Source organism: Metabacillus bambusae (assembly GCF_017497975.1).
GTDB lineage: Bacteria > Bacillota > Bacilli > Bacillales > Bacillaceae > Metabacillus > Metabacillus bambusae.
The window spans coordinates 1-57,671 of sequence record NZ_JAGDEL010000020.1; the positions used below are offsets into that span (position 1 = coordinate 1).

A 57,671-nucleotide genomic window follows, 5' to 3' on the forward strand; every position below is an offset into this window, starting at 1 on the left:
TCAATACATGTATTATTATAATCAAATACGAATTCAGGCAAAATTAAACTACCAGTCTCCAATAGAGTTTGGAGAACAAGTAGCTTAGGTGTTTTTTCTAAGTCTCATTTAGATGGGTCAGTTCACATCCTACTTGCGCTTTATAAACGGTTTATTAACTATTAAAGTACCACCCTAAATCCAATGATCAGGAATGGTTATGGAAGGAGGTAACTTCGTATTAATATCTCCCTTAGCCGAGTTAACTTGTGCTTGAGTGAGAAAAATACTTCCTATGAGATTAGCCCCCCTTAAATCGGCATCTCTAAGGTCAGCTCCGATAAGGTCAGTCACTCTCAAGTCAGCTTCTCTGAGGTCAGATGCTATAAGCAGAGCTCCTCTTAAGTCAGTGCCTCTAAGGTCAGCCCCCCTTAAATTAGCACCGATAAAGTCACTTCCCCTTCTAACTTTGTTCTGTTTCTTTTGATTTTTATTTTTCTTAAGTGGAACTTTTGCACGAACTAGTTCACTAGTTCGTAGAAGTAAGTCATTAACTTTTTTTCTATGAGCAGGTACATTAACATTAAGGTCTATGATCGCTTTTGGACTTAAATTAGTAAGATATTCCGTTTCTTCTAAGGCAACCTGCAAATCGTTATAAATAGGTTGAGCAGCTTCTAGGCTCAGAGCTTCATTTAAATAACAAAGCATTTCATGAAGTTGTTGTATTATAGGAAATACATCAAACATTTCCTTAGCTAACTTTGGGTTATCACGCCAGTCATTTCCATCATATGTGACTTGAGATACCTTTTGACCTGCACCAAAGCATTCATATACAGCACAGCCACGAAAACCTTTTTTTCTGAGTTTATTATGAATACCGCAACGATAATTTGATTGCAAGTTTTGACAAGGCGTACCTCCATCTTTATCAAATGCAAAATCAGCTGATTTTGCATAAGGTAAAGCGACACAGCACAATCCAAAGCAATTTTCACAGTCAGCAGTTAAATTATTATGTATATAATCGTTATTCATTAATTGACTAGACAATCCTTACACTTCCTTAAAAGAGAAATACCTTTTATAGTTTTTCATAGTTTTTCATAGGATTAAAGAATGATAACATCTCAAAATCAATCAATTGGTTGGGATAGAGATCCACGTTTCGATAGTTCTTACTAAGATTCTTGATTTATTCTCATGTTTAAGAAGTTATATGAAAGGCAAGTCTCTCTACTTTTTTAGAATAATTCTAATTGTTCTTGAACAGTTTTTGTTGACACCTTTGACTTTTTCTTCGTATTTTCAATGGTTTCCACCGGTGCTTCAACAGAACTCAAGTTATTTTTCACGTGTGCAAGATAAACCAGTTCATCCTTACAAATTGGACAACGGTAAAACTCATTGGGAACTCGAGACAAAGCAAGCTCAATACGCTCCTCTTTCGGCATACCTTGTTCCTTTGAGCATTTACCACATACTTTTTCCATAATTTTTTCACCTACTTAAAGTCATTATACCAAAATAAATCATACTAAAAACCTTAATACTATGGCTAGTCAAGGGGAATTGAATTTCGCAAACTATATGTATCTAGCTGATCTGAACTAGTGATTTAATCTTACAGTCTTTATAGTTTCATAGCAAACCAATCCTTTAAATCCTTCCCTCTTAGTTAATAAGCTGTTTCTTCCTCGAAAATTCGCTAAATGATTTAGTAGCCCTTTTTCACATCCACCTTATTATGAAGAGGTTTATTCTCTTCAATATTTTTTAGAGTTTCAATAAAACATTCTACTCCCTCGTTAGGTGTTGTTACAGCTGATATATGCGGTGTAATAGTGACATGTTTATGATTCCATAGTGGGTTATCTTCTGGTAACGGCTCATGGGCAAATACATCAAGTACTGCAAATCTAACTTGGTGTTGATTTATAGCATTAAGTAAAGCTTTTTCGTCGAGTGATGCACCTCTTCCAACATTAATAAAACCTGCATTGGATAATTGCCTAAAGATATTTTCATCAAAAAGCCCTTCCGTTTCTTCTGTTAACGGCAAAGTATTAATGATGTAATTCATTTCGCTTAATCTTGAAAAATGAGTATCAATAGATATAACCTCTTTAAAGTATGCTTTTTTCTTCCCGCTTAAAGAGAATCCGTATACGTCAACACCTAATGAAGAGAAAATCATCGCCATTTTTTGGCCAATTTCCCCTGTTCCATAGATCATGACTTTTTGTTCATTTAATAGTTTTGGGGTAATAGGGTGCCATTTTCCTTGAAGCTTGTATGCCTGGAATTGGTCATGAAACTGCAAATCTTTTAGGATGTAACTCAAGCAATATTCAGCAATTCTTTGTCCAAAGGAACAAACAGTTCTAGTCAATAAAACATTTTTATTCCAGTCTTTTTTAAATAAAAAGCGATCGACTCCAGCACCGAGGGAGTGTACCCATTTTACATGATGATAATCAAATGTAGATTTCGTATTAAATGAAACAAAAGCATCGGCCCATATGAAATCATCTTGATTTACTTCCTCTTCAAGTAAATACCGAAAATTCTTTTGTACTTTTTTGCTTTCTATTATTCTTTTGATCTCTTTGTACATTGGGCTGACAATTAGTATATTTTTGATAATCATTATTTTCACCTCTTATTTTTTTAAAGCTAATTTTATCTATCTCCTATTAAAATAACTCATAATGAAACAAAAGTCGCTTATCAATTTAATGAAAAAAGATTACTACGGACAAAATAAAAATGGCAGCCCAATTAGTCAATTCGTTTGACATGTATGGACTACCCTTAAAAAAAATCACACTTTGAATTTACCTACTAATTCTTGCAGTTCTTCTGCCATGTTAGATAATGAAGCGGAAGAAGCTGCAATTTCTTCCATCGATGCAAGCTGTTCTTCTGTAGCGGCAGACATATTTTGTGTACCAGCTGCTGTCATTTCAGAAGTTTCACCAATAACATTCATAGAATGTACCATTTGTTCCGTGCCTACAAACATCTCTTTAACAGCTGAAGTTACTTCTTGAATTTGTGAAGAAACCTCAAGAACTGCATGTTGGATTTGATCAAATGATTTTCCTGCGTTATGGACAAGGTTTATTCCATCTGCTACTTTATTGGTTGTATCATTCATTGATTGAACGGTTTGGTTTGTGTCAGTCAAAATTGTTGAAATCAGTGCCGCGATTTGTTCTGCTGAGGCTGCTGATTGTTCAGCTAGTTTACGCACTTCATCAGCTACAACTGCAAAGCCACGTCCTTGATCTCCTGCTCTTGCTGCTTCAATTGCAGCATTAAGTGCTAAAAGATTTGTCTGTTTTGCGATGGTTGTTATTGTTTCAACAATTTCGTTTATTTGAGTTGAACGTTCACCTAGTGTTGTTACTTCCTTGGAAAGAGTATTAACTGATTGATTAATATCATTCATTTGTTTAACAACCGTATCAATTGCTTTATTACCATCGATTGCCTTCTCAGAGGCATGCCTTGCTGTCGCTGTCACAATTTGAGAATTGGCTGCAATTTTTTCAACAGATGTTGAGAAATCATTTACTGTTTTCGCTGTTTCCTTTACACTTTGGTCTTGTTTGTCTATTCCAGCTGCAACCTTTTGAGCAGTTGAAGCAATTTGATCTGTAGCCCCTGTCGTTTCCTCTGTACTAGCAGTTAATTGTTCTGCGGAAGCTGCAACCTGCTCTGCGTGGAAACCTACTTGTTTAATTAAATCTCGTAGCTTGCCTACCATCTTATTAAAGGATTTAGCAATTTCTGAAAGTTCATCTTTAGAATTTATATTAATTTCCTGAGTGAGATCTCCTTCACCTTCAGCGATTTCTTTAAGTCGGTTATTCATTACTTGTAAAGGTTTAATAATCGAACGAATGATGAGAACGGATGTAGTTATTCCAACTAGTATGGATAAAATAATAACTGAAAATAATATAGTTGTTTCAACTTTTTGCCTCTGATCTAAAAGCTTTTTATCTTCTTCAATTTTGCTTGTTATTTCGCTAATAAATTTATCAATGCTGGGATCCACTAATTCTTTTCGAATGCTTCTTTCTTCTTCCATATGAATAGTAAGTGCCTTTTCTTTATCTCCACTTTCATATGTATTTACCATTTTTTTATTTGCTTCAACATAGACTAATAGGTTTTCTTTGATTTTTTGAATTTCCTTGCGATTTGAATGAAGATTAGCCATTTTCTCTAGAGTAATAAAGTATTTTTCTATATCCTTTGTTTTCTCTTCGATACCAGAAACTAATTCCCCATCACCAGTAAGTAGAAATGCTCTTTCATCATTTGAAATTCCAGTGAACCTATATTGCAGTGACTTCATAATGAGTTGAACCGCTTCATCTTCTTGCATTCCTAAGTATGCTTCCTCCGTTTTTTGGAGTTGAGAGTAGGATAGAATACCTGAAATAATCAGCGCAGATGTTAAAAGCCCAACTATAAAAATTAACTTTCCTTTAATAGACATAAGACTACCTCCAAACAATCATTTGCTTTATTAATATCGACAAAACCCTTTATTGTTTTAGTCGTACAATTAGATAAATGATTGAATTTTTCTTTTTATTTAATAATCTTTCTGAAGTAATAAAAAAATGAGTAGATCAAAATCTAAATGATCTACTCATTTTAATCTTACATTACACATTATAGTAATGCATCTGCTTGAACGATCTCGACGGTTAGATGGTTTTTTGATGATAAATCAATTTCATATGGTTTTACTTTTTGACCTTCTTCATCTCTTATAACTCGTATCTCAGGACGTCCGACTGAATGAAAATTATATTTCGAAACGATTCCAGTTCTTCCATCATTTAATTTTACAGTTAGACCTTGTGGGTAAATGGCAATGCAGTTTTTAAACAATTGAATCTGGTTCGTTTCAAATTGTGTTCCACTACCGGAATAAAGTATTTCAATACCTTTATGTGGTAACATCCCAGGTCGATATACTCTGTGGGAAGTAACAGCATCAAATACATCTGCAACACTTAATATTTTTGCGTATTCATGAATTTCGGTTCCTTTTAACCCTCTAGGGTAACCTGCGCCATCAATTCTTTCATGGTGTTGAAGGGCACAGTGAGCTACAGTTAATGGGATCTCGTGGACTCTTCTAAGATTTTCAAAGCCTAATTCACAGTGTGACTTAACTTGTTCGAACTCTTCCTTTGTTAACTTTCCTGGTTTATTTAAAACCTCAACTGGGATAAACAATTTACCGAGATCATGCAACAACGCACCTAAACCAATTTCTTCAATTTTTTTTTGCGGTAAACCATTGGCGATCGCCAATTGGCTTGCATATATTGAGACGTTTAAACTGTGAGTATAAACATGGTTTTTACAAATTTTAGTTGTTGCTAATAAATTTAGTACTGTACGATTATCAGTTAAAAAACCGATAATATTTTTAAAGATATCTTGGAAGCTTTGTACTGTTTTTCCAGTGATAATCATTCCTTGGAGATTAGAGGTAGTGGAATTCAATTCAGCAATTGAATCTAAACCTTGTGTGATGACATCTCCTGCTTCCATAAGCAATGGTTCCGGAATTGAATCAACGATCTCAATCCCTTCAGATGCCTCATCATCAATGTAAACAGTGAAAATATTGAATTTCTTAAGTCTTTCTATTAAACTATCTGTTAGTTTAGTTCCCTTTGATAAAAGGACTTTTCCATTTTCATTGTAAATAGATTTACCTAATATAATTCCCGACTGACATCTATGTAACGTAACTAAACGCATTTTCTTTCTTTTCTCCTATCCTCACGCATATTCACTAAAAGAGACTGCCTAAACCCTTTATAGTACTTGTTAGTGTGTTCTTATTAAAAATGCGTTTACTATCTGTACTGCAATCTTCTTAAGTGCTATTTAGTGAATACATAAAAATTTCTCTATTTTTAATACTCTTACTGAAAAGGATATAATTAACTTTGTGAAAAATTAATCACATTCTATTTTTAAAAATAGGTATAAAAACCTAAAAATATGTTGCTTTATGTCGATTATAGTAAAATACTACTCCATTTTCAAATAAAGATCCAACAATTTTTATGTTTATTCATTAATGTTTCTTTATGAATTCGCAGGACTGTTGCAGCATTTATTAAAAATATACAGAATTTAATGCAATAATTATTGGGGTGTTTGAATGTATGTACAATCCACTTTTCTTGATTTATGTATTCTATAAGCTTCAAAATAAAAATCATACTTATGCTCATAATACATAACAAGTATTAATAACTTTGACATTCAGTTAAAAATGATGTATATTACCAAATGGTCGAACGTTTTATTTGAATAATTAATTAATATTCGTGTTTAGGGGTGTAATTCATGGAAAATGTGTTTGATTATGAAGATATTCAATTGATTCCAGCAAAATGTGTTGTAAATAGCCGATCTGAGTGTGATACATCTGTTACATTAGGTGCACATACATTTAAGTTGCCTGTTGTTCCTGCAAATATGCAGACTATTATAGACGAAAAGGTTGCTATTTACTTAGCGGAAAATGATTATTTCTATGTTATGCATCGTTTTGAACCAGAGAAGCGACTATTTTTTATTAAAGATATGAAATCACGTGGATTATTCGCATCTATTAGTGTCGGAGTTAAAGATGAAGAATATCAATTCATACAACAATTAGCCGATGAACAAATATCTCCGGATTACATTACGATTGATATCGCACATGGTCATTCAAATGCGGTGATCGAGATGATTAAGCATATTAAGAAGCATTTACCTGATAGTTTTGTTATTGCAGGAAATGTTGGAACTCCTGAAGCTGTAAGAGAATTAGAACATGCTGGTGCAGATGCGACAAAAGTAGGCATTGGACCTGGTAAGGTATGTATTACTAAAATAAAAACTGGTTTTGGAACTGGTGGCTGGCAATTAGCTGCGCTTCGTTGGTGTGCAAAGGCAGCTAGCAAACCGATTATTGCAGACGGGGGTATTCGTACTCATGGTGATATAGCTAAATCAATTAGATTTGGTGCATCTATGGTCATGATCGGTTCTTTATTTGCAGGACACGAAGAATCTCCAGGAGAAACATTTGAGAAAGACGGTAAGCTATACAAAGAATACTTTGGTTCAGCTTCTGAATTTCAAAAAGGTGAAAAGAAAAATGTTGAAGGCAAAAAAATGTTTGTCGAGCATAAAGGTTCTTTAAAAGATACTTTGATAGAAATGGAGCAAGATCTTCAATCCTCTATTTCTTATGCTGGAGGAACTAAGCTAGAAGCTATTCGAAATGTAGATTATGTCGTGGTTAAGAATTCAATCTTTAATGGTGATAAGGTATATTAAAGGTATTTAATAATTTTATTTTAAAGCTAGGTGTGGTGAGCAAGATACTTTTGTACTTGCTCATCTTTATGTTTTTAGGGGGAGGTTTTACTTTTCATTATAGTTCTTTCTTGCTAATTCGTCTCTGTCAACCGAGCTTGGAGGCTCCTCAAGCCATGAATTTTTTATCATAATGTTTGCTCCATCCTCAGCAAACCTCTGAATATCTGATATGAATGAATTATACATCCTTTCTAAATCTACTCTTGGACTTGATGTCACACTAAATCCATAATAGCCAATACTCATAGCAATTAGTGCAGCTGTATAGAACATGATTATTTTTTCAGAAAGAGTATATTCGGTAGAATCAGTCACCTCGGAATCCCATGTTAAAGGCGCGGGAATATTACTTTCCTTTAATTTCAACGCACATTCTTCTATATGTTTTTTTGCAATCTCGATACCTTTGGTTATAAAATTAGTTACATCCTTTGAGGTAGCAACCTGACAAAAGCCAATTAATGTAGCAATTCCAAGAGCATTTCTTTGGATGTTTGAATATAGGTTTGTAATTTCTAATGCAGTTAAAGGTCTTTTATCTCCAATGAAATCTAGCATAAAACCCTGCTTTTTTACATACCCCACATTTTTCGGGTATGATATATAAGGTGACCTAGTATAGAGCCCTTTTTCTAGTAATACATCCTTTGACTTTTCATATAAATCCATTGACTCTGTCATACATTCTTTATAATAACTAGTAATGTCAGACCTTACAGCTACTGATAAACTCATAGAATAAGCAGTAAGTCCAATTTTAGCCATCTTATGAATAAAGTATAATACATAGCTGTCAGAAAAAAGTCTAGGAGCGTTTAATTCAACATCCTCATCTATCTTAAATCCATGGGGAATAGCACTATTTTCCTCTGTAAAAATCGAAGTTATTTTGTTTACGTGATCATTAGATAATTTTAAAGAATATTCGATTATTGGCTTTATCTCAGCATCCTCTACTTTATTTAAGAAATATGATAGTAGACAAATACTCGCAGAATCATTCATAAATTGGATCCAAAGCTGTGATAATTCACCTGATGTAAGTCTAACTTTCTTTTGTTCCGCCATTTTCTATCCTCCAGAAAAACATATTTATCTTCTATTTTCTCCAACTTCCCCAAACATATGTAAGATTTTCCCTTTTAACTTGCGGGATTCCCTTTTTGGACGCATTTCTTGTATTGGATTTCTAATTTATAGTTGTTCTAGTTAAATCATGAAAAATGAACAAAAGCGAAAGCGCCTTGAACAGCCTCGGGCAAATAAGACGCTCAAGAACAGTACTAGAATTTTATAATTTCCTAGACAATTAAAAAAGCCTCAACTCCATATAGGAATTGAGGCTATAATTAAAATTTATTCTTTTGAACAAGAAGAACCTACTGTTCAATTATAGGACTTTTTAGATAATACGAGTTGTAACGATACCTTCGATTTGCTTGATTTTTTCCTCGAATTCGGGAATGATATCACCGTTTATTTTATTGTCGATGTCAATCAATGTGTACGCATAATCTCCACGACTTCTGTTTACCATGTCAGCGATGTTTAACTGATAAGTTGATAAAGCCTGTGTAAGCTGCCCAACCATGTTAGGAACATTTTTGTGGAAAGCTGCTACACGGCGCTTGCCTGTATAAGGAAGAGAAGCGTTAGGGAAATTCACTGAGTTTTTAATGTTACCTGTTTCTAAAAACTCCTTCACCTGACGTGATGCCATAATTGCACAGTTTTCCTCTGATTCTTGTGTAGATGCACCTAGATGTGGGATTGAAACAACATTTTTCATTTTTAAAACATTTTCATTCGGGAAGTCTGTAATATATTTACCAACTTTTCCACTTTCAAGTGCTGCTTCCATATCTGTCTCATTCACAAGCTCTCCACGTGAGAAATTCAAAATATGAACGCCAGGCTTCATGATGTTGAATACTTCTTTGTTGAACATACCTTTTGTGCTTTCCATATACGGAACGTGTACAGTAATATAATCTGAGTTTGCAAACAATTGTTCTATCGTCATAGCGCGTTGCACTTTACGAGACAAATTCCATGCAGTATCAACAGAGATGAATGGGTCAAAGCCAATGACATCCATGTCTAAATCAAGTGCATCATTTGCAACAAGCGCACCGATCGCCCCTAAGCCGATAACTCCAAGTGTTTTACCTTTAATTTCTTTTCCAACAAATTGTTTTTTACCTGCTTCAACAAGTTTAGGAATTTGATCGCCTTCCCCTTCTAACGTCTTTGTCCAAGCAACACCGGCAAAAAGGTTACGTGAAGAAGCCATTAATGTGGTAAGAACCATTTCTTTTACAGCGTTAGCGTTAGCTCCAGGGGTATTAAAAACAACAATACCTTGCTCTGTGCATTTGTCTACCGGGATATTATTGACACCAGCTCCAGCACGTGCAATTGCTTTTAAATTATTGGCAAATTCCATTGAATGCATGTTATAGCTACGTAAAACAATAGCATCAGGGTTTTCACTATTATTGTCGATTGTAAAGTTATCTTTATTGAATACGTTTAGCCCTACTTCTGCGATATTATTTAAGGTTTTAATTGTTTTTACTTTTTCTAATGTTGTTGTTGTTGTGCTCATAATTAATTTCTCCTCTTTTCATTTATGTTAGTTTTCAAATATTATGAATATTTATTTTACTAGAATAATGGAATTTAAACGAAGTTTCAACCTTAAATATCATCTCCTAATAAGCAGAAAGAGGTAAGGGATACTTCCCTTACCTCTGCCCAGGCGAACGGCTACGACACTATGTGCTCCCTCACGGTTATCCGTGTTTCGCCAGTTACACATAGTCTTTTCATTTCCTTTACTTTATCAAAAACTTCAGCAAACTTCAAGTAGAATTTATCATTATTTATGGACTTTTTAAACTATATTATGAGTAAACAGCAATCTTACTTTTCAATTTTAAAACAAAACATTTTAGATGAATGAAATGGTTAGAATAACGCTATATTCTCAACAACTACCCTGCCATGTAAAATATTTTTAAAAGAGAAAAATTAATGTATAAGCTAAAGGATCCCCCATCAATAAACCCTTTTAGCTCCCACATAATATTTCCCCCAATAAGAATTATCCATTGAATATGCAGCGATCCCTTTTGAACTGGTAGCGGAGATGAACTGATTATCTCCCATGTAAAATCCTACATGTGTAATCGTGCCAGATGTATTGACTGCAAAGAAAACCAAGTCTCCAGGCTGTAGCTGATTTCTTGCGATTGCTGTTCCTGTTTTATAGAGGCCTGCTGAGGTATTTCGTGAATTGTCTATTCCATGTTGATTGAACATGTAGTATACGAATCCTGAACAATCAAAGCCAGATGGTGTAGTGCCTCCCCATAGATATGGAACACCTAGATAATTCCTTGTATCTTTGATCAATGATTTTTTGACAATTGCATGTTCAATGGCTGTATTTGTTGCTTGATCGACCTTGCCTGATATGGCAAGTCCATAATCACCTTGAAAGGTTTTTATTGCCTGTGTTGTGGCAGTATCGTAGCTTCCAGTCATTGTTGGTACGGCATAGTAGCCAAGGGTTTGCAGGTTTTTTTGAACGGTCTGTAAGCTAGTATTTACCGAAGTTGGTGGTACGGTTTCACCATTTGTAGCTCCTTGTGAATTTGGAATGGTTAATACTTGTCCTACTCGTATCGTATCACTTGTTAATTGATTCACTTGTTTTATTTGCTCAACTGTCGTATTGTATCTCTTTGCGATAACAGATAATGAATCTCCTGACACGATTGTGTAACTAATATTATTCGTATTCGTAGTAGGTGCTGGTTGCACAATTGGAGCTGAAGCCCCTTCCCCATCCTTTGGAATGATGAGTATTTGTCCAATTTTTAACTGATCTGTTTCCAGATTATTTGAGCTGCGAATTGCATCTAAGCTTATATTATATCTAGATGCAATTCCCCATAAACTATCACCAGCAACTACAGTATACTTGATACCTGAAGTAGTTGGGGCTTCAGTTGGTGCAGGAGTGGGGACTGTGTCTGTTCCATTATTTCCGCTTGAGGGAATGATTAATGTTTGCCCAATTCTTATTAGGTCGGATGTTAAATGATTGGCACTTCGGAGTGCTTCAACAGTTGTTCCAAAACGCTTTGCGATTACAGATAGACTATCTCCAGAAACCACAGAATAAGTTGTTGCATGTGATTGGGTAGGTTGTTGAGTAATGGATTGGGTGGTTTCGTTCGTGTTTGCTCCAATTAAAATCGGTATAATCAACGTCTGTCCAAGGCGTGTGGTATCATCTACCAGATTATTAGCTTCTTTAATGGCCGCAACGGTTGTACTATATTTTTTAGCTAAAACGGTTAAATAATCTCCTGTCGCAACAGTATGAATTGTCTTTGGGATAATTAACCGTTGATTCAATTGCAAAACATCAGAGGAAAGATGATTTGCTTGCCTAATATAATCGACTGAAGTTCCGTACCTGACAGATAGATTCCAAAGTGTATCACCTGATGAAACCTGGTAAAAAATCGTGTTTCCTTGTTCCGTTTGAGTAGTTGCATTCAATTCCTCTGCCTGTACAGATGATGTTTTTGAAGAAAGAGGGATAGATGCTACAACTAATCCACCAAGGATTACTTTTACTATGGTGACTTTTATATTTGGATATTTTTCTTTTACGATTTGACTGGCTGTTAACGTAATACTTTTTGTCACCTTTGGCACTCTTCCTAATTCTTCAGCAAACTCAGTTAATTGATCATCGAGGTAGAGAACTAAGGCAAATTCATCTTTTTGAGGATCAAGTTTTCTAAGTTCATATCTTTGTTCAATGTCCATGTTTTTGATTCTCCTTTTCATTACCTTGATGTAAACCTTAGTATTCCTAACGAATAGGAAATCATTACAACTTCAGTAAAGTAACAGAGAACCTAAGTAATGCAATTTTTTAATTTCCTTAACATAAAAAGACTGCTAGTTGGTGAGTTAAAACAATTAGTAGATTCATATGTCGAGGAGTACAATAATCATCGTTATCAGTAGGGATTAAAGAAGATGACCCCGGCACAATACCGAGGTCATCTGTTAGCAGCATAGACTATTTTATTAAATCCCCTACATAATTAAAATGCTGTTGAGCTTGTATTTTTCCTCTTTAATAATTGCTGCTTCTTCAGTAAGTTATTTAATGTTTCGGAACTTAGGAGCATTGCTGCTACAAAAACTACAATACAAAAAGGGAAGATTCCAATTGTCGATTGAGATGCAATAAAACCAAGAAGAGGTGGCATAAATGTACTACCTGTATAGGCAAAAGCCATTTGATACCCCATAATTGTCTGGGAATGCTTTTTCCCAAAACGTTTTGGGGTTTCGTGTAACATACACGGAAATATCGGTGCTAGACCTAATCCAACCATAATAAAACCTACAAGGGAGAAAATGGGTGGGAATGGTAGGAATAGAAGTGTGGCACCAGCAAATGCTATTATCTGCCCCATCCTGATGAGAGTACGGTTACTAATTTTAAAGGTAATAAAGCCTGTAATAAATCTGCCAATTGTGATTCCTGAGTAATATAAGGAGACCCATTTTGCAGCAAGTGATGCTGGCAATTCTTTCACATTTACCAGGAAACTACTTCCCCAAAGACCCATTGTGGCTTCAACCCCACAATAAAATAAGAAGGATATCATAGCTAGTTTAACCCCTTTAATTTGTAAAGGTTTTACATTTTCAGCATCTTCGTTATAGACTATACCTTTTGGATCTTCCGGCTCTTCGTTTATGGCGATATTGCTATTTTTTGCCCTTCTGTTCCATAAAGGCAGAGTGAAGAAAAGGATGACCACTAACGCAAATTGAATTCCTGAAATGATTAGATATCCATTGCTCCAGGAATTCTGTCCTGAAATAAACTGGGCCATAATGATAGGACCAATAGTAGCTCCTACTCCCCAAAAACAATGTAACCAGCTCATATGGTGTGCCTTGTAATGTGTAGCTACATAATCGTTTAATCCTGCATCAACAGCTCCTGCACCTAATCCAAGAGGTATGGCACATATAAATAACCAAATCACCGATGGAGCAAAATAAAATCCTAGTAAAGCACCAGCAGTCATTAAGGAACTGACAAATGTGACATTACCAGTTCCGAACCGTTTAAGAACCTTCCCACTTGCTAAACTGGAGATAATTGTGCCACCCGCTATCGTCATAAAAAGCAATCCGGCAGTCTCAAGTGGGACTCCGAAGTCCGATTGCATCACAGGCCACGCTACCCCCAACAATGAATCAGGTAAACCTAAGCTGATAAAAGCCAAATAAATGATGACTAAAAGGAATGTTGCCATATTTAAAACCCTCTCCTTTAAAACATTTTGTATTTAATTGTACTTTTCGATTTGTTTTACTCGTTTGATCCATTCATCATAAGATTAAGTCCAAGCCTTTGTAATCCATATAAATAATCTTGTTTCCAATCACTCATTGTTAGCTCAGGGAGATGTTCTGACGGGATATATTTTGAGCTGACTATAGAAATACTTTCTAATAATATTTTTTCAACTTCATCTTTACAAAAAATGATGGTATGAGGGTTAATGATAGCTACAAAGGATGCTACTAACCTGCTAATTGCATCAATCTGATAATCCTCGGAGATAGTTACCTTTTTAGGCCCACTTACGTTTTCTAACGCCTGCCCAAAATTTCGTTCATTATACTGAGGGACGAATGAAACCTCTCCTGCGAAAAATGTACTTCCTCGCACCACATCTCCATTTATCATAAATCCTGCACCTGGCCCATTTTGACCGGAATACAAATATATAAGGGATTGATTATCCTTAATCCCGTTATTATGGTGATATCCGAGAACTGCAGCATTCATATCGTTCTCTACTACGACGGGTATAGAAAAATAATCCTCATAATATCCTTTCAAATCAAAATTTTGTAACTGCACATATCCCGGTATATGAAAAATTCGACCGCTATCAACCGAACCAGGAACGCCGATTGCCATAGAACTGATTTTTGAATTTTCAGTTATTATTTTTTCGATGAACTTAGTTAAAAAATTTATACCATCATCTATTAATACACTTGGAGCTTTTCCTTGTTCCTTTACTTCTCCTACACAATTAAAAATTGTATAATTGGTCTCTGTCCTCTCTAAGAAAATTGCAAGCCCTAGCATATGCTCAGGATTGTATGTATATCTTTTTGCTCTTCTCCCACCACTAGATTCATCTAAACCGACTGAAATAATTTCACCATCCTTCTCCATCTGTGTTAGGAACTTACTTATTGTTGGGAAACTAATTTCTAATTTATCGCTGAGCTCAACTTTTGTTGCACTTCCAAGCTCTAAAAGAGATTTACGAATACCAGAAAGGATTACCATCCTCAACGATTTTGGAGTAGCATTCACAAACGTCACCACCTATTAACTAGACTTATTAAATAACTTTAATAAGTATCGAACAAAAAACTTATTAAAGTTATTTAATAAGTGATGTTGATAATATATCATATAAAATTATCGAATACAATTGTGATTATAAATTCGATGGCACTTTCTTCGACTAAACAGCTCCGTTCATTGAAGTTCCTTGTTTAAGTTCATTATGACCCAGCCGAATCTATGAAAAAAGTATTGTCCATGCCTGCTTTATCAAAAATTTGGTGTTGAACAGATGTTGTATATTCCTCTCCTGATACATTTTCAATTTTTTCCCAAGCAAATAATAATCTGAATTAACATATCTGACAAGGAACGGAAAATTCATTTTACAAATGAAGCGCTTTTCCCTATTCCCAATTGTTACATTGCAGAAAATGTTGTGACTTGCTCATCATTATAATAATATTTAGTCAGCAGTAAATTATAAAAAACAGTCTGGCAAAGTGAATGATAACTATGATTGTAATACCAATCCTTGGAGGTGATTATTTTGAGAAGCAATAAAGAAATGATGGAGTTAGGAATGAATTTCGCTCTAAATTGTGAAAAAATTAGAATCTTTACGCTTGAAGGTTCGCTAACAAACGAAAACATTCCGAAGGATGAATTTCAAGATTACGATTTTAGTTATTTTGTAACGGACATGGATTTTTTCAAAAAAAATGACGATTGGTTAACCTATTTTGGTCAAAGGATAATCATGCAAAAACCAGAAGCAATGGAATTGTTCCCACCTGAATTAGGTAATTGGTTCTCTTATTTAATGATTTTTGAAGATGGTACGAAAATTGACCTAACACTAATACCTCTAAACGAATATGAAGCCTATTTTAATAATAGTGACGGTCTAGTTGAAGTGTTATTGGACAAGGATAACCTAATTAAAGAATCTGTCATTGCTACAGATAGCATATATCACATTCAAAAACCAAGCTTACAATCTTTTGATGACTGCTGTAATGAGTTTTGGATGACCTCTACATATGTGGCAAAAGGTCTTGCAAGAAAAGAAATTTTATTTGCTGTCGATCTAATGAACGCTGCATTTCGTCCCAATTTGCTCACCATGTACGCTTTAAAATTGGAATTGAAACTGATTTTAGCTTAAGTACAGGTAAATCTGATAAGTTCTTAAAAAAATACGTTTCTGATGCAACATGGAATACATTGTTATCTACTTACAATATGGGATCATATCAAGAAATGTGGGAAGCACTTTATACTTGTTTTGAATTATTCAGAGAAACTTCTCACTTTGTCGCAGAAGCTCTTGATTATCACTATCCTAATTATGATGGAAAAGTGAGTATCTATATAGATGGAATTCGTAAAAAATACACCTAGCAAAAAAACTAATACTTTTTTACAATTGAAATAATCCATAATTCATTTTTAACAATAAGAAATGAATTATGGATTATTAACAAGTGGATCACCTTTTAAGACAATATAATTAAATCACGTTCCCCAAGTTGAAGTTTATGCTGTTATTTTAGTCGATCCTATCGCTCAAAATGACATTCATTACACACTTGAAATTTAAAGCCTTGAGAAAGGCTTTTCCCACAGCGTTTACATCGTTTTTTCTCAATTTGTACACCAGTCTTTAATTGTTCATGAATTTTATCACTGATTTCTTCGCGCACTCTTTCCCAGTAATGAGCTTCAGTCCTTTTACCTAATTTGTATAAAAATAAAAGATGAAGCCCAACCGACTTATAAGATAATTCAAGTTCTTCAAGGCCTGATTCCTTAATCAGTGGATCTGGTAATTCATGACCGTCAATGATCGCTTCTAGCTTTTGCTTCCACTGAGCTCGCAAAGTAGGTTCATTTGAAGAAAATGGTAAATGTAAAAAGCCATATAAGTCAGCAACTGACAGTTTTGCTTCAATGATTGAATCCTTAATCATTTCATACAAAAGCTTTTCTTCAGATAACGCAGCTTTTTTCGTTCCCTCAGGACTTTCAAATTGTTCCCACAAGTAAAAAAACAGTCCAAGCTTACGTGAGTATTTTTGAAACCTTTCAAACACACTCGTTGTTGGGGCTATTGCAAACCCTTGGAGCGGTGCATCCTCTTGTTCGAGGAGTCGAGCCATACTTTTAGGGTTGTTAGTAAACGCCACTTTGCCGATATTATAAATTCCTTTTCGACCGGCACGTCCCGCAATTTGCTTTACCTCTTGAGATGTTAGCCATCTTCTTCTTGTGCCGTCGAATTTATCATTCTCCAAGAAAACTATTCGCCTGATCGGTAAATTTAATCCCATTCCAATCGCATCTGTTGCAACAATGACCGTTGTTTCCCCTTTGATAAAACGCTGCATTTGCTTTTTTCTTGTTTCTGGTGGCATACTTCCGTAAATCATACTCACTTGGCGACCACTTCTTTGCAGCTCTGAAGCTGTTTCAAGGACACGTTTTCTAGAAAAGCATACGATGGCATCACCTTTTCTTGTATGATTTAAACGAAATAACTGAAACTCTACTTCTAGTGGAATGTCTCTTACATATTCATGAATTTCGACATGTGATTGACCAAGAAGCTGAAGAATCATTGCTTGTGCGTTAAAGCTGCAGATAATATGTACCTCTTTTGCATTGGCCTTTGTTATTGCTTTATACCATGAGAAGCCCCGATCCTTATCTGCGATCATTTGCGCCTCATCAATGACAACCACTTCATAGAATTCTTTTTCATGAAACATTTCTACAGTACAGGCTTGGTGGGCAGATCCGCTTACCAATTTTTCCTCTTCACCTGTTTTTAACGAACAAGGGACACCTTCTTCATTTAATTTTTCATAAATTTCGAGAGCTAATAATCGAAGAGGTGCTAAATAAATGCCACTGCTTGCTTGCTTCATTCGTTCGATTGCTTGAAAGGTTTTACCTGTATTTGTTTCACCAACATGTAAGACATAGTGAATATTGCGTCCGGCCGGTGGATTATATTCCCTTCCGAAAATATCCTCGATCATACGTGCTTCTTCTTCTTTTCGACGCTTGTTGTCTTCTAGCTCTTCTACTATTTTGCGTTCTCTTTCAGAAAGATCTTTATCAAAGATCTCGCGATGGGTAGTTAGGTCAAAGGGTATATCAATTAATTTAGTAAGATCAGTAACGTATTCCTCTAACAAATCATCAAAGAATTCCTGACCGAGATCTAGGAAAGGTTCATACGCTGATTCTTTTAATAATGAGTCAGGTAAAGCTTCATGATACGTTTTTAAGTACTCATCAAAAAGATGTGGTGGAAGATGCTCTTTTAGCCAATTTGGCCCGAAATCAAACAAATAATTTGTAATGAGTCTTTCATACTTTTCCGTTATATTCTCATCATATCGATTGCTGTTGTAAGCTAACTCTAACTCATTATTTAAATAGCTTGTAAAGATTATCTCATCTGATGATAATAGTATCCCTTTTTGTTCGATCTCAATTGCAAGCTTACAACCAAGTAGATAGCGAACATAGAGGTATAGATCTTCGTAATGCTCACCTAATAACTGGTCGATATAGTATTCAAGCTTGAGGAGTAATTTCTTTCTTTCTTCACGCTCCTGCTGAAGATTCAATCGGTTAGTATAGGCTTCTCGTGCTTCGACATATTTTTGATTCCATTCTTCCCGTTGATTTGCATACAGACTATCCAGCCAGCCAATCAAATCGAATGTTGCTACATCTCTTATTTCGTTGCGGAACATTTGATTAATCAGCTTTTTGCTAACCTCTTCTACCACATATCCCTTTTCAAAGAGAAACTGTTTCTTTTCAGAATAGGAAGCATGACTTGTTGTAGAATTTAACCATGCATTTAACCAAATTTGATCGAGGTATTGTCCTCGTTCCCTAATATATTGTTCATAGGAAGGCGCGATTTCTTTTTCTTCTAAATATTTATATAGATCGTTAAAGGCCATTTCTTTCGTTCGCTCGACAGCCTTTTGGTAGTGATTTGCTAAGATTTCGTTCATAAAAAACTCCTCACAGAAAGATTAGATTCCGTTCTTTTGTTTCTTTTATTTTAATATGTATTAGTTTTATGATTTATATTATTTTATTTGTGTTAGAAAAAGAGAAAAGCCTCAATACCTTTTATTAGGGCTTGAGACATTTCTCGATCGTAATCATTTCGTATAGTAACAATTTTATGCTTCTCCTGGTCATACTTCAATAGGAACGTTAATTAGGCTAATCGCTTCCATAAGTTTATCAAGTAATGTTTTGTATCACTTGTGTATATTGTTGAACACAGTTTCTGCCCTTCCTTTTCGCGGCATATAGAGCCTCGTCAGCTTGGCGAATGAGTGTTTGAATGGATTGATGATGAACTCCAGAATTCATCATTGCATGAGAAATACCAAAGCTTGACGTTACACAAATCTCTTTCTTGTTTATCAGCATATGTTTTTCGGCTATATTCAAACGAATTGTATTGGCTAACTCAAATGCATCATATAAGGATGTATTAGGCAAACAAATAATAAATTCCTCACCGCCAAAACGACCCATGATGTCTGTTACGCGCAGGCATTTTTTCGCTACCTTTACAACATATTTTAACACATGATCACCTGCGTCATGTCCTAGAGTATCATTTACTTTTTTAAAATGATCAATATCGAACATAATGATTGACACATTTCCTTCTGTACTAATGAGGGATTCAAGAAGCTTTTCAGTTTTTCTCATAAAGTAGGTCCGGTTATACACTTGTGTTAAGCCGTCCATGCTAGCTAGCAATTTTAATTTTTTCTGCAAATACACTTGATCTGTTATATCAACAAAGCTAATAATCTTACCAAGTTGCTGATTGTTTTTAGTTAAAATGGGAGAAAATCGAATATGATAGTTGATCTTTTTTTCTTTTATACATATCTCATAATCGTTTTCCTTCCCTAAATATATGATGTTTGCAAGCTCTTGATTTTCTTTAAGAACATTTGTGATGGTTTTCCCAATATAAAAGTGATTTAACATTGGGAGGATCAGCTTCATCGAATTGTTGTAATCAACAATGACATCTTGGTGATTTAAAACTATCACTCCCTCTTTCATGCTAGCAAATACAGTATCCCTCGCGATCGGGGAGACATTAAACATTTGAAAAGATAATAGAGCAGCGCCATGAAAAAGGAAAGATACGCTCATGGAAACTGGTCCGAGGTCAATTCCATAAGGACTAATATTATTCATATAGAAATAGCTGGCGATGATCGGTACAAGTAGTCCTGCTACCATTGTTAAAATTTGCAACCGAAATCGTAATAAGACTTGCTGATTTAATTGAATTAGCAGGATGATGACACTGACCATGATACACAAAAAGACAAAGATAGAATGGACGAAATACCAAGGTCCTCCCTCAAGCTTTATAATCGGGAATGGACTATCTGCTCTAAGCTCCATTGACGTGTAATAAAAGTGATGAAGGTCATTTGTACTATGCAAAAAGATCGTGATGAAAGGGATAATGAAAAGGATATAAGACAACCATGGTTTTAATTTTTGCCCTGTATAATCCAAGCTCATTAATAAAAGAAATAAAGGGATAAAGGGTAATGCTAGATATTCAATCCTTAGCCAAAAAATTATTTGCTCGATCGTTTTACTCGAAAGTTCAAATGCATAGGCAAATGTAAAGATCGCTGATGTAAAAGTGACTAGCATATAATACCTAGCACCTGGTGCACCTTTTAATTTCAAGATGGCATACCCGCATAAAAAAACACTTAATAAGCCGGCTATAATTATTATTAGTATGTATATCAATAATTCCTGCAGCAACATCATCTACTCCATTTAGTTAAAAGGTACTAGTTGATTTCATTATATAGCAGTTTATCCTTAATTGACTAGTTTTGTATTTATTTAGAATTCTTGGGTTGTCTATATTAATTAAGGCTCTTTTCTAAAAGATTGTTGCTTCTAACGCAAAGTCTAAATTAAAGACATACATTTATTTAGAAAAATAATAAGTTTTGAATAGAAACTAACTTAAAATTAATAATTGACTAATAAAAACATAAAATTTTTTATAAAATGACGCTACTCTAGCTCCTCTTAAAACCTATATAGAAAGTGAAAGAACATATTTTCATTTTTCTATTTTTTAGGAGGGGAAAACTCATGGAAAAACTTACCTTTGCAAACATACAAACCTACCAATCATTTGAAACGATCGAAGCTATGGACTTAGCAATTCGCGGATTTTTATACAAGCATAAATCAGCACTATCAGAAGGCACCTTTAACGTTTTAAAATTCATCTGGAGACATTCGGTAAAGGTAGTTGGTGTTTCATTTGCAAAGTACGATACAATTGCAGAAAATTTACTGATAAGCCGGAGAACCGTAATTCGTGCAATTAAAAAGCTGGAAGGCCTTGGGATCATTAAGAAAATCCCAACTGCTAGAATGAACGGTAAACAAGGGGTTAATCTACTTGTCATTCAACCATTTCAGACGATTGACCAGTTAAAAAATAATATGACACCCCAATCTGTCACTGCAAATGTCACACCTAATAAAACAGAGAATAAGCAAAGCTCACTCTGTGAGAATAAACAAATACCTAATAACGTAAGAGAACAGGAAAACCGTGAACATCATGAAGATGTTGCTCTACAAGAAAGGTCAGAATCAATCCCAACTCAACAAATCGATACAAGCTTTTTACCGGAATCTGTTCACAAGGAATTTATTCAAGCAGCAAAGCCCTTTTTATGTGCAGTTGATATCTACAAGCTTTGGAAACGTGTGTTAATTGTTTATAAAAAACTCAAACTCGAACGAGATTGGATGATGTAATTGACACGGTGATTGGGGCATTTAAGCAAACTGTTTTTAAGAAAAAAATGAATAGTATCCGTTCTACATTTGAGGGGTATTTCTACAGTGTATTGTATGGGATGATGATTGTGGAGAAACGACGGGAGAATAAGCATTTGTTGTTTGATTTTATTGGGGATTGATGACATTGTAAGATGTTCAATTCCCCACAAACATCGATAGGAAAGCTTATTTACCAACGCAAAACTTCTTATTTTACTTGAATTTGTAAAAGAAACTTTCATTTTTGAAGATTCGAATCGTTTACTAAGAAGAACTAATTCATTTCTTGTACTTAAACAACCAAAAAACATGATATTCTCCATCGTGATGCTCACGAATAGGGAGCAATCTAAATTTTTTTAAATCACACTTATCATCACATTTCATAGTTTTTATTTGGTTCCAACCATTCATTCTCTAAAATACTCATTTCCCATAGGCTCCAGTATTGGTCACCAATTTTTCTGGAGTCTCTAAGTAACCCCTCTTTTATAAATCCTGCCTTTTCATAACAAGTAATTGCAGACAAGTTAAAATCAAATACACCGAGACTAACTCTATGTAATTTAAGCTCATCAAATGCAACTTTGAGGATTTCTGTCATCATTAGTTGACCAATTCCTTTCCCCCTTACATTTTTATCCCCGACTAATACTTTTCCTACTCTTGCCGACTTATTTTTTCTGTCAATATTACCTAAAGATATATGTCCTATTACATTCCCAGTTTCCTTATATTTAACACTATAAACGAAAGCAGTTGAGTTATCCTTATTCGCATCTTTAAGGTAATTCTCTAATTGTTGCTCATTTAATGGGTAGCTAAAATTAGGACCTCCCCATTGAAGTAAGAATTCAGGTGAATCAATCCAATTGTTTAGTTGTTTGAAATCTGAACGCTTGAAAAACTTTAATTCAACCATAAATGTCTCCTCTTTAGCCTCTTAATAATTTTTATGTTACTGACTGAAGCACCTAGTTAGTTGATTATATATCAACAATTAACATGCTGTTTTGTTACCTTTTAACTTTAAAACTGTTTTTCCAACAGCTGCAAAGGCAATCAACAAAGTAATAAGACTTGCAACAAAGAACCCGGTTGCATATGTAGGAATATTCTCATCTGCTACTCGGTCATTTATCTCTAATCCTAAAAAATGTATTCCAATGCCATCACCATCTACATTTGTTCCAAGAAACCATAAATCTATTCCCTTGTTGAACATTAATACAGTAATGAAAGCAAGAAAAATGAAACCAATCCAACGATTAATAGCATTCATTTTATAGCCTCCTTATTCAAATAATAGCATATTTTTCCATTTTACCTGTAAGTTCATATTGCAATAACCAATAACCAGCTTACGTTAATAGAATAATATTTAAAAAGGCTGTTTTCGCAAACTTTGTTGCTATTTACCAAGTATGCGGTGTGGTTGGTTTCCGCTCCAGTTGCTCGCTTTCCGCGGGGCGGGCGGTGAGCCTCCTCGGCGTAAACGCCTGCATGAGTCTCACCTGTCCCGCTGCTCCCGCAGTAGTCTCGCACTTCCGCTCCAATCAACCTGAATTAGTTTTTATTTTAAAAGCAACAATCTTTTAGAAAACAACCTTTAAAAAAGAACCTTCAATCCAAAGATAGATCAAAGGTTCTGTATTATTATTTCTAATGATTATTTACTCAATTTCTTAAATGAAAGGTTCATCCCATTCTTAACTGGTAGTAAACCCTCTGATGGAAGTTTCACTTTATTTTATCTTTGTTTTTTATAATCTTTACCTTTTTAATCTTCTTTATAGAAAGACTTGTAGTAAATGAAAAATGTTGCTTAAGCCTTTTCATTCCATACCTTGGTTCCTACATCAATAGATTTAACTAAAAACCGGCTCTTTTTTTTTGCCTAGACCTAGCGTCTGCGCTGTTGAAGTATGAATTTCGTGCAGAAGCTCTGGGTTTTCCATTAGTGTATCTCCATAAGATTGAATCATTTCTTTGATTTTCGGTTCCCACTCTTTCATATGTTGTGGGAAACATTTATTGATTACCTCAAGCATAACGTGAACGGCAGTCGAAGCACCTGGAGAAGCACCTAGTAATGCTGCGATCGAGCCATCAGCAGCAGTAATCACTTCTGTACCAAATTGAAGCGTTCCTTTGCCTCCAGCTTCAGTATCTTTAATAACTTGAACACGTTGGCCCGCTACTACTAAATCCCAATCCTCGATATTGGCGTTCGGGATAAACTCACGTAACTCTTCCATACGCTGTTCTTTTGATAACATAACTTGCTGGATCAGGTATTTTGTCAATGACATGTTTTTTGCACCTGCAGACAACATAGTTAAGAGATTATCCGGTTTTACGGAAGTTATCAAATCAAACATTGAACCGTATTTTAAAAACTTTGGTGTGAAGCCGGCAAATGGTCCAAATAACAACGATTTTTTATTGTCAATAAATCGTGTGTCAAGATGTGGAACAGACATTGGCGGAGCACCAACCTTAGCTTTTCCGTACACTTTTGCATGATGCTGTTCTACAACTTCCGGATTATTACACACCATAAATATTCCGCTTACCGGAAATCCTCCAATATGTTTTCCTTCAGGAATACCTGATTTTTGCAGTAAATGAATGCTTCCGCCTCCGCCTCCAATAAAGACGAATTTTGCAGTTTGGCGTTCGACAGTACCGTTATCTGAATTTCGCACTTTTAATTCCCACAAGCCGTCGCTAGTACGTTTAATATCATTAACACTATGGTTGTAGTTTATATCGACATTTTTACTCTCTAAGTGCTCAAACAACATGCGCGTTAAAGCGCCAAAGTTGACATCAGTTCCAGAATCAATTTTTGTTGCCGCTATAGGTTCATTCGATGCGCGGTCTTGCATAATAAGCGGAATCCATTCCATTAGTTTTTCAGGTTCATCGGAAAATTCCATCCCTTGGAATAGCGGATTGTTTGACAGCGCTTCAAATCGTTTCTTTAAAAACGCAACATTTTGTTCTCCTTGTACTAAACTCATATGAGGCAATGGCATGATAAAGTCCTGTGGATTATGTATCAGCTTTTTGTTTACAAGGTAAGACCAAAACTGCATTGAAACCTGAAACTGTTCATTAATGTTTATAGCTTTACTAATATCTACTGTTCCATCTGGTTTTTCAACTGTGTAGTTAAGCTCGCACAGTGCAGCATGCCCCGTTCCCGCATTATTCCACTCGTTAGAGCTTTCCTCTCCTGAATTTGCGAGCTTCTCAAACATTGTAATTTTCCATTCCGGTACTAATTCTTTCAAGAGTGTCCCTAATGTCGCACTCATGATTCCGGCGCCAATTAAAATGACGTCTGTTTTAGTTTCTCTGATGCTCATTTTTTACCAACCTTTTCCCCTGAAATTTGCAGAAAAGGCGTCACACCAAGCTAAGGCGCGACCTAGTCACACACCTTTTCTGTCTCAATTAAAACCATATTTTGTGTATTACAATTTTTCGTAAATAATATATCTTCTATTATATGATAATTTTAAATTATTTAAAAGCTTGTAAAACGGGAGAAGTCCTTCTGCAAGGCCTAGGAACACACAAAAACTCAAGCATATTCTTAATTGCAGCACGATTCTCCTTTGTAAAATTAAAACAACAAAAAGCGACCTTGGTCATTCTAATTAGAATAACGAGGTCGCTTATACTATTTCTTTACTCATTAATTTTTCTCCTTCAGTTCAGTTAATACATTGTTTTATTGGCTTATCTTCCGAATGATCCTTAACATCAGCATTAAATTTATCAAATAAATAAGTTAAGTAAGAATTTAATTCAAATCGGTCCCCATTAACAAAATCAGATATAATATGCTTTTTCTCCATCAACACTCTTCTCCCTTCTTTAAGCCTATTTATATATTCTCAAACTATTAATCTCTTATACATTTAAAAAAAAATATTTTGTATTAATTTTCTAAAGTAAACAAATCTAAATCGATTTCTTGCGTTTCATGTGTATACCAGCAGATTTTTTATAGCCTAAAACTTTGCTTACGAATAATCTTTAATTCATCAGTTAACCGTAGGAATTCATCTTTATTTCTATTCTCCAATGACTGATCAATACCCTTAAGAATTCGATCGATCTGAAAATCATGAAGTGCTTTATCTAACACCATTTGCGCATAATCAAAATTATCATTTACAAGTTGTTGAGATGTATCAATCGAAGACTTTTTCATCAAAAATCAACTCCTTGGTTTTTTCTATCTCACTAATGTTGGTCTCAAGGCTTTAAGAAAAAATAAAACTAAGAAATCACAAACCCTCCTATTTTAAAGCAATATATATCGGCCTCACCTTCGCCATATAAATTGATGACCACTCGTGCCACCCTCCTTACTTTTATTATAACTGAAAACGCTTACACAAGTAAAGGATATTAAAAGCTAAGTTTAAAATTGTACAGGAGTTAGGGTGAAATGTGATTTAATTTAATCAAATAAAAAACAATTCCCTTTCATTAGTGGATATTAGATAAAGTGTAATATACCCTTCATTTTGATTCAAACATTATAGGAGATAATATTACATCCTTTTTTGAATTTCAACGATGAGGATATTTAATAATTCCCTTTGCAGCAAAACATAATCCTTTATCGCTTTGAAAAATAATACCCTAATATGTAATATAATTCAATGAATCGAAAACAATTTTTAGGTTTATCCCTTTACAGATATCAATGGAATTTAAATAAGATGACCCCTGTTCAAAACTTCAATACAGAGATCATCTTCAAAAAAGAGCTTATGCTTCTTTAAAATATTCTTTACAAAGGGTACATTTTATCGAAATCGATAGACTTTCTTTCATTATAATCACTTATTCACTTAATAAGATAAAACTACAACACTGAGAGTAAGATACAACGACCGACTAGAGGCGAAGTTCACCTATTGAATTGAATTTCCTTTTTCTAAATCCGTTTTTTTTCTAGTTCCAAAACAATTTGTGGGTGCTGTTTATCTAACTTATAAAAAAATAAAATAACTATTTGAATTAACGAAAGTGAAATTGGTGCCGCAAACATTAATACTCGTATCGTATATGTAGCGAGTTCTGTTAACGCCTCAGGATTATATCCTGCCCAGCCTAGTGCATAAGCAGCAAAAGAAGACCCGATGGCGATTCCAAATTTCGTTGCAAAACTATATCCAGAGTATAGTAATCCTTCTGTTCTCTTACCAAATTTCCATTCTTGATAATCAACTGTGTCAGCTAACATTGCAAAATTTGCTGGAAAACTAATCCCGATAAGCGTATTTGCTATAAAGAAGATAGACACAAATAATACAGGGGATACCCCTTCCATAAAGGCTAAAGCCGCAAATAATACTATGGATATAGGTGTTACGATTAAGCTACCATTACGATTTCCAACCTTTGTTAATATAGCTGGCGCCAACGCCCCACCCACAAAGTTACCTACATTAAGTACCGTTAAATAGACTGGAACCATTCCAGGCTGTTCTAATACATACATAACGTAATAGATTAATACGCCATACATAAGACCGAGGCGTAGGAATATTAGTAGAGAATTACTTGCAATAATCACCCAATGTTTATTTTTAATCATCCTTACGATAGATTCTTTAATGCTTACTTTCTCTTTTTCATCAATTGAGTGATATTCACTATAGCGTTCCTTACAATTTTTAAAAGTTAAGTAAAATAATATGATACCAATAGCAGAAAAAAGCGCCATTGTAATTGGAAATCCAACTTGTTGATTTCCATTGCCAAAAAAGTCAACTAGAGGTAGTGTTAATGCTGCGACTAAAATTGAACCAAGGGCCATCCCCATCATCCGGAAGCTTCCTAATTGCGTTTTTTCCTTAGGATCTCTCGTCATCATTGGCATAAGAGCTCCATAAGGTAAGTTAATTCCTGTATAAATCATACCAAGTAAGGTATAAGTAACATATGCATACACTAGTTTTCCTGTATCTGAAAAATCTGGAGTAATAAACGTAAGAATACTTAAGACTGCAAAAGGAATTGATAAATAGAGAATATAGGGTCTTGCTTTTCCGTGCTTTGTTTTTGTACGGTCGACGAGTATTCCCATAATTGGGTCATTCACTGCATCCCATATTCTTGTTAACAAGAACAGGGTACCTACTGCTGCAGCTGTAATTCCAAAAATATCGGTATAAAAAAAGAGAAGGTAGCTTGAAGTCATTCCCCAAACAAAATTTGAAGCTAGGTCACCGAAACCATAACTAGCTTTTTCTAATGTACTTAACTTAGGCTGTGTCTCTACTTTGGTTGTATTTGTCTGCAACATTGCATCCATCTAATCAACTCCATTTTATGAAAGTAAAAAACAAGTTACTTGAACCAATGTTTAACTTAAGCGCTTTCAATCGAATCCTAGATCATACCCCATGTCCTTTTAAAAAGTGTATGGAGTATGATCATTTCAATAAATCTAAAATTCTATCGTTTTTCCAGTTTCAGCAGATTCATAGATAGCTTCAAGTATTTTTGTAACAACATACGCCTGCTCTGGCTTTACTAATGGCTCTTTATCTTCTAAAATAGCATCGATCCACTGTTTTGCTTCTAATTCACCCGCAGAGAGAGACTCCCCATCGAAATAAGCAACTCCACCCTCTGACGAAGTTTTTGTTTCTGTGAATTGACCATATTTCGTCGAATTAAACGTTACATGTCCTTTTCCTGCCCATGCATCGCCAAACATTTCTGCACCAGCTTCTGTTCCACACAATGTTACCTGAGCTTCTTTAGTATTGATCATATTTAAAGCCCATGAAGCTTCTAGCATAATCGTTGCCCCGTTTTCCATCTTAATATATCCGAATGCAGAATCTTCTACTTTAAATTCCTCTTGATTCCAAGGTCCAAAGATATTTCCCTCACTTTTATCCTTCAGCTTATGGAAGACAGAACCTACGACTGATTTAGGCTTATAATTGTCCATCATCCATAAAGTTAAATCTAGTGCATGAGTTCCAATATCGATTAATGGGCCACCACCTTGTTTTTCCTTATCCATGAACACTCCCCATGTAGGAACTCCACGTCTACGAATAGCATGAGCTTTTGCAAGATATACTTCTCCTAAATCCCCTTTTTCACAAGCTTCATAGAGGGCGCTTGAATCATTTCTAAAACGGTTCTGATAACCAATCGTTAACTTCTTTCCTGTTCTTTTTGCAGCTTCAACCATTGCTTTTGCTTCTGCAGAATTAATTGCCATTGGCTTTTCACACATAACATGTTTGCCTGCTTCTAATGCAGCAATTGAGATTTCCGCGTGGGAAACGTTTGGTGTACATACATGTACAACATCGATTGTTTCATCTTTTAGTAGCTCGGTATAATCTTCATAAATAGTTGAGTCGCTTTGTCCGAATTCTTTTAATGCCTTTTCTGCACTTTCTCGTACAACATCACAAAATGCAACCAAGCTCACTTTATCGGTAAATTTTGATAATGACGGTAAATGCTTTTGAAAAGCAATACCACCACAACCAATAATTCCTACCTTTAACTTTTCATTCATTTTATATTCAACTCCTTACTAGTTATCATTTGATAATTCTTAAAGCTAATCGCAATGCTTTCTAGCTGTTCTTTTGTAGTCCAATCTTGCTCAACAAAGAAATACTTCGCCTTTCCAATATCATTTGCTTGTTGAATGATTTGCTTAATTTCCATCTTCCCTTCACCTAATTCTGTGAAATAATCCGGTTTGGAGAAGTCCATAAATTTCTCCATTGTGACTATCTCATCATCCATGCTCTCAAAGATGTTAATTGGTTCAACATCAACAGGTAGATCCTTTTGATGTATTAGGTCACATCGTCCCCCTAGCTTTTTGAGGTAATCTATCGGATTTACTCCCCCTCTTAATGCCCAGTATGTATCAAACTCAATTTTAACCAAGCTAGGGTCGGTATGTTCTAAGATGAGGTCAAAAGCTGATACACCGTCAAACTTTTGAAACTCGTGAAAATGATTATGGTAATAAAAGTCTAGTCCACTTTTCTTACAACGTTCCGCATATTGATTTAGAGCTGTAGCCTGTCTTAATACATCTTCTTTTGTCTTAAAAAAGGCAATTGGACAGACGATTGCTCTACTACCAATTTCAAGATTAAAATGAATTAGTTCATCCCAATTTGCCTTCTCTAATGGAAAGGCATGTGTTGAAACAATCTTCAAATTGAGTCTGTCTAGGTGCTGCTTTAATTCTGAAGGATTCATTCCACTCACAAGAATATCATTTTCAACATCATGAAATGCAAGTTCGATATTTCTATAGCCAATTTCAGAAATTGATTCTAACGTTCCAACATAATCCTTTTGTAATTCATCTCTTACGGAAAACAGTTGAAGTCCTAATTCCATGTTCATCCTCCTATTTTTTAGTTTCTTTTCAATGTAATCCGTTACATTTTTTGATACATAAAAAATTGTTGTTTAAGATTTCAAAAATAAAATGTAATCCGTTACATTGTTTGATAAAAAACTGTCAACGTTTACATTTCAGAATATTAAAAAATGTAATCCGTTACATTTTGATTTTAGCTTATACTGTTAAAATCGTCAACTGCTTTTTTTAAAAGCGATTGACGATTATTTTACTCTTTAATATCTATGTTTACTGTTGAACCACGAAGTATTAGGTTGTGCTCTAGAGTAATATTTTGGTAGTTAGATCCCTCTTGGTTCATTTGATTAATTAAAAGCTCGAATGTTCTATATCCTAATTCATATTTTGGTTGAGCGATGGTTGTTATCTCCGGAATAGACATTAGCGCTTCTTTAGTATCATCAAAGCCTACAACCGCCACCTCATCAGGAACTCTAATCCCATTCTTTTTCAATGCATTCACACATCCGACAGCAACTACATCGTTAATACAGAAAATAGCAGTGGGCTTATCTTCAAGTTTTAATAGATCCTTTGTGAGACATAGGCCGTCCTCATATGTAAAATCCCCAAATTTAACAAGACTTTCATCAAATTTTAGGCCAGCTTTAGCTATTGCTTCTTGATATCCTTGTAAACGCAATAAAGCAGATCCACTATTTTTGCTTCCTATCATTGCAATTCTTTTGTGACCTGACTTTATTAAATATGAAATAGCATCATAACCTGCCTTTTTATCGTCAATGGAGACTATGGATGTATATTTTGTTTCCTTCCATTCACTACATTGGACTAAGCTGTATTGTTTACCCAGATCATCTAGTTCTTGAGGGCTTAGTGTTGAGCCAATTACAATAAGACCATCGACAAACCTATTTTTTAGCATGGCAATTAATTCTTGCTCCTTCTTTTTGCTATTTGTAGTAGGAGCAGCAATTACACTATATCCATGCCTCTGCGCGGCGTCATCAATTCCACGAAATAAGTCAAGCATGATAGGCCATATAAGACTTGGAGTTAAAAGTAATATTCTCATCGTCTGATCTCTTCTTAAGTCCCTACCAAGAAAATTAGGAGAGTAACCGAGAGTTTCAATTACTTCTAATACCTTACTGCGAGTAGCCTCCCTCACTAGAGAGCTATTATTTATTACCCTTGAGACTGTTGCTACTGATACATTTGCTCTTTTCGCAACATCTTGTATAGTTAAGTTTTTACTTTCCATGATAACTCCTTTAATTTTAAACACATTTTTCAACCAATATCCTTGTTTATATATCACTAGCATATATACATCACTATTCATAGTGATAAATTATACGATTAGTCAGTTTACATTTTATTATAATTATATCCGATATTCTATTAAGTGTATTGAGAGAGAGAAATAAAATTTTAAATAGCAACTTAATCATCTTCTATCAATTAAGTTGCAACTTAACAAATATGAAACTCATTATATATTTAACATATGCGAATAGACTCCTACTTGCAAAGTTATCAAGTTTTGTACCGAATTCGAATTTTTTCGACGTGTTGCCCACCCTAATTTTTTCCTAATTGTGAAAAAGCCCTTCATCAAGAATCAATTGAAAAAAGGCTTTTTCCATTAAGCTATTACCCAGTAATATCACGTTTTCTATATCCAATAAACCCTATAATCATCAAAACGATGGCAATACAGGTCAAAATGGTCATCTTTAATACATTCATCTCTTCTACTGGAAGTTGAGGGATATTGCCGAATGGGGATAGATTCCTCATCCAGTCAGGAAATTGCAGCAATCCACCTAAGTAAACCACAAGGAACGAATATCCTAAATACAGCCAGATAAATCCGGTGAATTTCGGGAATATTCCAATAAGCAGCACGGCCAAACCAATCATCAACCACATAGCTGGTAAATAAACCATAGCTGCTTCAAACATGACATCAAAGGAAATCGGATCTTCCATCACAGAGGCTGCAGCTGACCACAATCCAACTAACGCAAGAAATAACATGACTAACCCAAAGATCATCGAAAGAATAAGATAGCTTCCTATTACTTTTGAACGTGATACCGCACGAGAAAGTAAATGCTCGGTCCGGCTCTTTTTCTCCTCCGCTTTTAGCTTTAATATAAACATTAACGCAGGTATCGTACAGATCATCGAAATGACGGACATTAGCATCGATAAAAATTGCTCAGTTAAAGATAACCCATTATCAGGTGTTAATAAATTCGTCAGCATTTCATTATTAGAAAAAAACGATTCTAAATCACCAAAAACTGATCCATAGGATGCTCCTAAGACATACAACCCAATGGCCCAAGAAATGATCCCAGTTCTCTGGAGTCTAAAAGCAAGACCAAACGGACTTTGCAAAAAACGTGATGCATGTTTTCGGCCTGGCTTTGCAGGTAAAAAGCCCGAATCCAAATCTCGAATCGTATTTAAATAGAAGGCAACAACAACTAGAATGCTAGAAGCTCCAACTGTTAAGATAATCGGCCACCACAGATTATTCACATATACTTCTGTCCTTAAAATCCACCCAAGCGGAGAAAACCAAGAAACGGTTTCATAACTTACATCCCCTACTGCTCTTAGGAGATAAGCTCCCACTAGTACTGTAAATGACAGGCCAATTGTACCTCGAGCATTTTCTGATAGCTGGGCAAACAATAGAGTGATCGCAGTGAAGAAAATACCTGTAGCTCCTAAAGCTGCCCCATAAAGAAGTGAGCCTTCTAAATCAATGCTTTCAATTTGCAGGCTATATAAGCCAAGTCCAATGATTAATGCTAAAAGTACATTTATGCTAAACAGGACGAGGAATGTAGCACTTGCATTTGATAGCCTCCCTACTGGAAGTGAGCGAATTAATTCTATTCTCCCCTCCTCTTCATCTGCCCTTGTGTGACGAGCAACAAGCAAAATGCTCATAATCGCTACAACCATCGCAGTAAAAAGCAGCATTTGATGGGCCATCATTGGTCCAGCAGTATAGTGATCAAGGCCATACCCTGGTCCAACCATTGCAGTCATCGCGGGATTTCTCATCGTCTCAGCAATCGCCTGTCTTTCTTGTGCAGATTTATATAAACCTGTAAATGCTGAGGCAGTAATGATGGTAATGAAAGATAAAGCAATCAACCAAATCGGGATCCGTAACCGATCGCGTCGGAGAATGAAACGGGCCATTCTTTTCGTTTGACTGTATAGCTGTTTCCACATTAGGATACACCTCCACCTGTATTGGCAATTGAACCTGTACCTTGGTAATGGCGCATAAATAAATCTTCCAAAGTAGGTGGTGAGCTCTCAAGTTTCACTAGGCCAAACTGACTAATATACTGCATAACCGTGTCAAGCTCATTTGAATCTACTTGAAATGAAAGTCCATGATCGACCTTTTCAATATCGTGAACCCCTTTTAGTTCACCTAAAGAGGTGATCAGTCGCTTCGTATCAACAAGAAGATTCGTTCTTGTTAAGTGACGAAGCTCATGTAATGTACCCGTTTCAATGATTTTCCCCTGGCGAATGATTCCAACCGTATCACATAATTTCTCAACCTCTGATAAAATATGGCTGGAAAGCAGAACACTTTTCCCAGCTGCTTTTACATCTATGATACAATCTTGAAATACTTTTTCCATTAAGGGATCAAGACCTGATGTTGGCTCATCTAGAATATACAGGTCGGCATCAGAAGAAAAAGCAGCAATTAACGCAACCTTTTGGCGATTACCCTTTGAATAGGTTCGACACTTTTTAGATGGATCTAGTTTAAATCTTTCAATCAATTCCTCACGTCGTCTTTTGTTCGTCGTCCCACGCAATGTCATAAATAGGTCAATAACTTCCCCGCCTGTTAAGTTCGGCCATAGATTCACATCGCCAGGTACATACGCAATCCGCTTATGAATGTCAACAGCATCCTTCCAAGCATCCTTGCCAAAAATCATCGCTTTTCCTTCTGATGCTTTCAAAATTCCTAATAAAATCCGAATCGTTGTTGACTTTCCTGCCCCATTCGGACCAATAAAACCATAGACTTCCCCACGATTAACTTCTATATTTACTCCGTTTAATGCAATGAATTTTCCAAATTTCTTCGTCACATTCGTTGTTTTCAATATCGACATGTCAGATCCTCCCCGCAATATCCTAATGACTTAGAGTTACCATTCCATTTACAATTCGTTAGGTTATGAAATATTTAAACTTATATAGTTCATAATATACAAAATATATCTCATTGACAATATTTTATGAACTATTTCATTTGTTTTATTACATAAATTTCATTAAACTAAAAATGAGGTGAAAGAAATGGACGGCTTCCAAAGGCGAAGAGAACAAAAAAAACAGAATATCCTAGAGGCGGCATTAACGTTATTTATGGAATATGGAATTCAAAAGGTTTCGATTTCAGAAATAGCGAAAAAAGCAAATGTCTCGCAAGTGACAATCTATAATTATTTTGAAAGTAAGCATAAGTTAATTCATGATGTGTTCATTTATTATATTGAAAAATCATACACTCAATTTGAAAAAATTGTTTTTGCTGACATCCCTTTTCCAGAAAAAATAAAACAGTTCATTTTTTCGAAAAAAGAAACAGCCAAACAAATTCATGTAGAGCTATATCAGCATTTGATGAAGGAATATTCTCAAGAAGGTAATTATATCGAAGGTCTTTATACCCAAAAGGTCATACCTCTTTTTACTCACCTATTAAAGGAAGGAAAGGAACAGGGGTTTGTTGATCCAAATTTATCAAATGAAGCAATTTTATTTTATGTAAAGATGCTGAGTGATTATATTCAAAGAGAAGAGGTCTATCAGAGCATATTGCCGATGACGGAGGATATTACGAATATTTTCTTTTATGGGATTGTTGGTAAAAGGGATAATTAAACTATTTTTTGACTATTTCGATTGCCGAAAAATACAAATCCTCAACGCTTGCATTCGTTGAGGAAATAAATTTTTCAGCAATGATAAATAATTCTTTGAATAGATACGTAATTAATAAAATGCTGAAAAAGCAGGGATTTATTAAGATTATTTTCCTTCGAGTGTTTCTTCTGTTTTCTCTTTAGATAAAAACCAACCACCTAAAGCGATAATCAGCATAACTGACCAGAAAATTGACTTCCAAATGACACCTTCAACAAAATCATGAGAAATAATGTGTACCGAAGGATGTGCAAGAGTATGCATTAATAACTTAACCCCTACCCAACCAACTAATAGCATAGCCGCTTTTTCGAGACTAGGACGCTTGGTTAATAACCTAACAAAGACTCCTGCTGCAAAGCGAATGACAATTAAACCTGCAATTGCACCAATAATAATAACAATAAATTTAGCGCCATCCATACCACCAATATCACCCATAGTCGTATCAGGCAAATCAACAACAAGAGCTACTGCTGCTAATATTGAATCAACAGCAAATGCGATATCTGCTAAAGCAATTTGTGCCACAGTCATCCCATAGCTTTTCACTTTTTTCTCTTTTTCATCGTTGTGCTTTTTTAATAAATGTCTTAAAGCGATGAAAATTAAATAAGCAGCCCCAATTGCTTGAACTTGCCAAACGTGGAATAGGTACGAAATGATAAAAATTGCACCAATTCTAAAGATAAAAGCTAATAACAAACCTATATTAATAGCTTTTTTTTGCTGTTCTTCAGGTAAATGCTTTGCCATAATAGCTAAAACTAAAGCATTATCAGCAGATAATAAACCTTCTAAAAGAATCAGAATAATTAAAACCCAGCCATATTCTAATAATAAAGATAGTTCCATAATACCCTCCTAAAAATAGTGAAAACACAACTTTTATGACAAAAGTAAATCATTTGTTGAAATTTTAGTGGATTTTTGTTCTTTTCTTTCTCCGATATTGTCCCATTATAGCCAGTCCATTATTCAATACAAGCACCGTAAGATTAGTTTACATTGTTTTGGTCTATTACGATTTAATTCTTTGATTAATATGTATAGTAATGATAAATACTACTAGAGATAAAGTGAACAAATAGCTGTTTTTGTAAGTTTTTATATCCCTCCTTTTCTAACTATTAGGAAATCGAAAAAGTCTTAACATAACATCCAATTTTTTTAAGTTTTTAACAATGATTTTATTGCTTACTTTAGACGTACAAGGTGACGATGCTTTAATAAAAGAATCTCACACGATTTCAAATTGTACAATTATTATTTTCCATATTTTTATATCAATTGAATAATTTCACAAAATCAAAGCATTCTAATATGTGTTTAGGAGGTGAAAGTAATTGTCAAATCAATCCAATGATAATAAGCAGCAAAAAAGCAATGCACAAAGTAATAATCAAGGGTCAGAATATCACAGAGAGCATGCTGGTAAAGTTGAAGGGTATGGAGAACCGTATCCAAATGCTAACAGTTTAAATAATATGACTGATACCACAGATCAATAAATAGCAAATAACCCATCCCCTCCTTATCAAGCTTGCTGTTTGATTGAAGAAGGGGTTTTCTGCTTATAACTACTTTTGTACGATTTCGAGCATGTCAATTGTACTTTCCCTCATTAAAATGATTTTAAACTTTTTTGCAAGTTTTGCCTAATCTTTTAATTCCCTTTCTACTCCATTAAAAATAATACAACCAGATGAATCGAGTGTGAAGAATTTACCTTTCACATAATACTTCCTTGATATCTATCATAAAATAACTTTTTTCTAATACATGGACAACCTATCTATTCAATCCGCTCTATAGGTTCAAAACATTATGCCATAACATAATGTTTAGATCATGACAGCTTTAGGGTAAAAAAGAATTACTAGATTACTAGTTAGAATCTAGGGTTTACTAACAAAATTCGATAAATACATGGGAGGTAAGGGTATGGAAGAAACAATATCACTAATCAATCATAAGAAAGAACAGATAATCGAACCTATTCGGCCTTCTGCAACATTTCAAGATATTTATGGTAAGGGTTATGTTTATAACCCGAAGTTATATGCCCATGATTATCAGCATTTTGCCGGAGATTTATTAAGTTTAGAATCATTAACAGCACGAGAATTAAGTATTGTTGGGGATTTTCCGGTTGTTTGTCATGCAGCAACTGTGACAGATCCAGCATTATCTCTTCTTCGAAAAGCGGGACTTAAGATACCTTCCATACTTTATACTTATCACACAGAAGATGAATATATCCAATTATTAAATAAACTTGATAAACAAAATCAAAGGTTGATTTTTCAATATCCACATCCTAGTGATGTCTTTTCTTCAAATTTATCCTGGATTGACCCAGAGATACAAGTGTATTTATGTGATAAACGAAACATTCCCGAGTTTGTTCCTCCAAAAAATGTACCAAAACGGAGCATAATGAGCATCGAACAAATTATCAAAGAAAAAACAGCACTTCCAATCATCTTAAAAACTGGAGATGGACGTGCGACGTCAGGAGGTTATGGCGTACTTATTATTGAGGAAGAAAAGCAATTATATGAAATTGACGAGACCTTTGGTGATTTATCAGAAATTATCGTTGAAGAAGCGATTCAGTATGATGAAAATATTTCGCTTCATTATGTCGTTAACAAACAGGGAGAAATCAATTTTCTAGGTAAATCAGCACAAATTGTTAATAAAGATGGCTGCTTCCGAGGTAGCTGGATCACCGTTGATGTAGATGACAAGATCGCTGAAATTGTGGAAACTGGCTATGAGGTAATGAAAAAAGTTACGGAAAAAGGATACGTGGGAGTTGCCGGGTTCGATGTACTCATTCGCGGTGAAAACTATTACTTTATTGATTTAAATATAAGATTGAATGCTTCAACATGTGGTTTGTTTCTGTACGATGATATTCAAAAAAAATATCGGAAAGAAACCGTGCGGCTTTGTAACTTAGAGTGGATGAACGATTTTGACCAGCTAATACCTGTTGTGGAAAAATACATGTCAAAAGACCAATTTGTTCCTTTAAGCTTCTTAGATGCGAATTATCTACCAGGTGAAAATCGAGTATCAAAAGTAATTGGTCTTGTAATAGGACATTCCACCCAAGAGGTCGAGGGTGTTCTAGATACGATGGCTAGCGATGGTCTCTATACGATGGAATAGTATTGTGAAATTTATTTTTATAAAAACCAGTCTCGATAATAGTATATTTACCGAGACTGGTTTCTAGTATTGTGGAACTTTTTAAATAAGGATAAATATACAAGATAAATTTCAAGGTGTCCCAATAGTTCAAATACAATACAAAAAGGAAAAGGACTCTCCTAGAATGAATCGTTATGTAGCTAATCCTGCTCTCAATTTATTAACACCAAATTCTAGATATGCCTTTAAACAGGTCAGCATAAACACCCAACCTTCTTTATTGTCTAACATGTTATGGATTAATTCAGGATCATTTTCATGAAAACCTTCTTCGGTAATTTCAATAATAGTACCTGAATCGACCTCTTTTAGCGAGATTGTAACAACGTGCTCTTCCTCAGCTTCGCCCCACTTGAATACGATTTTTTTATTTTGCTCAACTTCCACCACATGAATTTGCGCTTCTGCTTGATATATATCATATTTCAATGTTATCGTCTTGCCTGATTCCCATCTTTCTGAACTTGATGAGAACCAAAAATTCCCGATTTTAAAAGGGTCTACAAAGGCTTCAAATACTTCATTAGCTGGCTTTAAGATGTTAAATTTCGTATGGTTGTTCATAACGTTAGAACCACTCTCTTTCTAGTAGTTAATATACTATTGATTGTCCTGATTACATCAGTCATAAATAATCATTTGTGCAGAATCATTGAAGATATTAATTCTATTTTACAGTCTCCTGAGCTAAAACTACATAACCTAACCATCCAATTAGTAAAAAATTCGGGGGAGACCAGCAGTATTGATAACCAAATCAACAAACAATTATAAAAGTCCAAAATAATAAAGTCATAAAAGGGCTCCTCATCTTTTAGTATAAGGCAAGTTCTCTGCGTCACACATAACTTTACGCCATCTGTGCTTCCTGTTCAACCTTTTGCATAAACTCTTTCACAACAATATTGTTGCTTTTCTCACTGCCTAGCTTTAACATAGCTCTTCCTACAAAGTTGACCCCTTTGTTTTGCCCCTCATAAATAAATTTTGTGTGAGTATCATCGATTTTTAGTAGTGTAAAGCTAAGTGTAATCTCGAAGGCCTTTCCTAAAACAAAGCTAATTTGCTTTAGCTTTTTATCTTCAAGATCCTCGTACGCTAAGGTATCAACGATGTAGGTCTCTACCCTTTTCCCTTCACGGTATTTTTGCTGATGCTTTGCCCCCACTTCGTCTTCCTTTTTTTCAATTAATATGTGCTCCTCCACTTTAGGCATGATTTTCTTTATGTTTTTATCAAGAAATAATCTCCATACCTCTTCAATATTTTTCTCTATCACGATTTCTTCTTTCCAATGAATCACTCGTCTTCCTCCTTCCCAGATGCAAGAAAACCATCAATCTCTTCAACTTTAAGAGTAAGGTCTTCGATTTGCATTTTTATTTTCTCTCTCTTTTGTATCAACAAAGCTTCTAAATTTGCAAATGACTCATCATCCATAACAGAAATCATTTCCTGTATCGTAAAGCCAAACCTTCTCAGCTTTACTAAAAGAATCGCCAAAAAATAGCTTCCATCATCGTAATATCGATAGTTATTATCAGGATCAATGTAAGCAGGCTCGAGTAATTTTACCTCAGCATAATAACGCAATGTTTCTTTACTTAATCCAGTCATCTCAGCAAATTCACTAATCTTGTACATCCTTTCCCTCCCACCTCTATGATAAACTGTGGGGTGCACTACAGGGTCAACTTTTTTTACACTTTTTATTTTTTAGAAAAGGGGAAAAGTTATACAGTAACTGCCTTTATTTGCAGCAGCATGTAAATTTTAAACCTGTAACTTTCAATTGCTCTAAAGTCTCACTTTTAATATGGAGTATCAAAATAAGAGGTATTCACAATATTCTTAGGAGAGGGCAGAATCTGATATCTTCTTGAAAAATTAAGGTATAAGCACGGATGTTTCGTAAAATGTTTAAAATCGAATTCATTAAATAAATCCATTCCCTGCATTGATCATGTCAACAATAATCCCTATCAAGGATCAGAGCTCTATAAAAGATGTTATAATTACACTCTAATAATTGTAAAATTAGAACAAGTATTGAGAAGTAAAATACTTGTTCTAATTTTTTGTTTATTTTCTTAATTTCTTACTAACCCTAATCTCTCATACTGTTCAATTGGGGTATCATGTTCATTCATTAAATAGATTAATTGTTGTTGCATCTTGTTTTCGATCTCTGGGTTAATTAATGGGTTAGCTTGGTCTGGATCATTGTCAATATCAAATAACAGATGTGCGAAGGATTCCTTTCCTTTGTCTATGAAACTAAAACCTTTTATTTTTAATAGAGAACAGCCTTTTGTAAAGTTAAATGGTTCTACTAACTCGATTTCCTTAAGTAACTCTATTGGAGTGAAATTAAATCCAAATGATGGCATTAATGTGTAATTATAAAGTAGATTTTCAGATTCTTGAACTGGTGCTCTCATATAAACATAGTGGCCATCTGTGCAATTGATATGTCCCCCGTGAATACCAAATAAAGCAGCCTTCCGAATTTCTAGATTATTAGCGATTGTATCTTTCAATGGCTTACCGATCATATTTTCAGGAGCTTCTAATTGAAAAAACTCTAAAATAGTAGGTGCAATATCGATTGTCTGAACTAAGCATTCATTCGTAACCCCTTTTTTTCCACTCCGTGGATCCCATATAAAAAGTGGGATTTGAGCAATCTCGTTATATTGTGGCATGATATTTTTTGCCCACCAACCATGTTCTCCTAAAAGAAACCCATGGTCAGTATTTACAATTAACATGGTATCTTCCCATAAATTAAGTTCGTCCATAAGATCGAGTACTTTCCCAAGGTTGTGATCACACATACTTACGACTGCAGCATATTCATAACGAATGTGGTTGACCATTTCTTCAGGTTCATCAACACGTTTATACCCTGGCCAATCAAAATGGGGCCCATCATAATCATGTGGATATAAATCCTTATACTTTTGAGGGCTGAAAAATGGTTCATGTGGACTGAAGCATTCCATTTGTAATAACCAATTATCTTCCTTATGGTTCGTTTCGATAAAATTAAGCCCAAGTCCGATTGTGTTTGTCATTGGATGATTTTCTTCAGTATTCATATACTTACGATTAATCCAATCCTGCCGGCATCTTTCTGGATTTCGATTGTTTAATGTCTCTGGGATCTCTGGATCTCTAACCTGACCTTTCCAAGCATCACCCTCTTGTCCTCGAACACTCTCCCAAGAATTAAATTTCGTATGATATGTTGCACTATTATCTTCCCAATAATGATAATGATCGGTTACTAAATGAGAGTATACACCATTATTTTTTAAAATTTGAGGCATAGAGTCATCAAATGGTTCCAGAGGCCCCCAACTCCTATGAAGGAAGTTATATCTACCCGTGTGCAGTTCTCGTCTTGCTGGCATACAAGGTAAACTTCCAGCAAAACACTTTGCAAATGTAACTGTCCTCTCCGCTAATCGTTCAAAATTAGGTGCGTGAACCCAATCACATCCGTATGGTGGGAGCATATGACGGTTTAAAGAATCAAACATAAGCATAATGGTTTTCAAAATGCCATCACTCCTTTATTTATGATGAATAATTTGTTGAGAAGTTATCCAGTTATCAAGCTCTTTTTGTAGATCATTAACTATTTCTGGATATTCATTTATTAAATTAGTACGTTCACCTGGATCATCTCTTAAATTTGATAAATGAATCTTATCTGGTTGCTTTCTAGAAAAGTCGAGCATACCATTACGAACAAGCTTCCAGCTCTCTTTCCGAATCGCAAATTGTCCATTATACTCCCAACAAATATATTCATGAGGACTTTGCTGGTTTTTGGTCACCATATTCAAAATGCTTTTTCCATCAAGTAAATGATCTTCTGGAATTTCGACTCCTGCTATGTCTAAAAAAGTAGGGACGATATCCATCATTACTCCGACTCCATTGCATATCTGACCGTTAGAGATGAGCGACGGATAGCTAAGAATAGCAGGTTCTCTTATTCCTCCTTCGAACAAGCTTGCTTTATGCCCGCGGAATTTCCCAGTACTTCCACCGTAATATAGATCCTCGGTTCCATCTAAAAAGTTTCTTGATTCTGTTGAAGGCCCATTATCACTTGAAAAGAAGATAACGGTATCTTCATACTTATTAAGATCCTTTAACGTTTTTATGATTGAGCCTATACCATCATCCATAGCTGAAATCATTGCCGCCATTATTTTACGATCAGGCGGTAACTCAGGATAACGCTCTAAGAACTCTTTAGGTGCATGCATTGGATAGTGTGGTGCATTATATGGAACATACAGGAAAAAAGGTTCATCTTCAGTTTTTTCTATAAATTTAACGGCCTTTTCTGTAATGAGTTCTGTTAAATATTCCCCGTTATGCCATACTTCGTCCTCATTTTCCCATAAATCATGGACGGGATTCACACCATTCCCTTGCTCCCAATAAAATATGTGAGAATAATAATCTACACAACCTGCTAGGATGCCAAAAAACTCATCAAAGCCATGAGTATTCGGACTACTTTCCTTCGAAACGCCCAGGTGCCATTTCCCAAACAATCCAGTCTTGTATCCATCTGATTTTAATCGTTTTGCCAATGTAACATGATCAGATGATAAGCCAGAGGTGCCCCTTTTCCCCCCAAGTATTTGACTAACACCACAACTCGCAGGGTAACGCCCTGTCATTAATGAAGCACGGGATGGTGAACAAACAGGGGAATTGGAATACCAATCTGTAAAACGGACTCCAGATTCAGCTAATTCATCCAAGTTTGGTGTTTTTATAGAATCCGATCCATAGCATCCCAAGTCACCATACCCTAAATCATCTGCATAAAAAATAATGAAATTTGGTTTACCCACTATTATCTATCCTCCACTTTTTCATATAAGTTACAACGTACTTCACGTTCATCCACTAATTTATAAAGTGAAATTTCAGAATTTCGACATTGTTCTGTAGCGTATGGGCATCTAAATTGAAACTTACAACCTTTATCTAATTTATTCGTGTCTAATGGTTCAATAAAATCTATTTGTTCATCATTCGTTTGCCAAGGATCTGGTGATGATTGTAATAGTAATTTTGAATAAGGGTGTTTAGGTGAATTAATAACATCCTCACAATCTCCAATCTCAACAATCTCACCTGCATACATGACCATGATACGATCAGCCATATACCTAGCACTAGCAAGATTATGTGTTATTAAGATGTAGGAAAGATTTCTTTTTTCCTTTAAATCTAGTAATAGATTCATAATGTCAATTCCAATTGATACATCCAGCATTGAGGTAGGTTCATCGGCAACAATTATTTCTGGTTCAAGGCCTAATACTCGAGCAATCACAACACGCTGTTTTTGGCCACCTGAAATCTGATAAGGATACTTCTCAATAAAGTCCTCTGCTGGTGTTAATCCTACTAAAGTTAATAACTCTATTACTTTTTCTCTAATAGAGCCTTCTGTTTTATTTTTTAGTTTTAAAGGTCGACCAATAGCATAGCCAATTGTATGGTTGGGGTTTAGAGCTGCAAAAGGATCTTGAAAAATCATCTGGAATCTTTCCGGTAATTCCTTTTGGAACTTTTTCTCTTTTATGTTTGTTCCCTCAAATAATATCTCACCTGAAGTAGGTTTAATTAAGTTTGTAATCATTCTCGCGGTCGTACTTTTCCCACTTCCTGATTCACCAACAATGGCAATTACTTCACCAGCTTTCAAATTAAAACTTACATTATTAACAGCTTTGAATTGAGTTTTATTAATTAAAAAGCCAGAGGAAAAGACTTTATTAATTTCCTTCACTTGTAGCTGATATTTGCTCAAGTGTATCACCCTCTCCTTCATACAGATGACAAGCAACTAAACCTTTTTCATCTCCAAGAATTTCTGGTTCATGTAATTTACAATGTGGCATCATATGAGGGCATCTAGGATGAAAGTTGCATCCCTTTGGTGGGTTAATTAAATCAGGTGGGTGCCCTGGGATCCCTTTTAAGCGAGTTTTTTTGCCTTTAAGTGGTGGAAATGACTGAAGCAATCCCTTCGTATAAGGATGTCTAGCTCCTTGTAATAACTCTTCTCTTTTCATTACTTCTACAAGCTCACCTGCATACATGACCCCAACTCGATCACATATTTCAAGCATTAAAGGTAGATCATGAGTAATAAACAAAATTGAAAAACCGAATTCTTTTTGTAACGTCAAAATCTTTTTAATAATGCCATTTTGAACGACAACATCTAATGCAGTAGTTGGTTCATCCATGATGATTAAATCTGGTTTAAGTGCTAGAGCCATTGCAATGACAATACGTTGCCGCATTCCCCCAGACAATTCATGAGGGAAACTGTTTAAGCGTTCTTCACTAATATCAACCAGATTCAATAAATACTTTGCATGGTTTACTGCATCTTTTACTGCCATTTTTTTGTGAGCCAATATCGCGTCAATTAATTGGTCTTGAATTTTAATTACGGGGTTCAAATTGTTCATAGCACTTTGAAGGATAATTGAGATTTTTGACCAGCGAATCTTATCAAACTCCTGATCTGTTAAATTAGTAAGCTCTGTTCCATCTAGTATTATACTGCCCCCAGCTATTTGTGCTGGGGGTCTGAGTAGACGACTTATTCCAAAGGCAGTAGTTGATTTTCCACAGCCTGATTCCCCTACTAAACCAAAAATCTCTCCCTTTTTTATCGTAAAACTAATATTTTTTACTGCATTTACTTTCCCTCTTGGAGAATCATATTGGATATTTAAGTTTTCCACCCTCAAAAGGTCATTCATACTCTCTCCTCCTCTTGACTATTACAAAGCAGCATTCCCTCTTTTCGCTTGATAGCGATCTAGTATTCCATTTCCGATTAGGATGAAACCAAAGCACAAAAATGCAATTGCTAAGCCAGGAGGCAGAATCCACCACCAAGCATTAAACATTACGGCGTTATTTGCGTGTGCCAACGAAAGAATTGTTCCCCAACTAACTGCAGTAGGATCTCCAAGTCCTAAGAAGCTTAATCCAGCCTCTGCAAGTACTGCTTGGGTCGTAACTAACACTTGATTAGCAAGAATAACCGGCATAATATTAGGCATTATTTCTCTAAACATGATTTCCGTATCCTTCATGCCTGCCATACGAGCGGCTTCAACATAGCCACTTTCACGTTCAGACATGGTTTGACTCCTAATACTCCGTGCCATATAAAGCCAGCTTAGAAGACCAATAATAAGAATCGTATTTGTTACTCCCATTGAAGGTAGAAATGATGCAAGTATAATCATTAGTGCCAGTGTTGGAATAATTAAAAATAGGTCAACAACACGCATTAACCCTTCTCCGATCCAACCTCCCTTAAAGCCAGCTATAAGCCCGACTAAAACTCCAATAATTGTTGTAATTAGACCTGCTAAAATTCCTACAAGTAGTGATGTTTGTGTTCCATAAATCATTTGTGATAGTACATCTTGACCATAACTATCAGTACCTAGCCAATGTTTAGTAGACGGTGCTATCCATGATTCAAATCCAATATAATTTTTTTCGTATGGGGCAATATGTGATCCAAGTGAAGCGATCAAAATAAACAGGAGTAAAATAACTAAGCCAACTTTTGATTTTACACCAGGAAATACACCCCAGAATGTAGTTAGAAACTTTTTGGTTTTACTCAACTAAATCCCTCCTATTTCAATGCAACGCGAGGATCAATTAATGGATACATTAAATCTGCGATTAAATTTGCAACAATTACTGAGATCGCAATAATTAAGAATGATCCTTGAATAAGTGGAAAATCATGATTGAGGATAGCATTAAACGTAACTAAGCCGATCCCGGGATATGAAAATACGATTTCCATTGTAAGTGCTCCACCAATTACATGGCCTAAAGTAATCATTAAGCCGGTGAATGAAGGTAACAATGCATTTCTTGCACCATACATGTATTTTCTTCTATTTGTTGATAAACCCTTGGCTTTTGCAAGGAGCATATAATCTTCAGCTAGTACTCTCATTAAATTGTTTCTTAAGACTAGGATGTGTCCAGCTAATGAAGCGATAACCATCGTTACGACTGGTAAAAATGCATGGTGTAAAATAGAGATTACCTTCTCTCCAGCGGATAGACTATCATAGTCGGCAGGAATTGCCTTGCCTAACGGGAACCAATCTAAATGAAAAGAGAAAATCATAATCATTATTATTCCTATCCAGAAATATGGGACAGAATTTAAGAAAAAAGAGACAAATAATGAACTATTATCAAAGAAAGAACCTGATTTCCATGCTCCTTTTATGCCAATAATCCATCCAATTCCATAACTCAATATTGTTGCGATTAGAACCGTTCCTAGTGTCCAAGGAAGTGCGTTGATCATTACCTCAGTAACAGGGGCAGGGAAATTCACATAAGATATTCCCATGTTTCCTTGAAAAAGTTGAATTAAATATTGCTTATATTGGTAAAACAAACTTGAGCTTTCTAATCCAAACTGTTTTCTTAATGCTTCTGCAACTTCAGGTGATCCTAGAGCCATTTCTGAAGCTAGAGTATCTGCAGGATCTCCACCCATTAATCGTGGTAATAAAAAGTTAACGGTTATTGCTACGTAAAATGTAATTAACGCGAATCCAATTCTTTTTAAGATATATCCAAGATTAAAAGCCAAGCTGATTCTCCTCCTTCCAGGGGTAGCTTTACACTACCCCTTCACCTTATAAACGTATTACTTTAATTCTACTTGGCTGAGGGATAAAGCAGAAAATACAGGAACATCCTCTTTAAAATTTGTAAACTTATCAACTCGATATGGGACATGGCCTCCAACATTATACATAACAGCAATTGGCGCTAAATCAGCAATGCGTTTTTGGACCTTGGCATATAATTCTTTTCGCTTATCCGGGTCAGCTGCAAATGCCTCATCTAACCATTTATCAACATCCGCATCTTTAAAACGCATATAGTTTAGACCAGTTGTGTTTTCTCCAATCGGCGCAGTCATACTGCTGTGGAAAACTTCTAAAGATGCCTGTGGATCTGGAGGGAATTCAATACCATTTTGCAATAAATCGAAATCTCCTGCCATTGCAAGTTTTGTTAACTCTGGCCAAGTTACTAATTTAACTGTTGTCTTTATGCCTACTTCCTGTAACCATTGAGTGATCATTGTCCCCTCTTTGTTCTGAGCAGGAGCATTTGAAGCCATATTGTATACAAATGAAAGTTCTTTTCCATTTTTCTCATAAATACCGTTTGAATTTTTCTTATAGCCTGCATCTTCAAGCGTTTTCATAGCTTGCTCAATGTTATAACTATAATCAGAATTTTCAAATAAGCTATCGTCAGCCATTTCTCCAAATACTTTTGGGAGAAAACCTGGATTTGCTGGGAAAACTGCATCCATTTCGCCTTTTTCGATTAATGTTTTTCGATCTATCGCTAATTGTATTGCTTTACGAACTGCAACATCATCTAGACCTGGTTTCTCATTATTCATAATGACACTAAAAACAGTTAGTCCTGGGTAAACTTGCATTTTATTTGCTGAGTTTTCAAGAAGCTTTGGAATACTTGGCATTGCAATAGTTCCTGTAGATGCGTGAACTTCACCTTTTTCTAGTGCTAGAGTAAGTGTTGATGCATTATTGAATCTTTGTATCACTAATTCATCAATTTTTGGAGGTGTACTATAATGCTCAGCATTTTTTTCAAGGATTATTGCACTTTCATTTACACTTTTAAAAACAAATGGTCCAGTACCTATTGGTTCTTTATTTAAAAAGGTGGCAGGATCTTCTTTTTCAAAAATGTGTTTTGGAACAATATCAACAGTAGAAAGATAAAATGGAAGTGACGGGAATTTTTCGTTTAATTTAAATACTACTGTGTCCCCTTCAACTACTACCTCTGATAAACGTTTATCTCCCCAAATTTGATAACGATCTAATGCTTTATTTTCCTTTAAAGAATTAAATGTATATAGTATATCTTCAGCCGAAAATTCAGTCCCATCATGCCATTTGACACCATCTTTGATCGTAATGGTGAAACTTTTTTGATCTTCAGACCATGTTCCTAAATCTGTAGCAATTATGGGAATTAATTCTCCTTCGACTTGATTAAAGTAAAACAATGGTTCATAAATATATTGAAATAAATTTTCCCAGTTCCCTGTTGCTAGCAAAGGGTTAAAATTAGATACTTGCTCTGGATTTATTGTTTCTCCTAAATGAAATTGTACCTTTCCATCAGAGTTACTATTGCTTTCATTAGTAGGTGAACTAGTCGAACTATTCGTACATCCTACAATTAAACTAATTAATAATGTGAATATAAGTGGTAAAATATATCTTTGCTTTTTTCTCTGTATCATGCTTTTAATTCCCTCCCTCTATTATTGAAAGCGTTTTCTTTTTAAGGTGATTGATTTTCCCCTCCCATCTATTTGGTTGGTTTCATGATAAGCTAGTCAGACTATTAATCAAATGATCGATTTTTGATGTCATGTTTCCACTTTAAAAAAAATCCTTATAGAATCGCCTTTTCATCTTAAGGTATATACCTAAAATGACTTGATGTACCATTTTTGCAGTAGCTTAATTCAGATATAGTTTCAGTTTCTAAGACTAAAAACCTAGTTAAGCTCTGATTTGATTTTAAAAAAAATTAAAAATGGATAATCGATTGTAATTCAGACCACCCCTTCAAACCTGTTCTTTTAAATCCCATATAAAAAAGTAAATCCCATCTTTTAAAAATGGGATAAAAACAACCTTTAATTTAGAAACCGTATTAATAAATTTCCTTAATATCAAGAAGCTTTTGATCTTGCTTTTCTCTATACTTCCCAGGTGTTATGCCTTCATATTTTTTAAATATTCGAATAAAGCTATGTGTGTTATAGTAACCAACTGATTGTCCAATTTCTTTTACACTTAATGTATTGTTTTTCAGCATTTCTTTTGCAGAGTTTAAACGCAATGAAATAAGATATTCCATAAAGTTCATACCAACCTTTTGTTTGAACAATCTACTTATATAAGAAGGGTCTAGGGATAATTTATCAGCAATTCCATTTAAAGATATTTCTTTATTATAATTCGTTTGTATATATTCCAAAATTTGCTCTGTAACATCTGGAACTACCTGTTTCAATTCATTTTCTAACGATCCGATTAATTTATGTATATAGTCATTTACCCAAGTCTCAAGTTGGTTTAAGGTCTCAAAACCAATTACCTTAGTATATAATGTTGAAAATTCTTGTTCTAAGTCTACCTTTAACCCTAGTTCTAATGTTTTTTGTACAATGGAGGTAAGAAGATCTAATACATTATGCTGTATAAGCGAATAAGGGTAAGTTTGAAACCTTTTAATAAAGATAAAAAACTCGTCTATTTTTTCTATAATAATACTGAAATTTGCTCCTTTTAATGCGACAAATATACTTTCTTCAATCTCTTTTCTTTTTTCAAAAATTGAAGTATCGATGGTTTTTGTGGCTTGAATTTGCCATGAGGCAACGATAGATCCATTTCCCTTATATGCTCTCAATTCAAGTGCTTCAATAGCAGTTTGGTAAGAATTCGATATATCTCCAGTTGTTCCTACAATTTGTCCAATACCGATTGTAATAGTTATATCTAAATGAAAGGAAATGTGATGGCTAATTGTTTTTAGGATAGTAAGTGCACTGTTTTGAACCTCATTTGTTTGCATGTTTGTTTTTAAATTACAAATAAGAATTACATCGCTGCTTTCAGTGTTCACACTTAAAACGTGAAATTCATCTATAATAACCTCTTCACTAACTTTCTGAATGAAATATCTTAATAAACTTTGATCTAAATCATTGTTTTGCTTAATAAATTCTGGATAATTATCTATTCTCAAAACACCTACAAAATATCCGTAAGATGTGAATTGAATTCCATACTTATGCAGCTTAATTAATCGTTCTTGATGTTTATCCGTTCTTTCATGTAACAAATTATTGATAAAATTTTGCCTAAGTACAGGGTAATTCTTCTGTAATTGTTCTTCCAAATTTTTTTCTTTTTGTGAGAATTGCTCAATTGCAGACATAATATAAGGAAATTCACCTTTGTCTTTTACATTCCCATTGAGATCAACTTCATTTAGTTTTACGTTAATAACTTTAATTAAGGACTGAATAGGATTATAGATCCTTTTTGAAATTATAATTGCAAATACAATAGATACAATAATTGATATTGTTGATAAAAGAACCATAAACCATTTTATTACTTCACTAAAAGAATATAAGGTTTTTGTTGGGACTAGATAAATATATTTCCATCCAGTTTGTGGGGATGTTACTGATGTGAAACTATACTTTTCGTCCCGAAATTGCGCTCTAAAAGTGGTCATCTCTTTATTAATTTTTGAAGATAATTCTGAGAGATCGGTTGATGTTAATGATTTTCCTTGCCTAGTTTCAAATCCATATTTACCACTTGGATGAATCATCCAAATTTCTTCACCTTCTCGCATTAATTGAGCGGATGGACTTTGAAACAATACCTGTTGATTAAGATTGACAATTATTGCTCCACTATTGGCATCACCTGTAAGTGGAATGGGTCTAATTAAAGTTACCTTTGATGAAGATTTATTTATATTTTCTTTCTCTATGCTTTCAGAAAAAAGCCATTTTCTTTTCTTATCCATTTTTTCAAAAATACGCAGTATATCTTTTTGCTCAAATTCTTCTACACTTTGTAAGCCTGTTATTGCTGATTGAATCATATTAAGATTTTTATAATAAATATAAATTGAATCAATATAGGGTGAAGATATATAAAAATCTCGCAAGTAGTATTGAACACGATGTATCAATGGTTCCATTTGAGTTAAGGTCTCTATCTCTACTGCTTCAGTAACTGGATCACTATTGGCCAATTGTACACTGAAAGAATCGATATCATTTAGCTGATAATCCATTAGACGTCTAGTCTGATCAAGTATTTGTAAACTCGACTTATCAATCTCCTCTTGAATAACTCTCTGACTATACCAATTACCAAAAATACAAATAAAAATAATAGGAAGCACAACAAGAACGCACAAACAAATTGAGATTTTTAGTAAAAGACTTCGAAATTGAAAGCTTAAAAGTGCTTTTCTTAGCAAAAGCGTTCCTCCTTCCACTTATTATTTAGCTTATTTTATGATAGCGCTATCATAAAAAGGAGATGTTAATGATTTATGCATCCTCTACACAAAGAAAACAGATATTTCCTGAAGAACGATCAGGTGTATTGGAGCTTCGCGAAGCGGCTTGATAGCGATTTCGATTGGATTTATGACATAAATATGTTCCTCCCTTCATACTTTCATTCATTCAACCACCTTTACTTTTATTTATTTACTATCTAATTGGATAAAATAATTAGATATCCTCCCTTAATAATATATTATTCAAAATTTCCGAAAAAATATGATCACTTAAATCAGGAGTGGTTAATGAATTCTATTGATCATTTGCACGGTGGGAAAATATAAATGGTCTTGTAAGAGATACCCTAATAAATAGTAAAAACCAAAGGACGTAACTTCCCTTGGTTCTTAGTATTTAACGATTTTGTTATTTATTTTCTTTCCTAACACTTATCATCAATGTCTTCTTATCCAAACAAGCATTTCCCCTGGCGTACGGTTACACCATGCAAAATAAGGGACTGCTTTTATCTGTACAGTTCTTGTTTCGATTTCAAGAGGCTTGTATAAAATGTCTTCTTCGGTCATGTTACTAACACGTTTTCCTTCTGTTTCAATAACGGTTACTCCACCTAAAAGCTCATGATCAAAATAAGATGAAAACTCTGCATGTTGAGAAATTGAGATATCTGGAAGGTTTGATCCATTGTCAACTTCCTCAAGACAGTATACGACTGGACCCCTTTGGAGGGCCATTTTGCCTGCATTTACTCTGACATTTACATTTGCTTGAATTTTTTCAATGGGCATCGCTAATTGAAGATTAATAGAATCTCCATTTTTCCATAGACGGTCGAGATAGACATAGCCTTGCTTTAGGCTTGATTTTATATCTACCAGTTTACCATTAATTGATAGTGTTGCTTGCCTGCACCAGCCTGGAATGCGAAGCGCAAAGGTAAACTTCTCTGATTCATTTTCAGGGTTTACCTGTATCTGTATCGTTTCATCCCAAGGATAGTTTGTTTTTTGAATTATGGATATATTCCTTCCGTTTATCTTTACGTTTGCTTCACTATCTATATATAAATGGGCGTAAACTTCACGGTCATTTGAAGAGTACATATAATGACCTAATGAAGAAATGAGTCGTGCAATATTCGGAGGGCAGCATGCCGTACCATACCATTCTTGTCGTGTAGAGCGCAGTCGTTTTTTATAATTATCCTTTCTTTTTTCAATAGATTCAGGCCAGACTTCGAGTGGATTTACATAAAAGTATTTAGTGCCATCAAGGGAGATCCCGCTTAATGCCCCGTTATATAAAACACGCTCAATGACATCGGCGTATTCCCGATCTACTTCATAATGAAGCATACGTTGAGCGAAGAAAACCAATCCAATCGCTGCACAAGTTTCCGTATAGGCCTTGTCATTAGGAAGATCATAATCATACGTAAAGGCTTCACCATGGGCAATTGAGCCAATTCCACCGGTAACATACATTCGGCGGCTGACGATATTATTCCATAACTTTTTACACGCCTTATATAGAGACCCGTCACCTGTATGAATTGCGATATCCATCATTCCACTATAAAGATACATTGCCCTTACGGCATGCCCATCCGCGGTTTCTTGCTCCCTTACTGGCTGATGGGCTTGGAAATAGGCATAGTCGTATTCAACCATATGTGCTTGATAGTATGAATAATCATGTTTCGTAGCTTCCTGTTTCCGATTCTCTTCTTCTGAGTCAAAGAAATGGGGCTGCATTCCTCTCTCATCAATAAAAAATTTACTTAAAGCTAAGTACCTTTCTTCCCCAGTAGTCTTAAAAAGCTTTACAAGCGCAAGTTCGATTTCTTCATGCCCATCATAGCCTTGTTTTTTACTAGTTTCTGACCCGAAAACGGTTTCAATATAATCAGCAAAACGACAAGCAATCGTTAAAAACTTGGTTTTTCCTGTTCCGTGATAATAAGCAACTGCGGCTTCTATCATATGCCCTGCACAATATAATTCGTGTAGATCCCGAAGGTTATTCCAGCGTTCTAAAGGAGCAGCTACTGTAAAGTAAGTATTAACATATCCGTCTTCTTGCTGTGCTCTTTGAATTAAGTCAATGATTTCATCAGCAATGCTCTCTAATTCAGGGTTTTCTTCTACACCTAAATAATATCCTACTGCTTCAAGCCATTTGTATACATCACTATCCTGGAAAACGCGACCACCATATGCTTCCTTCATCTCACCTGCAGCAATTCGAAAGTTTTTAATTGCATTACTTGCTGTAGCCCCTGGAACGCTGTCATTTAACGCTTGATATTGATAAGGTATGGATATGTTAAAGACTGTCTTTTGTCGTTGTGCCCAAAAGAAATTGTTTAGTTTTACTAGATTATGTGCTAAAGGAGTTAATCTTTCTCCTTTGACTTTTTCACTCATAAGGTGGTCCTCCTATATTTATTTAATAAATGATTAAGGTAGATAGATTGAAAGAGCTCATACTCAATCCTTCATGGCACCCGAGGTGATTCCACTTACAATATAGTTTTGCAAAATAATGAATAAGATAATAATTGGAACTGCTGAAATCGTAGCAACAGCCATGAGTTGATTCCATTGAGTCAGGTATTCACCCATAAATGTATACATTCCCAAGGTCAGAGGTCGAATCGATTCATCTGTCGTTAATGTTAACGCAAACAAAAAGTCGCTCCATGAAAACAAAAAGCTAAACACTCCAATCGTTAAAAGCCCTGGTTTGATACAAGGAAGCATAATCTTGAAAAAAGTCGTGAATTTATTACATCCATCAATTTCTGCAGCCTCCTCTAACCCCTTCGGAAGCGCCTTAAAAAAAGGACGGAGTACAAGGATAGCAAACGGTAGGACATTTGTTGTATTGGCTAAGATTAAGGAGGAAAAACTATTCAACATGTTCAGTTTTGCAAAGAAAACAAATAAAGGCATAGCCAGCATAATAGTTGGAAGCATTTGCATCGCTAGGAGTAGAATTAAAACGAAACCAATACCCTTTATGTTAAAACGTGCTAAGGCATATGACGCTGGTACAGCTAAAAGAAAAGTTAATACAGTTGTGCCAATGGCAATGATAAAGCTATTTCCGATATACTTTATCATTTTGTGATCAGCTATAAAATTATCGTAATACGGCTGCCACGTAGGATTATCTGGGAATAATAAAGGTGGGCTAACAAACAGCTCATTCATTGGTTTGATGGATGTAATAAACATCCAGTACAAGGGAAAAAGAAAGATCGCAACCCCGATGACTCCAATCAACATTGTTTCAACCTTTTTCTGAGAGAAGGACTTTATGACCTGCATCATCTATAAACTCTCCTCCTTCCCAATACTTTTTAAATAGAACAAGGAAATAACTAGTAAGATCCCAAACATAATCGTGGAAACAACCGCCCCTAAACTAAATTGTGATCGTTCAAACGCAAGCTGATAGGCATAAAATGGCATGAGAGAGGTTGAGTTATTTGGTCCGCCCTTTGTCATCACGATGATGACATCGAAGGTTTTAAATGTATAAATAATACCTAACATCAGCAGGATCATGATCGTAGGCTTAAGCAAAGGAATTGTTACCGAGAAAAACCGTTGAATGCTATTCGCCCCATCAATCCTTGCTGCTTCGTAAAGTTCTTCAGGAATTCCTTGCAACCCACCTAACAAAATGATCATGTTAAACGGAATACCGATCCAAATATTTGCAATAATCACTACATACAAAGCCGTACTGCTGCTAGCTAACCAAGGAATCGGACTGTCAATAATTCCTACCGTTTGAAGAAAATAATTAATTAACCCATAATCTCCAGCGAAAAGCCAATTGAAAATCGCTCCAACAACGACAATAGGCAACATCCATGTGACAAGGACCAATGCCCGCATGATTCCACGACCGGGAAATTTACGATTGAAATATAAGGCGAGTGCAAGCCCGATCGTAAATTGGAACACAATACTTAAGATCGTAAAGATTAGCGAATTTTTAATCGATAAAGCAAACGTAGGATCTTTAAGAACCGTTTTATAATTAGATAACCCGACAAACTCCTGTATCCCTACTAAATTCATTAATGTAACGTTTTTGAAGCTTAATAAGAGATTATAAACAATCGGGTAAATCATGAAAAATAATAGAAATACAACTGCAGGAAGCAAGAATAGATACTCTGTTTTGATACTTCTAATCTTCGTTTTTTTTACTATGCTTGTTTGTTGTCCTGATAGCATGACATCTGATTGGACCTTTTTCATCTTATTTACTTCCCTCCCTCAATTAAACTGTCGAAGAACCTCCATTTTAAAAACAGAGAGAGACTTGAATCGTTACTTATGAATGCCTATAAGTCTCTCTCTATGAATCTCACCATCGTATTTCACAGCATAACTATCATGGCAATAATGGCTTAATTTTGTTTGCCGCTTCTTTAGCCGCTTCTTCAGGAGTCTTATCCCCTTGCATCACTGAATGAATCATCGATTGAATCTCTACAGAAATCTCTTCATACTTAGGACCGTAAGCTCTTGCTTTAGCAAACTCCATACTATCAGCAAAAACATTTAATACTTCATTTTCTGTCCAATGAGGATCATCAATTAAATCCTTCCGACTAGGAATGTAACCAGCATTTTTTAAGAACCCTAGTTTTCTTTCCTTTTCCTCTGCAAACTGGATAATATCCCATGCAATATCCTTGTGCTCGGATTGTTCTGTTATTGCCCAGTTATATCCACCTAAAACTGTTCCTGACTCCTTACCTTTAGGCAGCGTTGTTACACCCCAGTTAATCTTTGCTTCTTCATTTAAAACTGGCACCTGCCAAGTACCATTTACCATCATTGCTTCACTACCAGCAGCAAACGTAAGAACAAGATCATTTTGGTCTAAGGAAAGAACTTCCTGTGACACATGTCCTTTATCTATAAGGTCCTTCCAAAGATTGAGAGTCTCAACCGTTCCTTCACTATTTAAATTCGTAAGATCTGATCCAGATTGCCATAGCCAAGGAAGAAAATGAAATACACCTACTTCATTTTGGATCGCTGAGAAAGAAAGGCCTCTAACTCCATCTTTTGTTGTTGCTGCAGCTATCTCTTTTAATTCTTCCCACGTTTTTGGTGGCTCGTCATAGCCAGCTTCTTTTAATAAATCCTTATTATAAAAAAGTGCCAAATTATTACTATAGCTCGGGATCCCATATATCTTTCCATCATAAACATTGGTTGACCACGGACCTTCAAAGTACTTGTCTTCTAGCCCAGCTTCTTTTACTTTATCAGTAATGTCAGCCAGCATCCCAGAAGCAGCAAATGGTTGATGTGCCGGATTATCAAGGATCGTAATATCAGGAAGCTCACCAGCTGCTGAGCTCATCATCAATTTATTTTTAATATCAGCAAACGGAGTAAACGTACGGACAATATCGACATTTGGATTTTCTTCCTCATATTCAGCGATGATTTTATCTAGCTCTTCAGCATTTTTTCCAGTAGCTGGGTCCCACCAATCAATCGAAATTTTTTCGCCATTTGCTTTATTTTTACTATTACTTTCAGTTGAGCTTGCATCTCCAGAACAAGCTATTAAAAAGACGAAACTCATAAACAAAACGGTTAACATTACCTTCTTTAACATAGAACTCCCCCTTGTGTTTTTGCACTTAATCAGGAATTGTAATCTCTAGTATTTAACATTTAAGTATTTAATCTTTGTAAGCGCTTAAATTCATGAACTAATATTAGTAATGTCAGTATAGTAGTAAAAGAAATAAATTAATATAAAGGAACATAACCTAAAATAACAATATTCTGACTTTATAAATACTCGTGCTATAATTAACTATGCTGTTGTTTAATATGGAAAGGAGTATTCTTCATGGATTTTATCCAATTTCATATACCGCCTTTTCCCCACTATATCAATTGTGGTACGGCAACTTGTCAGCCTGGAGAAGGTCATTCAAGCCGAAAAGACAATGGTGTTTTTGATTTGATTTTCGTGACAACAGGAACACTTTACATAGAGGAAGATGGTCAACAATACGCGGTAGAGCCTGGAAA

General features: G+C 35.0%; 46 protein-coding genes, 1 pseudogene and 1 riboswitch (1 of these 48 running past the window's edge). Of the genes and pseudogenes, 7 read left to right on the forward strand and 40 right to left on the reverse strand.

The features are described 5' to 3' along the window. Positions 1–174: 174 nt before the first annotated feature. From I7822_RS20950 to I7822_RS20970, 5 genes are all read right to left on the reverse strand, one after another. Complete coding sequence (locus I7822_RS20950) at positions 175–1,035, reverse strand: pentapeptide repeat-containing protein (protein WP_243459596.1); 861 nt, start codon at positions 1,033–1,035, stop codon at positions 175–177. 191 nt (positions 1,036–1,226) lie between these two features. Beyond that, positions 1,227–1,475, reverse strand: coding sequence for a hypothetical protein (locus I7822_RS20955; RefSeq protein WP_207981024.1), 249 nt, complete (start codon positions 1,473–1,475; stop codon positions 1,227–1,229). Positions 1,476–1,699: 224 nt separating this feature from the next. Continuing rightward, the gene (locus tag I7822_RS20960; RefSeq protein ID WP_207981025.1) at positions 1,700–2,632 is read right to left on the reverse strand and encodes a D-2-hydroxyacid dehydrogenase; all 933 of its coding nucleotides are present in this window, start codon (positions 2,630–2,632) and stop codon (positions 1,700–1,702) included. A 174-nt stretch (positions 2,633–2,806) separates the two neighbouring features. Continuing rightward, positions 2,807–4,495 (reverse strand): methyl-accepting chemotaxis protein, encoded by a 1,689-nt coding sequence (locus tag I7822_RS20965; protein WP_207981026.1) that lies wholly within the window; start codon positions 4,493–4,495, stop codon positions 2,807–2,809. Positions 4,496–4,674: 179 nt separating this feature from the next. Then, a complete protein-coding gene (locus tag I7822_RS20970) occupies positions 4,675–5,781 on the reverse strand; it encodes an HD-GYP domain-containing protein (RefSeq protein ID WP_207981027.1) in 1,107 nt (368 codons plus the stop codon). A gap of 597 nt (positions 5,782–6,378) precedes the next feature. On the opposite strand from I7822_RS20970, the gene guaC reads away from it, so the two are divergent. Then, positions 6,379–7,362 carry a GMP reductase gene (gene guaC / locus I7822_RS20975; protein ID WP_207981028.1) on the forward strand — a complete coding sequence of 328 codons (984 nt, stop codon included), beginning with the start codon at positions 6,379–6,381 and terminating at the stop codon, positions 7,360–7,362. Between the two features lie 87 nt (positions 7,363–7,449). On the opposite strand, the gene I7822_RS20980 is transcribed toward guaC, so the two are convergent. The 5 genes from I7822_RS20980 to I7822_RS21000 all read right to left on the reverse strand — a co-directional run bounded on the left by I7822_RS20980 (position 7,450) and on the right by I7822_RS21000 (position 14,824). Next, positions 7,450–8,472, reverse strand: a complete 1,023-nt coding sequence (locus I7822_RS20980) for a DUF3231 family protein (RefSeq protein WP_207981029.1) — start codon at positions 8,470–8,472, stop codon at positions 7,450–7,452. Positions 8,473–8,806: 334 nt separating this feature from the next. Then, complete coding sequence (locus I7822_RS20985; protein WP_207981030.1) at positions 8,807–10,012, reverse strand: phosphoglycerate dehydrogenase; 1,206 nt, start codon at positions 10,010–10,012, stop codon at positions 8,807–8,809. A gap of 140 nt (positions 10,013–10,152) precedes the next feature. After that, positions 10,153–10,231, reverse strand: a riboswitch (ZMP/ZTP riboswitch). Positions 10,232–10,464: 233 nt separating this feature from the next. Next, on the reverse strand, positions 10,465–12,252 hold the full coding sequence (locus tag I7822_RS20990) for a C40 family peptidase (RefSeq protein ID WP_207981031.1): 1,788 nt from the start codon (positions 12,250–12,252) through the stop codon (positions 10,465–10,467). A gap of 284 nt (positions 12,253–12,536) precedes the next feature. Beyond that, positions 12,537–13,769: an MFS transporter gene (locus I7822_RS20995; protein ID WP_207981032.1), complete on the reverse strand. Its 1,233-nt coding sequence runs from the start codon at positions 13,767–13,769 to the stop codon at positions 12,537–12,539. 56 nt (positions 13,770–13,825) lie between these two features. Further along, a complete protein-coding gene (locus I7822_RS21000; RefSeq protein WP_207981118.1) occupies positions 13,826–14,824 on the reverse strand; it encodes an ROK family transcriptional regulator in 999 nt (332 codons plus the stop codon). A gap of 583 nt (positions 14,825–15,407) precedes the next feature. Between I7822_RS21000 and I7822_RS21005 the strand changes: the two are divergent. Further along, positions 15,408–16,144, forward strand: a pseudogene (locus tag I7822_RS21005) (aminoglycoside 6-adenylyltransferase); the annotation flags it as partial. A gap of 242 nt (positions 16,145–16,386) precedes the next feature. Here the strand turns inward: I7822_RS21005 and I7822_RS21010 are convergent. Together I7822_RS21010 and I7822_RS21015 are read right to left on the reverse strand one after the other, a co-directional pair. Then, positions 16,387–18,864, reverse strand: a complete 2,478-nt coding sequence (locus I7822_RS21010) for a helicase-related protein (RefSeq protein ID WP_207981033.1) — start codon at positions 18,862–18,864, stop codon at positions 16,387–16,389. A 238-nt stretch (positions 18,865–19,102) separates the two neighbouring features. Continuing rightward, positions 19,103–20,683 (reverse strand): histidine kinase N-terminal 7TM domain-containing diguanylate cyclase, encoded by a 1,581-nt coding sequence (locus I7822_RS21015; protein ID WP_307847831.1) that lies wholly within the window; start codon positions 20,681–20,683, stop codon positions 19,103–19,105. Between the two features lie 336 nt (positions 20,684–21,019). On the opposite strand from I7822_RS21015, the gene I7822_RS21020 reads away from it, so the two are divergent. After that, complete coding sequence (locus tag I7822_RS21020) at positions 21,020–21,700, forward strand: helix-turn-helix domain-containing protein (protein WP_207981034.1); 681 nt, start codon at positions 21,020–21,022, stop codon at positions 21,698–21,700. A gap of 400 nt (positions 21,701–22,100) precedes the next feature. Here I7822_RS21020 and I7822_RS21025 read toward each other — a convergent pair whose 3' ends face one another. The 11 genes from I7822_RS21025 to I7822_RS21075 all read right to left on the reverse strand — a co-directional run bounded on the left by I7822_RS21025 (position 22,101) and on the right by I7822_RS21075 (position 34,312). Beyond that, positions 22,101–22,646 carry a GNAT family N-acetyltransferase gene (locus I7822_RS21025; RefSeq protein WP_207981035.1) on the reverse strand — a complete coding sequence of 182 codons (546 nt, stop codon included), beginning with the start codon at positions 22,644–22,646 and terminating at the stop codon, positions 22,101–22,103. 78 nt (positions 22,647–22,724) lie between these two features. Next, positions 22,725–23,006: a hypothetical protein gene (locus I7822_RS21030; protein ID WP_207981036.1), complete on the reverse strand. Its 282-nt coding sequence runs from the start codon at positions 23,004–23,006 to the stop codon at positions 22,725–22,727. A gap of 586 nt (positions 23,007–23,592) precedes the next feature. After that, positions 23,593–25,098: a malate:quinone oxidoreductase gene (locus tag I7822_RS21035; protein ID WP_207981037.1), complete on the reverse strand. Its 1,506-nt coding sequence runs from the start codon at positions 25,096–25,098 to the stop codon at positions 23,593–23,595. Between the two features lie 351 nt (positions 25,099–25,449). Next, positions 25,450–25,593, reverse strand: a complete 144-nt coding sequence (locus I7822_RS21040; RefSeq protein WP_207981038.1) for a hypothetical protein — start codon at positions 25,591–25,593, stop codon at positions 25,450–25,452. 149 nt (positions 25,594–25,742) lie between these two features. Next, positions 25,743–25,952: an IDEAL domain-containing protein gene (locus I7822_RS21045; protein ID WP_207981039.1), complete on the reverse strand. Its 210-nt coding sequence runs from the start codon at positions 25,950–25,952 to the stop codon at positions 25,743–25,745. Positions 25,953–26,687: 735 nt separating this feature from the next. Then, positions 26,688–28,070 (reverse strand): MFS transporter, encoded by a 1,383-nt coding sequence (locus I7822_RS21050; RefSeq protein ID WP_207981040.1) that lies wholly within the window; start codon positions 28,068–28,070, stop codon positions 26,688–26,690. Positions 28,071–28,205: 135 nt separating this feature from the next. After that, complete coding sequence (locus tag I7822_RS21055; protein ID WP_207981041.1) at positions 28,206–29,303, reverse strand: Gfo/Idh/MocA family protein; 1,098 nt, start codon at positions 29,301–29,303, stop codon at positions 28,206–28,208. Then, positions 29,300–30,151: a sugar phosphate isomerase/epimerase family protein gene (locus tag I7822_RS21060; protein ID WP_207981042.1), complete on the reverse strand. Its 852-nt coding sequence runs from the start codon at positions 30,149–30,151 to the stop codon at positions 29,300–29,302. Before I7822_RS21060 ends, I7822_RS21055 begins: the two co-directional genes overlap by 4 nt. Before the next feature lie 233 nt (positions 30,152–30,384). After that, a complete protein-coding gene (locus I7822_RS21065; protein ID WP_207981043.1) occupies positions 30,385–31,401 on the reverse strand; it encodes a LacI family DNA-binding transcriptional regulator in 1,017 nt (338 codons plus the stop codon). A gap of 392 nt (positions 31,402–31,793) precedes the next feature. Then, positions 31,794–33,398, reverse strand: a complete 1,605-nt coding sequence (locus I7822_RS21070) for an ABC transporter permease (RefSeq protein WP_207981044.1) — start codon at positions 33,396–33,398, stop codon at positions 31,794–31,796. Further along, on the reverse strand, positions 33,398–34,312 hold the full coding sequence (locus tag I7822_RS21075) for an ABC transporter ATP-binding protein (RefSeq protein WP_207981045.1): 915 nt from the start codon (positions 34,310–34,312) through the stop codon (positions 33,398–33,400). The genes I7822_RS21070 and I7822_RS21075 overlap by 1 nt, the downstream gene beginning before the upstream one ends. Before the next feature lie 187 nt (positions 34,313–34,499). On the opposite strand from I7822_RS21075, the gene I7822_RS21080 reads away from it, so the two are divergent. After that, positions 34,500–35,087, forward strand: coding sequence for a TetR/AcrR family transcriptional regulator (locus tag I7822_RS21080; RefSeq protein WP_207981046.1), 588 nt, complete (start codon positions 34,500–34,502; stop codon positions 35,085–35,087). A 147-nt stretch (positions 35,088–35,234) separates the two neighbouring features. Here I7822_RS21080 and I7822_RS21085 read toward each other — a convergent pair whose 3' ends face one another. After that, the gene (locus tag I7822_RS21085) at positions 35,235–35,984 is read right to left on the reverse strand and encodes a TerC family protein (protein WP_207981047.1); all 750 of its coding nucleotides are present in this window, start codon (positions 35,982–35,984) and stop codon (positions 35,235–35,237) included. A 491-nt stretch (positions 35,985–36,475) separates the two neighbouring features. Between I7822_RS21085 and I7822_RS21090 the strand changes: the two genes are divergently transcribed. Together I7822_RS21090 and I7822_RS21095 are read left to right on the forward strand one after the other, a co-directional pair. Beyond that, positions 36,476–36,640 carry a hypothetical protein gene (locus I7822_RS21090; RefSeq protein WP_207981048.1) on the forward strand — a complete coding sequence of 55 codons (165 nt, stop codon included), beginning with the start codon at positions 36,476–36,478 and terminating at the stop codon, positions 36,638–36,640. A 433-nt stretch (positions 36,641–37,073) separates the two neighbouring features. Next, positions 37,074–38,309 (forward strand): ATP-grasp domain-containing protein, encoded by a 1,236-nt coding sequence (locus tag I7822_RS21095; protein WP_207981049.1) that lies wholly within the window; start codon positions 37,074–37,076, stop codon positions 38,307–38,309. A 174-nt stretch (positions 38,310–38,483) separates the two neighbouring features. Here the strand turns inward: I7822_RS21095 and I7822_RS21100 are convergent, their stop codons facing one another. The 16 genes from I7822_RS21100 to I7822_RS21175 form a co-directional block, all read right to left on the reverse strand. Then, positions 38,484–38,915: an SRPBCC family protein gene (locus I7822_RS21100; protein ID WP_207981050.1), complete on the reverse strand. Its 432-nt coding sequence runs from the start codon at positions 38,913–38,915 to the stop codon at positions 38,484–38,486. Between the two features lie 286 nt (positions 38,916–39,201). Beyond that, positions 39,202–39,654 (reverse strand): SRPBCC family protein, encoded by a 453-nt coding sequence (locus I7822_RS21105; RefSeq protein ID WP_207981051.1) that lies wholly within the window; start codon positions 39,652–39,654, stop codon positions 39,202–39,204. Then, the gene (locus I7822_RS21110) at positions 39,651–39,995 is read right to left on the reverse strand and encodes a MerR family transcriptional regulator (RefSeq protein WP_207981052.1); all 345 of its coding nucleotides are present in this window, start codon (positions 39,993–39,995) and stop codon (positions 39,651–39,653) included. The genes I7822_RS21105 and I7822_RS21110 overlap by 4 nt, the downstream gene beginning before the upstream one ends. A 446-nt stretch (positions 39,996–40,441) precedes the next feature. Then, positions 40,442–41,914, reverse strand: a complete 1,473-nt coding sequence (locus I7822_RS21115; protein ID WP_207981053.1) for a sulfatase — start codon at positions 41,912–41,914, stop codon at positions 40,442–40,444. Positions 41,915–41,929: 15 nt separating this feature from the next. Further along, positions 41,930–43,234 (reverse strand): sulfatase-like hydrolase/transferase, encoded by a 1,305-nt coding sequence (locus I7822_RS21120; RefSeq protein WP_207981054.1) that lies wholly within the window; start codon positions 43,232–43,234, stop codon positions 41,930–41,932. A 2-nt stretch (positions 43,235–43,236) separates the two neighbouring features. Beyond that, positions 43,237–44,202, reverse strand: a complete 966-nt coding sequence (locus tag I7822_RS21125) for an ABC transporter ATP-binding protein (RefSeq protein WP_207981055.1) — start codon at positions 44,200–44,202, stop codon at positions 43,237–43,239. Then, on the reverse strand, positions 44,168–45,169 hold the full coding sequence (locus I7822_RS21130; RefSeq protein WP_207981056.1) for an ABC transporter ATP-binding protein: 1,002 nt from the start codon (positions 45,167–45,169) through the stop codon (positions 44,168–44,170). Before I7822_RS21130 ends, I7822_RS21125 begins: the two co-directional genes overlap by 35 nt. Before the next feature lie 21 nt (positions 45,170–45,190). Continuing rightward, on the reverse strand, positions 45,191–46,054 hold the full coding sequence (locus I7822_RS21135; protein WP_207981057.1) for an ABC transporter permease: 864 nt from the start codon (positions 46,052–46,054) through the stop codon (positions 45,191–45,193). A gap of 11 nt (positions 46,055–46,065) precedes the next feature. After that, positions 46,066–47,052: an ABC transporter permease gene (locus tag I7822_RS21140; RefSeq protein WP_207981058.1), complete on the reverse strand. Its 987-nt coding sequence runs from the start codon at positions 47,050–47,052 to the stop codon at positions 46,066–46,068. A 57-nt stretch (positions 47,053–47,109) separates the two neighbouring features. Then, positions 47,110–48,759: an ABC transporter substrate-binding protein gene (locus I7822_RS21145; RefSeq protein WP_207981059.1), complete on the reverse strand. Its 1,650-nt coding sequence runs from the start codon at positions 48,757–48,759 to the stop codon at positions 47,110–47,112. A gap of 419 nt (positions 48,760–49,178) precedes the next feature. Next, a complete protein-coding gene (locus I7822_RS21150; RefSeq protein WP_207981060.1) occupies positions 49,179–51,539 on the reverse strand; it encodes a helix-turn-helix domain-containing protein in 2,361 nt (786 codons plus the stop codon). 73 nt (positions 51,540–51,612) lie between these two features. Continuing rightward, entirely contained in the window at positions 51,613–51,750 is a 138-nt protein-coding gene (locus tag I7822_RS21155; protein WP_207981061.1) for a hypothetical protein, read from the reverse strand. A gap of 272 nt (positions 51,751–52,022) precedes the next feature. Continuing rightward, the gene (locus I7822_RS21160) at positions 52,023–54,014 is read right to left on the reverse strand and encodes a glycoside hydrolase family 127 protein (protein ID WP_207981062.1); all 1,992 of its coding nucleotides are present in this window, start codon (positions 54,012–54,014) and stop codon (positions 52,023–52,025) included. Between the two features lie 63 nt (positions 54,015–54,077). Beyond that, complete coding sequence (locus I7822_RS21165; RefSeq protein WP_243459598.1) at positions 54,078–54,923, reverse strand: carbohydrate ABC transporter permease; 846 nt, start codon at positions 54,921–54,923, stop codon at positions 54,078–54,080. Continuing rightward, a complete protein-coding gene (locus tag I7822_RS21170; RefSeq protein WP_243459599.1) occupies positions 54,924–55,865 on the reverse strand; it encodes a carbohydrate ABC transporter permease in 942 nt (313 codons plus the stop codon). A gap of 136 nt (positions 55,866–56,001) precedes the next feature. Beyond that, a complete protein-coding gene (locus tag I7822_RS21175) occupies positions 56,002–57,246 on the reverse strand; it encodes an ABC transporter substrate-binding protein (RefSeq protein ID WP_207981063.1) in 1,245 nt (414 codons plus the stop codon). Between the two features lie 240 nt (positions 57,247–57,486). Here I7822_RS21175 and I7822_RS21180 point away from each other — a divergent pair, with 240 nt between their 5' ends. Continuing rightward, a protein-coding gene (locus tag I7822_RS21180) for a response regulator transcription factor (protein ID WP_207981064.1) crosses the window boundary here: on the forward strand, positions 57,487–57,671 show its beginning. Its footprint extends 712 nt past the window's final position; 185 of the gene's 897 nt are visible here — the first part of the coding sequence; it begins with the start codon at positions 57,487–57,489; its stop codon lies off the right edge, out of view.

Excerpts from the sequence above, each read along its gene's own strand:
- I7822_RS21065 (WP_207981043.1), bottom strand. The coding sequence starts at position 31,401 with ATGGAAAGTAAAAACTTAACTATACAAGATGTTGCGAAAAGAGCAAAT.
- I7822_RS21000 (WP_207981118.1), bottom strand. The coding sequence starts at position 14,824 with ATGGTAATCCTTTCTGGTATTCGTAAATCTCTTTTAGAGCTTGGAAGT.
- I7822_RS21030 (WP_207981036.1), bottom strand. The coding sequence starts at position 23,006 with ATGAATGCTATTAATCGTTGGATTGGTTTCATTTTTCTTGCTTTCATT.
- I7822_RS21055 (WP_207981041.1), bottom strand. The coding sequence starts at position 29,303 with ATGAATGAAAAGTTAAAGGTAGGAATTATTGGTTGTGGTGGTATTGCT.
- I7822_RS21040 (WP_207981038.1), bottom strand. The coding sequence starts at position 25,593 with ATGGAGAAAAAGCATATTATATCTGATTTTGTTAATGGGGACCGATTT.
- I7822_RS21010 (WP_207981033.1), bottom strand. The coding sequence starts at position 18,864 with ATGAACGAAATCTTAGCAAATCACTACCAAAAGGCTGTCGAGCGAACG.
- I7822_RS21175 (WP_207981063.1), bottom strand. The coding sequence starts at position 57,246 with ATGTTAAAGAAGGTAATGTTAACCGTTTTGTTTATGAGTTTCGTCTTT.
- I7822_RS20995 (WP_207981032.1), bottom strand. The coding sequence starts at position 13,769 with ATGGCAACATTCCTTTTAGTCATCATTTATTTGGCTTTTATCAGCTTA.
- I7822_RS21075 (WP_207981045.1), bottom strand. The coding sequence starts at position 34,312 with ATGTCGATATTGAAAACAACGAATGTGACGAAGAAATTTGGAAAATTC.
- I7822_RS21070 (WP_207981044.1), bottom strand. The coding sequence starts at position 33,398 with ATGTGGAAACAGCTATACAGTCAAACGAAAAGAATGGCCCGTTTCATT.
- I7822_RS21015 (WP_307847831.1), bottom strand. The coding sequence starts at position 20,683 with ATGATGTTGCTGCAGGAATTATTGATATACATACTAATAATAATTATA.
- I7822_RS21045 (WP_207981039.1), bottom strand. The coding sequence starts at position 25,952 with ATGAAAAAGTCTTCGATTGATACATCTCAACAACTTGTAAATGATAAT.
- I7822_RS20980 (WP_207981029.1), bottom strand. The coding sequence starts at position 8,472 with ATGGCGGAACAAAAGAAAGTTAGACTTACATCAGGTGAATTATCACAG.
- I7822_RS21050 (WP_207981040.1), bottom strand. The coding sequence starts at position 28,070 with ATGGATGCAATGTTGCAGACAAATACAACCAAAGTAGAGACACAGCCT.
- I7822_RS21060 (WP_207981042.1), bottom strand. The coding sequence starts at position 30,151 with ATGGAATTAGGACTTCAACTGTTTTCCGTAAGAGATGAATTACAAAAG.
- I7822_RS20985 (WP_207981030.1), bottom strand. The coding sequence starts at position 10,012 with ATGAGCACAACAACAACAACATTAGAAAAAGTAAAAACAATTAAAACC.
- I7822_RS20960 (WP_207981025.1), bottom strand. The coding sequence starts at position 2,632 with ATGATTATCAAAAATATACTAATTGTCAGCCCAATGTACAAAGAGATC.
- I7822_RS21095 (WP_207981049.1), top strand. The coding sequence starts at position 37,074 with ATGGAAGAAACAATATCACTAATCAATCATAAGAAAGAACAGATAATC.
- I7822_RS21170 (WP_243459599.1), bottom strand. The coding sequence starts at position 55,865 with ATGAAAAAGGTCCAATCAGATGTCATGCTATCAGGACAACAAACAAGC.
- I7822_RS21100 (WP_207981050.1), bottom strand. The coding sequence starts at position 38,915 with ATGAACAACCATACGAAATTTAACATCTTAAAGCCAGCTAATGAAGTA.
- I7822_RS21130 (WP_207981056.1), bottom strand. The coding sequence starts at position 45,169 with ATGAATGACCTTTTGAGGGTGGAAAACTTAAATATCCAATATGATTCT.
- I7822_RS20990 (WP_207981031.1), bottom strand. The coding sequence starts at position 12,252 with ATGGACATTGAACAAAGATATGAACTTAGAAAACTTGATCCTCAAAAA.
- I7822_RS21025 (WP_207981035.1), bottom strand. The coding sequence starts at position 22,646 with ATGGTTGAATTAAAGTTTTTCAAGCGTTCAGATTTCAAACAACTAAAC.
- I7822_RS21165 (WP_243459598.1), bottom strand. The coding sequence starts at position 54,923 with ATGATGCAGGTCATAAAGTCCTTCTCTCAGAAAAAGGTTGAAACAATG.
- I7822_RS21145 (WP_207981059.1), bottom strand. The coding sequence starts at position 48,759 with ATGATACAGAGAAAAAAGCAAAGATATATTTTACCACTTATATTCACA.
- I7822_RS21085 (WP_207981047.1), bottom strand. The coding sequence starts at position 35,984 with ATGGAACTATCTTTATTATTAGAATATGGCTGGGTTTTAATTATTCTG.
- guaC (WP_207981028.1), top strand. The coding sequence starts at position 6,379 with ATGGAAAATGTGTTTGATTATGAAGATATTCAATTGATTCCAGCAAAA.
- I7822_RS20955 (WP_207981024.1), bottom strand. The coding sequence starts at position 1,475 with ATGGAAAAAGTATGTGGTAAATGCTCAAAGGAACAAGGTATGCCGAAA.
- I7822_RS21110 (WP_207981052.1), bottom strand. The coding sequence starts at position 39,995 with ATGTACAAGATTAGTGAATTTGCTGAGATGACTGGATTAAGTAAAGAA.
- I7822_RS21155 (WP_207981061.1), bottom strand. The coding sequence starts at position 51,750 with ATGAATGAAAGTATGAAGGGAGGAACATATTTATGTCATAAATCCAAT.
- I7822_RS21020 (WP_207981034.1), top strand. The coding sequence starts at position 21,020 with ATGGAAAAACTTACCTTTGCAAACATACAAACCTACCAATCATTTGAA.
- I7822_RS20965 (WP_207981026.1), bottom strand. The coding sequence starts at position 4,495 with ATGTCTATTAAAGGAAAGTTAATTTTTATAGTTGGGCTTTTAACATCT.
- I7822_RS21035 (WP_207981037.1), bottom strand. The coding sequence starts at position 25,098 with ATGAGCATCAGAGAAACTAAAACAGACGTCATTTTAATTGGCGCCGGA.
- I7822_RS21160 (WP_207981062.1), bottom strand. The coding sequence starts at position 54,014 with ATGAGTGAAAAAGTCAAAGGAGAAAGATTAACTCCTTTAGCACATAAT.
- I7822_RS21080 (WP_207981046.1), top strand. The coding sequence starts at position 34,500 with ATGGACGGCTTCCAAAGGCGAAGAGAACAAAAAAAACAGAATATCCTA.
- I7822_RS20970 (WP_207981027.1), bottom strand. The coding sequence starts at position 5,781 with ATGCGTTTAGTTACGTTACATAGATGTCAGTCGGGAATTATATTAGGT.